This window comes from Flavobacterium sp. MFBS3-15 (genome assembly GCF_026107645.2).
Classification (GTDB): Bacteria; Bacteroidota; Bacteroidia; order Flavobacteriales; family Flavobacteriaceae; genus Flavobacterium.
On the sequence record NZ_JAPCHV010000001.1, the window covers coordinates 1 to 57671 of the forward strand.

Below are 57671 nucleotides of genomic sequence, written 5' to 3' on the forward strand. Positions count from 1 at the left end.
TTGCAGGTCAAGACCGTCAATCACATCGGAGACGGTTCTTACAGGATGGTTCTCTTCTATCAGCTCCTCTAAACTTGGAGGAAGTAGAAAATTTTGCTTGGGATTGTAATCTTTAAAGATTACTTTTGATTTATTATACACACCGCAAGTTAACAAACTTGCAGAATATAGGGAGCCCTCGGGCTCCCTTATTTGTTTAAAAAATTAGAGCTGCCTCACTTTTGAGACAGCCCCTTTTTTTTATGCCTTAAAAATTCTCCGGGTCGGGTTCTGTAGGTGCCGATGCCCTCGGTTTATGGAAGTCGATCTTTTTGCGGCGCAGCTCAAAGTTCTGCCCCAGGTATACCTTTCGCACCATCTCATCCTGCACCAGTTCATCGGGTACGCCGGCCTTCAGGATACCACCTTCAAACATCAGGTAGGTCTTGTCGGTAATGGCAAGGGTTTCCTGTACGTTGTGGTCGGTAATGAGGATGCCGATATTCTTGTCCTTCAGTTGCGCTACAATGCGCTGAATGTCTTCTACCGCCACGGGATCAACCCCGGCAAACGGCTCATCCAGCAGGATGAACTTAGGGTCGGTTGCCAGCGCGCGTGCTATCTCGGTACGCCTCCTTTCACCACCCGACAGCAGGTCGCCGCGGTTGGTGCGTATGTGGTTCAGCGCAAATTCTTCTATCAGCGATTCCATCTTGGCCTCCTGCTCATCCTTCGTCAGCTTGGTCAGCTGCAGTACGCTCATGATGTTGTCCTCAATGCTCAGTTTGCGGAATACCGATGCCTCCTGCGCCAGGTAGCCGATGCCGTGCTGGGCGCGCTTGTACATCGGGAAATCGGTAATTTCCTGCTTGTCGAGGTATATCTTGCCGGCATTGGGCTTTACAAGCCCCACGATCATGTAGAATGACGTGGTCTTGCCCGCGCCGTTCGGGCCCAGCAGCCCAACGATCTCGCCCTGGTTCACTTCTACCGAAATGCCCTTAACCACGCTGCGGCCTTTATAGGTTTTTATTAAATTTTCTGCTCTTAGCTTCATGTTGTTCCCGTTTACAGTTAAACAGCCGTTTCCGGATTTTGTTGTTCCAAAGCCTCCCAAAATTCGTAGGCGCGTCGCAGGTGCGGTATCACAATGGTGCCGCCCACAAGCGTCGCTATGCCCAGCGCTTCCATTACCTGCTCTTTGGTAAGCCCTTCTTTGTACGACGTCTCCAGGTGGTATTTGATGCAGTCGTCGCAGCGCAGTACCGCCGAGGCTACAAGGCCCAGCAGTTCTTTCGTCTTCACGTCGAGCGCGCCCTCCATGTAGGCATTCGTGTCGAGGTTAAAGATACGCTTTATGATCTTGTTGTTATCCGCCAGCAGCTTGTCGTTCATCTTTTGGCGGTAGTCGTTAAATTCCTGTACCGGGTTAGCCATTTGCAAGTTCTTTTTCTTTGTTCTTATTAATGCGTGCCGCTATGAATATGCTCAGCTCAAACAGTATGGCCAAAGGAATGGTGACAATCATCTGGCTCACTACATCGGGCGGTGTTACCACGGCAGCAAGTATGAGTATGATAACGTAGGCATATCTCCTGTATTTCCTCAGGAACTGGGCAGTAACCAGTCCTAATTTCGCAAGGAAATAGATGATTATGGGCAATTCGAACACAATCCCGCACGAGAGTACCGTAGTCTTGATGAGGCTCAGGTAGGAGGCGAGGTCAATGTCGTTTTTCACCACGTCGCTTATGGTATAGTTGGCAAGGAAATTGATCGATAGCGGCATGATAAGGTAGTAGCCGAAAAGCACCCCCAAAAAGAAGAGCAGTGAAGTAGAAAGAATGAACGACACCGCATATTTCTTTTCCTTATCATAGAGCGCGGGGCTGATGAACTTCCATATAAGGTAAAGTATGTAGGGGAATACCAGTATAAGCCCGGCAGTTACCGATATCCAGATGTCGGTGGTAAACTGCCCGTCCATGGTGCGGCTCTGGATCTCGAAAGGTATCTCGGTTACGCAAAAGCTCTTGTCCAGGTCGTACTTATTCGCCAGGTCGCAGAAAAATTGGTAGGTAACGAAGTCCGACTTCTTTGGGGCAAAGATGATGTTGTCGAATATGAACCGGCTGAAGGCAAACGCCACCGATGCCCCTATGATGATGGCGATGCAGCTCCGGACCAACAGCCAGCGGAGCTCTTCCAAATGGTCGAGGAAGGACATTTCGCCGCCTTCATTTTTATTTTTTGCCATTTATACAATCCCTTCCTTTAAAATGTCATGCAGGTGCAATATCCCTTTGTACTCGCCTTCATCGGCCACTACAAGCTGGGTGATGGAGTAGTTTTCCATCATGTTCAGCGCGTCCACGGCCATGTCGGTCGATTTTATCGTTTTTGGCGATTTGGTCATGATGTCGGCCGCCGTAACGCCTGCGATATTGTCCCTGTCGGCAAGCATGCGCCTGATGTCGCCATCGGTAATGATGCCTGTTATTTTGTTATTGTCTATTACGGCTGTAACGCCCAGCCTTTTTTCCGATATTTCCACTATGGCCTTCTTGATGCTGCAATCCGGCGAAACCTGCGGCATGTGCGTGCCGTCGAGCATGTCGCCCACGCGCAGCAGCAGCTTTTTGCCCAGTGCGCCACCCGGGTGGTACCTGGCAAAATCTTCGCTTTTGAACCCGCGCATTTCAATGAGGCATACCGTAAGCGCGTCGCCCAGCGCGAGCTGTGCGGTTGTGCTGTTGGTAGGGGCCAGGTTGTTTGGGTCGGCCTCCGTTGCTACATACGCATTAAGTACAAGGTCGGATCCCTTTCCCAAAAAAGATTCTTTGTTGGCCGTCATCCCGATAAGGGTGTTGCCAAAGCGCTTCAGCAAGGGGACAAGCACTTTTATCTCGGGGCTGTTGCCGCTTTTGGAGATGCAAATCACCACATCGCCGGGCTGCACCATGCCAAGGTCGCCATGGATGGCTTCGGCAGCGTGCAGGAAAAGGGAGGGTGTGCCGGTAGAGTTGAGCGAGGCAACGATTTTGGCGGCGATGATGGCGCTTTTGCCGATGCCTGTCACTACTACGCGTGCTTTGGTATTATAAATGATTTCAACAGCTTTTGCAAAATCATCGTCAAGGTAATTCACCAGGTTTGCAATGCTCTCGCTTTCAGAAAGGAGGGTTTTTTTGGCAGATGCCAATATCTCGACTTTATTTATCAAACGGATGAAATGTTTAAAAAGTTGGAAATATTAAAGATTTTTGTATCTTTAGGTTGTGCAAATTTATGTAAATTACAATTAATAAATGATGAAATTGGCCGAAATTGACTTACATAAAGAGTTAAAAAAGTATTTTGGTTTTAACACTTTTAAAGGCCTTCAGGAAGATGTTGTAAAGAGCATTATCCACGGCAATAATACATTTGTGATCATGCCTACGGGAGGAGGAAAATCACTGTGTTACCAACTGCCTGCGCTGGTGCTCGACGGAACCGCAATCGTGGTGTCGCCGCTCATCGCGCTGATGAAAAACCAGGTGGATGCCATCCGTAGCCTGTCGTCAGAAACGGGCGTTGCCCACGTGCTCAACTCATCCCTGACCAAAACAGAGATCAACCAGGTAAAGAAGGATATCACTTCGGGCCTCACCAAACTTTTATACGTTGCCCCCGAGTCGCTCACCAAGGAAGAATATGTTACATTCCTTAAAGGGGTGCCGCTGTCCTTTGTGGCGATTGACGAGGCGCACTGCATCTCGGAGTGGGGCCACGACTTCCGCCCGGAATACCGCAACCTCAAGAACATCATACAGCAGCTGGCCGATGTGCCGGTCATAGGGCTTACGGCAACCGCAACGCCCAAGGTACAGGAGGACATCCTGAAAAACCTCGACATGACCGATGCCAATACATTCAAGGCATCGTTCAACAGGCCCAACCTCTATTACGAGGTGCGCCCCAAGACCAAGAATGTCGAATCGGACATCATACGCTTTATCCGCCTGCACAAAGGCAAATCGGGCGTTATCTACTGCCTGAGCCGCAAAAAGGTAGAGGAGATAGCGCAGGTACTGCAGGTGAACGGCATAAGCGCCGTGCCCTACCATGCAGGCCTCGACGCCAAGACCCGCGCCAAACACCAGGACATGTTCCTGATGGAAGATGTGGATGTGGTGGTGGCTACCATCGCCTTCGGTATGGGTATCGACAAGCCGGATGTACGCTTTGTGATCCACCATGACATCCCGAAATCACTCGAAAGCTACTACCAGGAAACCGGGCGTGCCGGCCGCGACGGCGGCGAAGGGCATTGCCTGGCGTATTATTCTTATAAAGATATCGAAAAGCTCGAAAAATTCATGTCGGGCAAGCCGGTGGCCGAGCAGGAGATAGGCTTTGCGCTGCTGCAGGAAGTGGTGGCCTATGCCGAAACCTCCATGTCGCGCCGAAAGTTCCTGCTGCATTACTTCGGTGAGGAGTTTGACGAAGAGACAGGCGAGGGCGCCGATATGGACGACAACGTACGCAACCCCAAGAAGAAAGTGGAAGCCAAAGACAATGTGGTCACGCTGCTCGAGGTGGTAAGGGATACCAAGCAATTATACAAATCCAAAGAGATCATATTCACGCTTACCGGCAAGATCAATGCCGTGATAAAAGCCCACCGTACTGATGCCCAGAGCTTTTTTGGCACAGGTAAGGACCTCGACGAAAAATACTGGATGGCGCTTATCAGGCAGGTGCTTGTTGAGGGTTATCTGTCAAAGGATATCGAGACCTACGGTGTATTGAAGCTGACCCCAAAAGGCGAGGGTTTCATAAAGAACCCGGTTTCGTTCCTGATGAGCGAAGACCATGATTTTAATGAAACGGATGAGGAAGCTACGGTAACAGCCTCAAAATCGTCCGGTACGGCCGACGAAGCGCTGATGGCCATGCTGCGCGACCTGCGGAAGAAGGTAGCTAAAAAGCTGGGCGTGCCACCGTTTGTGGTGTTCCAGGACCCTTCATTGGAGGACATGGCGCTCAAATACCCCATTTCGCTCGAGGAGCTTGGCAACGTGCATGGCGTAGGGGAGGGCAAGGCCAAAAAATACGGCAGGGACTTCGTAGAGCTGATTGCGAGGTATGTAGAGGATAACGACATCGTAAGGCCGGACGACCTGGTAGTGAAATCTACCGGGGCCAATTCAGGGCTGAAATTATACATCATACAGAATATTGACCGCAAGCTGTCGCTTAACGATATTGCAAAGGCAAAAGGCCTCGACATGGATGCTTTATTGAAGGAAATGGAGCAGATCGTATATTCAGGCACCAAGCTGAACATTACCTACTGGATCGATGAGATACTCGATGAGGACCAGCAGGAGGAGATACAGGACTACTACATGGAAAGCGAGTCTGACAGCATCAAGGATGCCCTAAAAGAATTTGACGGTGATTATGACACCGAGGAGCTGCGCCTGATGCGGATAAAGTTTATCAGTGAGGTGGCGAATTAGGTTTTTAGTTGTCGGTTGATGGTTGTCGGAAGCTTCACTCATCCAGACCGATAGATATATAAAAATGAGCCTGATAGAAGGTATTCTGTCGGGCTTATTTATTGTTGTTCATTTATTAAGAGTATCCGACAACTGACAACCGACAACCAATAACCATCAACCAAATAATTCCCCCCTGTGCGGCCTGAGCGCATCCCTCACGGGTACCATGTACTCATCGGTAACCACCATCCAGGCGATGGCGTGCATTTCGCTCAGGATGTCGAACCCGGTGATATTGATTGGCAATTTTTCGATGGCGATGTATTCCTTAAGGTGCTTCTCATGGTGCTCCGCTGTTTTGGCAGATGCCTCCCCCCGGAAATCCCATATCAGTTTTATTTTTCGGGACATAGTCTAAAGTTTCAAAGTCTAAAAGTGGAAAGTTGTCAAAGTTACAAAGTAATATTTACTGAGACACCTGAAATGCGCTTGTTCCATTTCGACCGGAGGGAGAAATCTCAATTTTGCATTTAGTCTCCCGGGATTTCTCTCTCCGTGCCTCCGTTCGAAATGGAATACCGGTAACTATGGCTTATTAAAAAACATTCCTTATTTTTGAATCAAACCATTTTTCAAAATGAAAATTTTTTCTGTAATACTCCTCCTCACAACCACCCTCGCATTTTCCCAGCAGCTCACCCAAAAGCAAGCCAACGACCTGGCAGCCCTCCCCATGAAATGCCTCCAGCAGGAGTACCCCAACAAGCTCAGCCAGCTGTTGGCCGACTCCACCGAGATTGCCGGCCCCAAAAAGCTGCACCCTGCGTTTTACGGATGCTTCGACTGGCATTCTTCGGTGCACGGTCACTGGAGCCTGGTGTATTTGCTGAAGAAATTCCCAAACCTCAATAACCGTCAGGAGATCATTAATAAGTTGAAGGTGAACCTGTCGAAACAGAATGTACTGACAGAAGTAGCCTACCTCAATAAAAAACACGAGAAATCCTATGAGCGTACCTACGGCTGGGCATGGTTATTAAAACTCCAGCAGGAACTGGATACGTACAACGAACCTTTCGCCAAAGAACTCGCTGCCAACCTGCAGCCTTTAACCACGCTGCTGGCTGAACGCTACATCGAATTCCTCCCCAAGCTCAATTATGCCCTTCGCAACGGCACACATACCAATACCGCTTTTGGATTGAATCTTGCCTTGGATTATGCCGTGCACGCAAAGAACATAGCGTTACAGAACAGTATCCGCGAAAATGCCTTGCGCCTCTTTAAGAACGATATGGGCTGTCCGTTCAGTTGGGAGCCCAGCGGCACCGACTTCCTGTCGCCCTGCATGGAGGAAATAGGCACCATGCAGCGCATCATGCCTGAAGAGGATTTTTTAAAGTGGCTCAGGGATTTCTCGCCACAGCTTTTCGACAAAAATTTTGCATGGGAGCCGGGCAAAGTGTCCGACCGTACTGATGGCCACCTCATACACCTGGACGGCCTTAACTTCAGCCGGGCGTGGAATTTTTATGCTCTCGCAAAGCAATACCCTAAGCAATTAGGCCACCTGAAGGTATTGGCTGATAAGCACCTTGTGTATTCCCTACCGTCGATAACCGATGGCAATTATGAGGGGGAACACTGGCTGGCGTCGTTTGCGTTGTATGCGTTTGAACAAAAGTTATAATTATGAAAAATAAATTACTTCTTGTTTTATCGCTTCTTATGGTGGTGTCTTGTAAGTCTTTATCAGATGAAGAGGATATGGCCAACAAAGTTTTTCTGTATCATTTGAGTGTTATTGAAAGTTTCGTCAATATCGGCTACATTGATGAAGCTTCAGCATTGGCAAGATCGTATGAGTTTTTAGAAGGAATGACAGGAATAAAAGGAGATGTTGAAGAGCAAAAGGAACTGTTCTATATCCCCTCAAAGGAGAACCTGAGAGACTGGAAAAAATGGCTTAGAAACAATAGGCAAAAAATTTACTGGGATGCCGGTGAGCAGAAAGTAAAAATAAAAGCATAAAGCCTTTGTGCATCTTCGTGTCTCCTTTGCGAACCTTCGCGGTACAACTTCTCCGCCCAATAGAAAATAAACAATAAAAAATAAATAATTACTTTTGCGGCATGCCAAAAGAACTCCAGATACAGGTCGCACCCGAAGTAGCCGCACAGCAACACCTGCTTACCGCGCACATTGCAAATCTTATGCACGTTAATGCCGGTGAGATACGCCATGTCGCCATCATCAAACGCTCCATCGACGCGCGCCAGAAGGCCGTAAAGGTCAACCTGAAGGTGGCGGTTTATCATGATGAAGAGTACACCGAAACCAAACTGCAGCTGCCGGAGTATAAGGATGTATCCAATGTACCCGAAGTCATCATCATTGGTGCCGGGCCTGCGGGATTGTTCGCCGCATTACAGCTGATCGAGCTTGGGTTAAAGCCCATTGTCCTCGAGCGTGGCAAGGACGTGCAGGAGCGCCGCCGCGACCTCAAGGCTATTAACCGCGACCACATTGTAGACGGCGATTCCAACTACTGCTATGGCGAGGGTGGGGCAGGCACCTATTCCGACGGCAAGCTGTACACCCGTTCCAAAAAGCGCGGCGATGTCGACAGGATCTTACGCCTGTTCGTGGCATTTGGCGCATCGGAGGAGATATTGGTGGAGGCCCATCCGCACATCGGTACCAACAAGCTGCCCAAGATCATCAAGGCCATGCGCGAAAAGATCATCGAGTTTGGCGGACAGGTGCTCTTCAATACCCGCGTGACCGACATTCTCGTAAAAAGCAGTTCAGTGGAAGGCGTGGTGACCCAAAACGGTGACACCATCAATGCCAAAAAGATCATACTGGCTACCGGTCATTCAGCGCGCGATATTTTTGAACTGCTCGACCGCAAAAAGATATTCATCGAGGCCAAGCCGTTTGCCCTGGGCGTTCGTGCCGAGCATCCGCAAAGCCTCATCGACAGCATACAATACAGCTGCGACTTCAATTCCGGCAGGGGAGAGTTCCTTCCGCCCGCGCCCTACGCCATCGTAAAGCAGGTAGGCGGCAGGGGGATGTATTCGTTCTGCATGTGCCCCGGCGGCGTAATAGCGCCATGTGCCACCAGCCCCGGCGAGGTGGTAACCAATGGCTGGTCGCCCTCCAAGCGTGACCAGGAAACGGCAAACTCAGGCATTGTGGTCGAACTCAGGCTGGAGGATTTCAAGCCGTATGCCAAATTCGGCGCACTGGCGGGAATGGAATTCCAAAAAGCCATTGAGCAGCAGGCATGGCGCGTGGCAGGGGAGACCCAGCGCGTTCCGGCCCAGCGGATGATCGACTTCACACAATCGAAAGTATCGGCCGACATACCGAAAACTTCCTATGTGCCGGGAACCACATCGGTCGAATTAGGCCAGGTGTTCCCCGGCTTCTTAACTCAGACTTTGAGAGAGGGTTTTAAAGAGTTTGGCAAGTCGATGCGGGGCTACCTCACCAACGAGGCCATCCTCCATGCACCCGAATCACGCACCTCATCGCCCGTACGCATTCCCCGCGACCCGGAAACGCTGGAACATGTGCAGATAAAAGGCCTATATCCGTGCGGTGAAGGGGCCGGTTATGCAGGGGGTATCATCTCCGCAGCCATTGACGGGGAGAAATGCGCGTTGAAGTGCGCGGAATAAACGTTTAGAATACAATTTTACCGTCTTCAGGATTTAACCACATAGGTACATAGCCTTTAGACATGGATTTAGGCCAATTTAGTGGCACAAAGGCTGAAGCTTCGCTTCGCTATGTGTGATTATGTAGCCTTAGCTTCAATAATAACTATGAACCCTATGTATCTATGTGGTTAATTATATTAGGTGGATTATTTAAAAAGTAAGCTAATTCTTATATTTTCAAAATTTATCCAGATGGCAAGTCTGTCAAATTCCTTACCTTTACACCCTAAAATTTTACGACCATGACCATAGAACAGCAATTGCAGGAACGCAGCGGCAATGTGTGCGAACTGAGCGGTGCGACAGGCAATCTTTCAGTATATGAAGTGCAGCCTGCCCGTAACCTCGGTGCCGACGGTTTCATTTACATCGACGCCAAATGCCTTGCCCAAATAGAAAAGAAAGAGGAGCCCGACAGCGCCTTTTGGCAAAACATACTGCCCACAAGCATGTGGAGCGAAGTGCCGGCCGTCCAGGTGGTATCATGGCGTATGCTGAACCGTTTCCGCGATGAGGGATGGGCAGCCGACGCGCTCGACATGATGTACCTTGACGATGAGTTGCTGGAATATGCCAAGGCCACCGGCGACCACACCCAGGATGCGGGCGTGCAGTTCCACAAGGACAGCAACGGCAACATACTGCAACAGGGCGATACTGTAACGTTGATCAAAGACCTTGATGTAAAAGGCTCAACGCTCAACGCGAAAGTGGGTACCGCGGTGCGCAACATCCGCTTGGTGCATGACAACCACGAGCAGATTGAAGGCAAGATAGACGGGCAGCTTATCGTGATCCTTACAAAGTACGTGAAGAAGCAATAATTTACAGTCACCTTTGTCATTTCGACGATAGGATAAATCTCAAAAGATTATGGAAATATGTTGAGATTTCTCCACTCCGCAAGCTCCGGTAGAAACCTAACGAAGTGGTTCAGCGAAGCTAAATGACAGAAACGTCTGTGTCATTTCGACGATAGGATAAATCTCAAAAGATTATGGAAATATGTTGAGATTTCTCCACTCCGCAAGCTCCGGTCGAAACCTAATGAAGTGGTTCAGCGAAGCTAAATCACAGAAACCGAAATCATTATTATAAAAGGGAAGCCCGATACATAACTGCATCGGGCTTTGTTATTTTTTGCATCTCGACTGCGCTCGATGTGACAACGGCGACCGACAAAATATGCGTGTACGATTGTCAGTTCGAGCGCAGTCGGGAACATTTTCAAATCACATAATCAACGCGTGTAAATCCGCGTTCCCAGTTTCTGAAAACTGCGACTGCGCCTGAAAACTTATTTCAATTCAAACTCACTTTCCTGGACGTTATCAGAACTTGTCCCAACAAACACCTTAAACGTTCCCGGTTCTACCAGGTAATCGCCATTGTTGTTGAAGAAGCCCAGTTCCTTTTCACTCAGCGTGAAGGTTACGGTTTTGGTTTCCCCTTTTTTGAGAGATACCAGCTCAAAGCCTTTCAGTTCCTTTACCGGGCGCGACAGGCTGGCGGCAATATCCCTGATGTACAGCTGCACTACCTCTTTACCATCGTAGTTCCCGGTGTTGGTTACCTCTACCGATACTTTTACAGCCTCGCCCTTCGCATAGGTTTTCTTGTCAAGCTTCACGGTTCCGTACTTAAATGTCGTGTAGCTTAACCCATGCCCGAAAGCGAATTGCGGTGTTTTCTCCACATCCATGTAGTGCGACCAGAACACGTTGTTATCGGCATCTACAGGCCTGCCCGTGCTGTGCTGGTTGTAGTATATCGGCACCTGGCCTACATTGCGCGGAAAGCTCATCGGCAGCTTGCCGCTCGGGTTGTAGTCGCCATACAGCACCTGTGCCACGGCGTTGCCCGTTTGCGTACCCAGCTGCCAAGCCTCAACGATGGTTGGGATATGGTCAGCAGCCCACGGCAATGCCAGCGGACGGCCATTGTTGAGCACCAGTACGATGTTAGGGTTCACTTTATATACTTCCTCTAAGAGTTCCTGCTGCAATCCGGGCAGGTCGAGGTTGGTGCGGCTGCGGCCTTCGCCACTCTGGAAGCCGTGCTCGCCCAGTACCATGATTACCACATCGGCATTCTTTGCGGCTGTTTTGGCGGCTTCAAAACCATTCCTGTCGGTAGTATTGTACTCCACTTCGGTCAGGAATGTCGGCTTGCCATTATAAACTACCGGCCCTTTTTCGTAGGTCAGTGTGTTGCCTTTGTACTGCTGCATCCCTTCCAGTACCGATACTGCCGTTTCATCCTGTGAGGCGATCCTCCAGCTTCCCAGCGGACTGGTCTTGTCGTTCGCCAGCTGGCCTATCAGCGCTATCTTCTGCCCGCTCTTCTTTAATGGAAGCAGGTTCTTTTCATTCTTCAATAGTACGATGGACTTCTTCGCCATATCCAGTACAGCATCGTTATTTGCTTTGCTGCCAATGGTTGCTTTTTCGCGTTTTTCGTCGCAATAGCGGTACGGGTCGTCAAACAGGCCAAGCTCATATTTTACGCGCAATATCCTGCGCACGGCATCGTCTACCAGTTTGATGTCGACTTTACCGTCGTTTACCAAACCAACCAGTTCCTTCACATACAGGTGCGACTCCATGTCCATGTCGGCGCCTGCGGTAACTGCCTTTAGCGAAGCCTCGGCACCGTCTTTGGCAAATCCGTGGGCAATCATCTCGCGGATGGAAGCCCAGTCGGTAATTACGAAGCCGTCAAAGCCCCATTTGCCTTTCAGGATGTCGCGCTGCAAAAAGCTGTTGCCCGTTGCCGGAACGCCGTTGAGGATGTTGAAGGCATTCATGAACGTACGTACGCCTGCATCCTTAGCCGCCCTGAAGGGAGGAAGCACCGTATTGTATAATGTGGCATTGCCAATGTCTACCGTGTTATAATCGCGCCCTGATTCGGCAAAGCCGTAGCCGGCAAAGTGCTTGGCACAGGCAGCGATGGTATTGGGCTGCGAAAGGTCGTCGCCCTGGAAGCCTTTTACCCTTGCATAAGCAACCATACTGCCCAGGAACGGGTCTTCGCCCGCGCCTTCCATCACACGGCCCCAGCGTGCATCACGGCTGATGTCGACCATGGGGCCGAACGTCCAGTTGATGCCCGATGCCGATGCTTCGCCTGCCGCCGTTTCGGCCGATTTGCATATCGCTTCCATGTCCCAGCTTGCGGCTTCCGCCAAAGGTATGGGGCTGAGTGTCTTGTATCCGTGTATTACGTCGAACCCGATGATGAGCGGGATGCCGAGGCGGGTTTCCTCCACAGCGATCTTCTGCACGGCTCGTACTTCCTTTACGCCCCGCACCGTGAGCATCGAGCCTACCCAGCCTTTGCGGAGGTGTTCGTACTTGAGTGCCGCGCTGCCTTCTTTTGGCGAAGGCCCGGTCACGTCCCAAAATCCGTTGTACTGGTTCATCTGGCCCACCTTTTCCTCAAGGGTCATTTTGGCCATTAGCGCGTCGATTTTCTTTTCGATGTCCTGTTTGTTGTCCATTTTCTTCTTGTCCTGCGCCTGCGTTGTGCCCATGGCAAAAAGCGCCAGCAGCAGTAGTGTTTGTGTTTGTTTCATGGTTTGTTTATTCGGTTGTAAAGGTCGATGCCGGCAGCCCCGCGCCATTAAACAGGTTGGCAAGTGCGGTGTTGTGCCAGGCATGGCGGGCCTTTACAGGTTTTTTTACGTTTTTGGATGTGAGTACCACGGTGTTGTTTACAATTTTGGCTTCGGCCTTGTACCACGTGCCGTCTTCCCCAGCTATTTCAAACTGTGTTGCTTTTTTATCCTTAAAATGCAGCCCTTCGCCATTGGCGAATGTGACAGTCAGCTTGTTTTTGTCGGCTTTCACGACAGACGGTAGCGGCCCGTTCACCACCCCCTTTTTGATGCCGTAGGTATTGTTTAGCGCGAGGTTGGCCAGCCTTGTGCCCACGTCTTTCTTGTTGCGCGGGTGGATGTCATCAACCGTGGCAATGTCGCTCACCACGACCATCCCGGTTTTCTCCACGGCATTCACAACGCGTCGCTGCGCATCGCGTATCACGGCCCCGAGGTCGGTGTTGCCCTCATAGTTATACGGCGCTATCTGCACAAAATAAAAAGGAAAATCGGCTTTCCATTCGCTTCGCCAGCCCTTTATCAGCCCGGCGAGGGTCTTGTCATATACATGCGAACCCACATTGCTTTCGCCCTGGTACCACAGCACTCCTGCCAGCCTGTAGCCCACAAACGGGTGTATCATGGCGTTGTATATGTGTCCCGGGTCACTTGGGCTCCAGTCAGCCTTATACAGGTCGGCGGCGGCTTTTTTCAGCACCGGGTCTTCATTGATGTATTGTGCAGGGATCCATGGCTCGGCAGGCGACCCGCCCCAGCTCGAGTTGATCATCCCTATGGGCACATCCTTCAGGTCTTCCTGCAAATGGCGCGCAAAGTAATAGCCCACGGCGCTAAAATGCCTCATGGTTTCGGGCGTGCATACCTCCCAGCTTCCGGGCATGTTCATCTGGGGTTGTTCAGAAGCCAGCTTGGGTGCGGTAAAAAAGCGGATGTTGGGGTAATTGGCTTTGGCGATCTCGGCCCCGGCATTGTCGATCTTCATGTTGGCCGACCATTCCATGTTCGACTGGCCGGAGCACAGCCACACTTCGCCCAGCATCACATTCTTCAGTGTAATATCATTATAGCCTTTAAAGTTGATGGTATATGGACCACCGGCTCCGGGAGTTTTCACAATGAGTTCCCAATAAGCCTCGCGGTTGGGCTTGAGCTTGTATTCGTTTTTGTCCCAGCCGGTGGTTATCACGATGTCTTCAAACGGACTGCCCCATCCCCACAGCTTTACATCGGCATTGCGCTGCAGTACCATGTTATCCGAAAAAAAGGAGGGGAGCGTTACATTCGCCTTTGCGGCAAATGATAAAAGCGTGAACGCAGCGAACAGGAATAATTTATTTCTTTTCATTCAGTAAAGTTTTTAAGAACGGCGCCAGCTGGCCTGCCATTTTTTTATGGTCGTCAATGTCCGGGTGGTAGCCGCATCCGTGCGGGGTTACGGCAGTAAAGGTAAAAATTTGTATCGGCTTGCGGGCTGTATCGGAGGCAAAGGCTTCCCTCACGCGGTTGAGGCATTTGATGAAAGTGTCGTTTTTCGCGCCGCTAACCATCTGGCTGTTGAGGAGTACTACCTGTGTGTTCGGCGCATGCTTATAGACCGTTTTCACGAAGGCAATGTAGTTGGCTACGTATTTGTCCTCATTGAAGGGGAGTCGTTCCTTTTTACCGTCACCTTCCGAAAAATCGTTGGTGCCCAGAGCGATGCAGGTAACATCGGGATTAAACCCGAAGCCGTACTTTTTCGAATTGTCCTTGTTGAGGTACAGGTTCTCGTATACGTCGGGCATGATGGCCTCTTTGTCGTGCTCGTCGTTCCAGTTGCGGTACATCCCGATGCCGGAAACCGAACTCAGCAGGAAGTCTGCATTAAGCTCGCGAGAGGCAATCGGGCCGTAGGCATAGTAGGCGTTGTGCTGGTCGTACCATTCGGCGGTGTCGCAGGGTATGGCGGCGTAGTCGTTGCCCATCCCGCAGGTGATGGAGTCGCCAATGAACTCAATTTTCTTCTTCGGCTGCACTTTGGGCTTTGCCATGGCAACATTGGTACCGAGGAACAGCACGTTGCCGTTGGCAGCTTCGGTGGCCTTGTATATAGCGACAGTATGCTCTTTATTGGTATCCAGCTTAAATGAAAGGGGAGTGGCTGCTGTTTTGATGGTGTAGCGGCCTTCATATTTGCCGTCAATTTCTACAACTGCGTAATTATGGTGTTCAAAAGTGTCTTCAGCTTTCAAATTGATAGTGCATCGGTCGCCTTTAAACGCAAAGGAAACAAATGATGCCGGGCTTATCAATATTACTGCATCGCCTTTCTTTTCTACCCTTCCCCCGGTGAGGTATTCCCCTTTAGATATTGCCTTTTGCTCCACATTGCATGACAGTAGTGATACGATGTAAAGGAGGAGTATTTTTTGCGTAAACATGTCGTTTTTTGGTTTAAATGTAAAGATAGCCAAATTATGGTAAAACGTTTTCATTGGTGAATACGATACTGTCAAAACCTGATAAGATTTTAAACCTGTAGGGTTGATTAACACACTTTTGTAATGTATGCCAAATTACGCTTAATGGGAGGTTAATTAAAACAAAAACAAGGTGTTGCAACGGTGAAGCGCCGTAATTTTATGATAAATAAAAATGACATTACCATGAAAAAGATAATCTTATCGCTGACAGCACTAATGGCCTTCGGCCTGGCCTCAGCACAGACGGATACTACCCGTACCCGTACTACAACAACAACCAATCGCACTACGGTAACGCCGCAGCAGCGTATGCAAACTACAACTACCACTAAGCACGCCGACGGAACAGTGCAGCCAAACGCCCGCGCCGCTACGCCGGCGACCACCACGCAGGCGGGTAACGTTCCTGCAACCCGTACTACTACAACGCCTGCGACAACAACGCCAACACGCACTACAACAACAACTACCACCAATACCAATCGTGCCGCCAACCCCAACAGGGTAAACCCAACGGGCAGCAGCACGACGACGACATCGCCGCCGGTTACAAATCCGGGATCACCGATACCGACCCCGGCAGTGCCTCCGGCAACCACCACGCCGAGGCCATAACCTATAAGACCCTGCTCACCGGCAGGGTTTTCTTTTATCAGGGGGAGGCTAATGTATTGTTAAAGTAAATGGTGCAACGCCTGTAGTTTCTTATTTTTAATACAGCAAAAAACAACTCAGAAAATCACCATGGAAAAGCCGTTTGATCCCATCGTAAACCCATCACAGAAAACCTTAGGCAGCATCGAGAGCGCCATATCCATCCTTGGCGGGGCATACCTGCTGTACGATGCCTTTAAAAAGGAAAAGAAAAGCATCCTCGAAATGGCAGCTGCTGGTTTCATGATTTACCGTGGGGTAAAAGGCCTGCAAAAGAACGGCACGCTCAATAGCAAACTATTGGGTAAGCCTGCCGCAAAGCCGCATGATTCCAACATCAACATACACGCCCGCATGATCGTGGACAGGCCGGTAAATGAAGTATACAACTTCTGGAGGCACCTGGGTAACCTGCCACTGTTCATGGAGCACCTTGAAAGCGTAACCGTGCTGGGCGATACCCATTCAGAATGGAAGGCAGCGATGCCTGGCGGCATTGGCACCGTGAGCTGGAAAGCAGAAATCGTTGCTGAAGAACCTAACCGCTTCATCGGGTGGCGGTCGATGCCGGGCTCTATGGTAGCCAATGCCGGGAAAGTGAAATTTAAGGATGCCGGGGAATTAGGAACGCTGGTGCATATAGTATTTTCGTACGAAGCTCCTTTTGGGTCAGCCGGGGCTGAATTTGCCCGACTCGCAAACCCGATATTTGAAAAGATGGTTCGAAAAGATGTAATGGGCTTTAAGCGCTACATGGAAACCGGTACACCGCAAAAGCTGCAGCAGGAAACGGTGGCGATATATACTTAGTCGAAAGTTGTAAAGTTGAAAGTCATAAAGTTAAAAGTCATAAAGTTAAAAGTCATAAAGTTAAAAGTCATAAAGTTGAAAGTCGGGAATTACTATAGATCCAACTTTTGACTTTATGACTTTCGTCTTTTAACTATAGAGCCTACTTATTCCAGGAAATCTTCTTTATATACGCCTCGTCCTTAAGGCTGTCGACTGTCCGTAAAAAATGGCTGCCTGCCGAATTGAGTAGCTTCACTTCGATAACGAGGCTTTTTTTACGGCGTGTTACCGAAAAATCAGCAAAATCGACTTTCCTGTCTTCCAAAAGCTTGTTGATGATCTTACGGGGATTGGCATCGGCTTTTGCTGTAATGGTAAGCGACTTATTGTGAAACTTGTCGGAGAATTTGCGCTGTAATACCTGCATTCCCCACAATATCAGGAAGGCCAATACTGTGGCGATCGAGGCTGCAAAATACATACCGCCGCCGGTAGCCATGCCTATACCGGCTACTGTCCATATGCCCGATGCCGTGGTAAGCCCCATTACGGTGCCGGGTTTCCGTAAAAGTATCGCCCCTGCCCCTATGAATCCAATGCCGCTGACAATCTGCGCAGCCACACGGGAAGGATCCAGCTCGGCGTAGCTTGCGCCTACAATGTCCTGAAACCCGAATGACGATACCAGCATGATCAGTGCCGACCCCATGCTAACCAGCATGTGCGTGCGAAGCCCTGCCGCCCAGTCGCGCCGTTCGCGCTCCAGCCCTATGACAGCCCCAAAGATGGCAGCCAGGAAAAGGCGAAGTAGAAGTTCAGGCCAGGATATCATTATTTTTTAATTTAAAATTACTCAAATGCAACAAAACAGGCAAGCGCCGGCCTAATTGCGTAGCCGGGCAGCATATTCAGGCAATTTATACCCAAACATGGCGGATGTGGAAAAGATGAGGTGTGCAACAAAAAGCTGTCTGTAATATTTATAGCGGTCGTTATGCGGCGGATTCCTGTTCGCTTCAAACATGATTCTCCAGGCTATAATAGCTACGATACCGCTTGCTGCCCCCGCCACAAGCCCTTTTAGGATGCCGGGTGATTTAAGCGACCTGTGCCATAGTACCCTGTAGCAGATAACGAATACCATACCTATGCCATAATGCGCCAGCCATCCCGCGGGATGCATTTTATCATTATTGATTTCCGGTAGATTGCCTGCAGTGCGTATGAGTTTGTTGAGCAGGACAGGTTCGGTAAACTGCTGTTTCTCCTTTTTGGATATGAGATAACTGTACAATGTCATGAAAGTCGTGCCCACCACCCCCGCCAGGACTATTTTTGCTGCCGTATTCATGTTGCATAGTTTTTTGAGTTTATTTTGCGCAGGCGTCAGTCCGTAGAAAAAACCTCTGCGTTATAGTCCGGATCTTCGCCGGGACTGAATTTATCATTGTCCTTTTTTTCCGAAGTCCGGCCTGCAGGTATGGCAGTTTCCTTTTGCTCCTCCTTTTTTTTCGGATTATCGGTCATCATCAGTTTAGTTTTTCTGGTCCTCCGGACGTGTTACTTTCGAATTATTGCCTGTGCTGCCGGTACCGGTACCCATTCCTGTACCCGATGTGCCGCCGCTGTTAATTGGCCTGCCCTGCGCATCCCTCGCGGTACTGCTGCTGTTTTCGATGCGGTTGGTTATTTCTTCTTCAGTAAGGGCTTCACCTTTTGATGTGCCATTGTTTGTGCCCTTGCCGCCGGTAGCGGTGCCATTGGTCCCGGCTGCATTCCCGCTCCTGTATGTTGAGGTTGAAGTTGCTGTGGTACTGTCAGTAACGGTTACAGAGGTAGTGTCAGCAGTTTCACTGCCTTCATTATATGTAGACGCGTCATCGCTTTTGTCTTTACGGCTGCAGCTGTCGCATGATGTTGTAATGTTTAGGCCGGCTATAAGGATTGCCGGTACAATGGCTTTTTTTAACAGGGCTGGTGTTTTCATGGCTTTTGGATATTTGTGGTTTGTAACTAAAATTACCCAATAAAACGAAGCGGTTTTCCTAATAAAACACTAATTGGCAATACTATAACAATCAGTTTTCGGATGGTTCCTCTTTTTCGCCCACCACATATTTATACCAAAGCTTTATGCACAGTATCGTTCCGCACAGTACTGCAGCAATCACATTGCCAAGTATCACTGGGAGGTCGCTGCGAATGATGCCATAGGCTGTCCACATTGAAAGCCCGAGGAACAGCATAGCATAAGCAGGGGCAGAGAGGCTTTTGGTAGAGCGGGTGCGTATTACCTTTATGGCTTGGGGCACATTGGCCACTGTGGTAAAAAAAGCTGCAGCCAAACCAAGAATTTCAATATAATCCATAGTTATAATTTCTTTTCGAATTTTTCCTTTACGGTTTGGCTGATGTAGGTGCTTAGTCCCCTGCCTGCCACGGCCAGTTTTTTCATTTTTTCGATAATTCGTTTGCCGGCGCTTGCATAGGTGTATAGATATTTATCATCGGGGCCAAATGCTACAGCTATGCTGTCGCTCCCGATCTCGTAGGCAGTGACCCCTGAATTACCGTCAAGGTTTTTGTATCGCGGCATCTCATCATAGTTTCTATAAAGATAGTGAACATTGTAATCGGCAGTGCTTTCATTAACTTGCAGTTAACCTCAGCGGGACGTTAAAAACCTTAACTGAAAATGCTCTTAAAAAACGGGCTTTTTTACGAAAAGTTTAAGCGTTAACGTTAACCAAATCTTGTGATATAACTGTTTTGCATAAAGTAATTTTACAGTATAGAAACACAAAAATCCGGAAATCATGAAAAAGATTATTTTATCCCTAGCAGCATTATTTGGAACATTGGCCGTATCAGCACAATCATATCCAAAACAACCGGACCCAACTATTTATGAGGTTGTTAAATACCAGAAACCTGTAACGGAAGAACCCGTAACTGAAGAACCTGCCAAGGCAGAAAATGCAGAGAGCAAAGCCGACAGTGTTCAGGAGAATACGAATACAGGAAGCAAATCCGAAACTGACACCAACACGGCAGCAGTTAAAACCACTGCAACCGCTGTTGCTGTAAATGAGAAAAAGTCACCGGCCAGGAAAGAAAAGTAACAAATACCCTTCTATAACAGAAAAGCTGCATACGTGCAGCTTTTTTTTTTTTGTGCCTGTGGCTTTACATTATGTTTTACATAAATCCATGCCTGTCGGGATTATTATCGGTACGGGTGATGTTCCTCCCGTCGCGAACCGGAGTTCTTTTAGTGATCTCGTGCAGCTCATGGTCGTGGTAATTGTGGTATCCGCCCGACTTAGCCGTTTTCGGGAAGGTGGCAAGCTCATCAGGATTGACGAGCGCAGGGTCTTCATAAGGCATCATTGAATAATCATTAGGGTGCCTCTCGTTCATGTGTCCGCCCAAATCACCCTGATCCCGGCGGCCGTTGTTTGATTGATGTCCCATAATCGTTTGATTTGTAGTTGTATAAAGATACAATTTTTTAATCAATCTTTAACATGGGGAGCGTTAATTTATAAATCCTGCATAAAAAAAGGGCCGAAGCCCTTAGTATTACATAAACCCGTCGTTGTTGGGATCATTGTCTGTACGGATAATGTTCCGGCCTTCACGCACCGGCGATCTCCGGTTTACCAGATGGGTTTCATTTTCTGCTTCAAGCTCTGCAGCATCCATGATCTCCGATTTCTTCGGGAATGATGCCAGCTCTTCCGGGTTTATCACTGCCGGGTCATCATACGGCAAAGTGGGGTCCGGTTTCAGGTTTTTTATCTCTTCGAGCCTGCTCTCATGGCCCTGTATCTCATTTGTCCTGCGGCCCTGATAGTTGTCATTTCGGCCATTTGCATTATTTTCCATGGTATTAAATTTTAGTATTAATAAATTATCCTCCTGTCATTTCGCCACCGTTTATGTGTATTACCTGCCCTGTAATATAGGAAGCATCCTCACTGGCAAGAAATACATAGGCAGGCCCTACCTCACTTGGCTGCCCCGCGCGCTTCATCGGTGTATCCTGCCCAAATTTAGCCACCTCATCAGGCTCAAAGCTTGCAGGGATTAAAGGTGTCCATACAGGTCCTGGCGCTATGCCGTTTACGCGTATGCCCTTTTCAGCGAGCATGGCTGATGTGGAGCGTGTAAATGTTACTATTGCCCCCTTGGTGCTGCTATAGTCTATCAGGTGTTCGCTGCCCCTGTAGGCAGTCACCGAGGTAGTGTTGATGATGCTGTCGCCCTTTGCCAGGTGTTTGAGCGCTTCACGCGTCATGTAGAAAAACGGGTAAATGTTTGTTTCAAATGTCTCCCGTACCTGTTCGCCGGTTATATCTTTAAATTCCTTTTCAGGAAATTGTACCGCAGCATTGTTTACCAGTATATTGAGCGCGCCCAGTTCGGCGACAGTTTTTTGTACTGCTTTTTTGCAAAACTCCTCGTCTTTAAGGTCGCCGCTTATCAGCAGGCATTTACGGCCCTGTTCCTCCACAAGCTTTTTGGTGTCTTCAGCATCCTTGTGCTCGTTGTAATAAACGATGGCTACATCAGCGCCCTCATGGGCAAAATGCACTACAGCGCTGCGGCCTATGCCGCTGTCCCCGCCGGTTACGAGTGCCACTTTTCCCTGCAGCCTGCCACTGCCTTTATAATCCTTCCGGATAAATTCCGGCTCAGGCATCATTTTATGCTCGTCGCCCGGCTGGCTTTGCTCCTGCTGTGGGAATGAAGTTGGTTTTTCCATAGCATTTATCGTATTTAAATTTCTTTATCGGCTGCTTCAATATTGATATGCGATTCAGCGATGGATGTCAGCAGCAGGTCGGCGCCTTTTTCTTCATTCAGGGTCTCTTCCAGCAGCAGTACGACATCCTCTTCCCGCAACGCTATGGCATAAGCCCTCATCGTGCCGTAACAGGCAATTTCGTAATGCTTTATTTTTTGGAGCACACCTATAAGGCCCGCGTCGCGCACTACACCCGGCTTTGTAGCCTCTATGAATTCAAGGGCTTCTTTCAGCAGGCACTGGACGGTCTCATACTGCTCTTCCTCCGCTTCCAGGCCGATTGCCCTGAAGATGTCCTCAATACGCCCGATGTGCCCATTGGTTACAAAACGGTGGCGCTCCAGCAATCCTGTCAAATCTTTCGAAGTGGCACTCTTTATGATACTGCCCAGGATATTTACCATGGCGCTTTCCGCCCAGTATAGTTGCCGGAGCTGTTTCTCAAAAAGTCCCCTAAGTTCACGGGCTTCATTATGGCTTTTTGCAATGGCTGCTATCATGCTTTTTGCTTTTGTTTTTATAAAGTTACCAATCTCAAAACGCAATGGCAGGACAATTAACTCGGGATTAACAGCCTTAATTTAAATTGTTTGTGTAACTCATCGTTAAAAATTAGCACTTGAACGTTTTTTTGCTAATTAATTTTCGAATAAAGTTTTGCGTCAATAAGTTTGCCCTGAAAAACATCTGTAATTATTACCACCTTACTACCACGAATACATGAAAAAGCTTTTGCTATTGCCCGTTTTATTGTTTTTTGCTTCTTGTTCAACCGATGATATGACACAGGATGATGCATCGGCCGAAACAGCGTTCAGGACTTTGACATCAGTAACAAACCCAACCTGCCTGGATGCGGTGAATGGCACTGTTACCGTAGATCTTTCCCAGGGAATCAATAAGCCCATACTTGTTTTTACGGCATCGCTTACCGGCATGTCTCCCAATGTAAATTACAGGGCAAGGATAGAGATGGAAAACCTTTCTGATTGCGAAGATCAAACAAGCGGTACAGGCGCGACAGTTTCTTACGCCAGCGGTACAGTTACTTCTTTGCCAGCCGGCCAGGCTACTATAACGGTTGGCTACCAGTCATTACCTGCTTTTGCCTGCTACAGGTGGAGGGTAGTGGTTGACGGTGGAACGATAATGAAGGGGCGCGGACCTTGTACTACCGTTTCTCAATGGTACGAAGCCCCGCTTTTTTAACCTGGACTTTGATTTTTTTTAATAGTGGAAGAAACCACCGGTGCTGCCGGTGGTTTTTTTACTTAAAAAATCAAAAAAAAATAGGCATTCGCGGACGGTGTTCGTAATTTTACGAAAATGAGAATTATGAAAAACCTTACCGTTGTTATCACCGTACTGCTTCCGTTGCTTTTTTCATGCAACGATCCCGGCCTTCTCGAAGAAAAAGGAAAGCTGGACCTGAAAGAGGTTTCCGGCCTTGAGTACATCCCAAACTCGGGACTTTGGGCGCTCGAAGACAGTGGTAACGATAACAAGCTGTATACAATTGACGAAAAAGGGAATATACTTAAAACCTATACCGTCGCCAATGCTAAAAACAACGACTGGGAAGACCTTGCGTCGGATGCCAAGGGCAATCTCTATATTGGAGATTTTGGTAATAATGACAACAAGCGCCGCGACCTGGCCATTTATAAACTGAATGCAGGCAAATATGACAGCATTGCAGCAAAGGTTGAATTTTATTATCCGGGTCAAAAGGCCTTCCCTCCAAAGAAATCGGAAATGCTATATGATGCCGAAGCTTTTTTTGAGCATAATGGCACTTTTTACATTTTTACAAAAAACAGGAGCAAGGGATTTGACGGCAGTTTTGCAATGTATAGCGTGCCTAACGCAGAGGGCAGGCACGAAGCAAAGCTGATGGCTTCATTAAAATCCTGCGGAAATTATAACAAGTGTGCGATAACCGCAGCCGACATCAGCCCCGACGGGAAGACCGCCGTATTGCTTTCGGGCGATAAAATATGGCTGATGCCGGGATTTGGCGACGGTAATTATGAACTGCAGCCTGTAGAGCTGGGTTTCATTACGCAAAAGGAGGGACTCGCTTTTAAGGATGCCGATGTACTTTTTGTTGCGGATGAGAAAGACAAGCACGCAGGGGGCAGGCTGTATGAAACGAAACTGTCTATTTTAAAGGCCAAAATTTAAGCCAAAAGCTATACGGCCGCCATCGGTGCCCTGAAAATAGAAAACGCGTGCCGTGACCAGGTCAAGCCCGTTGAGCCACGCGCCGCCGCCCACGCTTTGGTGCCATTTCCTGGAGGGATCGTCCGAAATCCAGACACGCCCAAAGTCATATCCGCCAAAGATACCGTACTTCATAGGGACGAAACTTGTCTTTACACTACCTATAGTCAGGCGAAGGTCAGTGCTTTGAAATACCGAACGCTTGCCTGTAAATCGCTCCCTGCGGTAGCCCCTCAGGTCGTTATCGCCTCCCAGTGTGGCTGCCTGGTAAAACTCAAAGTCGTTGCCGAATAAGGCTTTGCCTTTAGCCATGGTGGCAAAGACCAGGCTTTCATCTGCCGTAATGTTATGCACCAATCCTACGGCCGCCTCGCCATGAGGAAAGTTGCGGTTGGTGTCGTCAAGGCTTGTTTTCCACCCACCGGAGATGTAAAAAAACATCCCGAGGGCGGGAAGTGCGGCATTGTCATAATTTTCGAAGCTGTATTTGCCATTCACCCCGGCATACTGACGGTGTTCAAAGAGCGACAAATCCAGTATCCCCGGTTCGTTTACATATCGGCTTGTAGACTCGTCGACTTCGATCGTTTCAAATACCGCACCGAACGAGGTTAGGCTGCCATTGCGTGTTTCTTTAAATATAAAGGGTGCAAAACTAAAAGTTTGCAGGCGGACGCGGTTGTAGTCCATGCCCCTTTGGTCGTCGATGTTCTCTGTTTCATTACCTAATCCAAAGTAATTGATGCTAAAGTTGGGGCTGGTATACACAATGTCTACCCCGATGTTCCAGCGCAATGCCGCATTCATGAACTTTCCTGCATATTTCAGCTCAAAGCCATCGGTGGCAAAGTAGTAATTGCCTCGCAGGTTGTGCTTTTGCGAAAATGGCCTGCGGTTAAAATTATTTATGGTATAATCGGCAATGGCGCCTATTTTCACGCCGTCGTCGGGGTTGTAGCCAATGCTTGGATAGCCGGCAACTACATTATATTTTGGTTTTTCAGCGTCATAGCTGTTGGTCTCATAGTCGTCGCTTATAACCCTTCCGGTACGGCTGTCGGTTTCATAGGTGTTTTTTTTGCTCTTAAAGTCGTATAGCTTTATTTTCCTGCCGTTTTCAATGCGGTAGGTATCGTGGTTCTGGCCGCCAAGCAACCGCAGCATTATTGGCTTTTCCGGTTTCCCGCTCACTTCAAAAACATCGTCGTCATCGAGGCCGTAAATCCATATTTCCTTTGTTTGGTCCCGATTGTACGTGCGGCTTTGCACCAGTGTTTCCACATTGTCTTTCATGCTGTACATTTCTACAGTGGTTACACCGCCGGCGCCGCGTATTATGCGAAATTTGTCTTTCTTATCAGTTCCTGTTATCAGTACGGTTTTTAGCAAAACTTTCCGGTATTCGAGGGCAAACTCCTCTAGATGGCCCCTCCTTATCTTCAGCTTTTCCTTTATTTCATCAATGGTTGCGTCCTGTACTTCTTTTGGCAGGCCGGCAAAGGCTTCATCTATCACCGCATCGGTAAGGTTTTCCTTAATGTAGGCGGCCTGCTCCAGCCAGTCGGCCTCTGTCGAGGCAGTAATTACAGCCAGGTCAAGCGGATAAGGCTCGCGGTTGAACCATTTTACATTGCCTATGTCCTCCTTAAAGCTTTGCATATGCCGAAGTGCCGGAATATTCATGATGATGGAAAAAAGCGTTCCGTCATATTTTGTAAAGGCCTGGTCGCGGTCTTTCGGGATGGGTCTGTAAAATACCTTGCCATCCGATTTATATTCGGCCCATTTCCACTGGTCTGTATGCCTGTCCCAATCGCCTATGAGCATGTCAAACAGGCGGGCACGTATGTAAGCCTTTTCATCCATGCTGTATTTGTGGTCTTTCCTTAGGTTTTCCAGCATTTCACCGGTATCAACAATGTCATCCGGCTTCCCGAAGCCAGGCGTATCCCGCTGTTCTTTGTGTACATGCTCCTCGATCATGTACAGTTCGTCTCCAAATGAAGTGTTGTATTCGCCCAGCACATCCTGCTTTGGCACATAATACAATTTTGGGTTGGTATGGCCTACATCCACTTTATCAGCCAGGTTCCCCACAATGAAAGGTGTATAAGGGTGCGATGTAGTGTAAAAATCCAGCAGGAATTTTTCGGCGAAGGTGTCGTCAAAGGTATTGCCCATGTAGCGGTCCTTAAATGCCACCGCCTGCAGGAAACGGGTGGCGCTCTTTTTGAGGGCACGCATGGAATATTCCCTGCCGTCCGGGCCCTCCAGCCGTAAGGAATGGGTTTGGTGGCCTCCTCCTGCTTTTTTGGGCTTCAGTCCGCCATAGAGGGTGTCCAAACGCACCACCTGGGCTTCAACCGGCGTGCTGTAGTATTGCCTGTAGTGCTCTCCGAAGAAAAACCGGTAGGTACCGCCTTTATCGGTCATCTCCGGGGTATAGATGGAAGCCGATGCTGTCTTTGGAAAGGTATCGGGATAGTCTTTTATGGCAACTTTTTTCTTTTCCAGCAGGTTCCTTTCAAAAACCTGTTCTTCCTTCCCGTCCTTAATGCTGTAAAAATATACCCTTGCCGTACCGTCTTCATTAATGTCGAGTATTGAATAGCCTGTACCGCCATAGGAGAAATCTTCGGGGTATAGGGTTCGCGCTGCTTCTACTTTTGAGCCCGCACCGCTTATGATCTGGTGGATGTTGTCATGGCGGATGTATTGCAGGTTATGGTCATGGCCTGATATTACGATTACATTGTCCTTATCCTGTATGAGTGTTTTTATCCTTTTGGAAAGTGTTGCATATATACGGCTCTGGAGGTCCTGCGTGCTGTAGCCCGATGCTTTTCGTGCCAGGTTGATGAGGGATCCTATACCCGGAAGCGGGACGTTGTACGGAAGCGGGAAAAGCTGTTTTTTCCATGAAAACTGGCCCCCATGAGAGCCATTGCTCATCAGCGGGTGGTGAATCGCTACCACAATCACTTTGTTCTGGTTCTTATTCAGTAGGTCTTCAAACTCTGTAAACAGGTCCTCCCGGGTTTTTATGTCGCAGTCGTCATTTATGCTTGGGTAGTCATCCCAATCCTCAATATACCACTGGCTGTCTATGGCAATCACCGTAATGTCGTCGTTTATCTCAACATCCTTTATGGCACATCCTTTGCCCGGCAGGAATGTTTTTTTGCCGGTATATTTGTTTATGAATTTTTCCTGCTCACGCAGTCCGTCGTAGCCATTGTACCAGTCGTGGTTGCCGGGAATGAACAATATTTGGCCGGGAAATAATTTAGACAGCTTCAATTGCGATGCAAGGCTGGCTTCACCATCTTTGCGTGCCTGCGACCCGTTGTCAGGAACCATTCCTTCCGGGTAAATGTTATCGCCAAGGTAAAACAGCGTTGTGTTCTTTCCTTCCCTGTCCAGTTTGCCGCTCACAATGCCCAGCATGGCCTGTGTATGGGGCTCATTGGCATAGCCCGCATCGCCTATCAGGTAAAAGCGGTGGGCCGGCTTTTTGGCAACTGCGGTGTCTGAAACAGGTGCCGGCCCGGTGTTCATGCCATATTCAGGCTTGTAAGTAGCACAGGAAAACAGGGACATCGCGGCAAGCATACAGGTTATAATCTTAATATTTACCTTGGCAGCTACCGTATCCGGAAAGAATTTCATAATTTGGTTGTGTTAATTACCTACCTATGGATATTGTTCAAAAAGCGGAAAGCCATGTTTTCCATCTATTCAAAGATAAGTTATCTCCCGATTACATTTATCATAATTTCAACCATACTTTACGCGTGGTGAACAATGCCGCCGCCATAGCAAAAGAGGAAGGGGTTACGGATGATATGGAGGTTATCCTGCTGGCTGCCTGGTTCCATGATATAGGATATATTGAAGGGCCGGACAACCATGAAGACCGCAGTGCCATTGAAGCTGAGGCATTTCTTATACAAAACGGCTACCCCGGAGATAAAGCCGCACAGGTTGCCACGCTGATAAAAGTGACAAAGCCGGGCAGGGAGCCCCAAACGCTTTGTGAAAAAATCATCAAGGACGCCGATTGTTCCCACTTTGCCGATAAAAATTATCCCATGCTGTCCGAACTGCTGCGAGAGGAATGGAAGGTAACACAGGCACGCACGTTTAGTGACAAGGAATGGGCTATGGGCAACCGGAAGATGCTCATGCAGGATCACCGGTTTTTTACGGATTATGGTAAACAGGTACTGCAACCGCTAAAGGAGGCCAACATTGCCATTCTGCAAAAAGAGATTGCCGATGCTGATGGCACCAGGAAAAAATCCAAGGACAAAATAAACAAAAAGAAACTTGAAAAACTGGAGCGCCCCGACAGGGGAATTGACACCGTATTCCGGGTAACGCTAAATAACCATACCCGCCTTAGCGAAATTGCCGACAGCAAGGCCAACATACTGCTCTCGGTAAATGCAATCATCATTTCTATCGTGCTTACTACAATTATTCCCAAGCTCGACAGCCCGTCGAATGCCCACCTCGTTATGCCCACGCTCATACTGATGGTTTTTACAGTGGCAACCATCATTTTTGCGATATTGTCTACAAGGCCAAAAGTTACAAGCGGGACATTTACCAGGGAAGATATCGATGGACGCAAGGTAAACCTGCTGTTCTTCGGCAATTTCTATAAAATGCCCTTGGAGGAATACGAATGGGCCATGAACGAGATGATGAAAAGCCGCGACTACCTGTACGGCTCAATGATAAAGGACCTGTATTATCTCGGACTGGTTCTGCATCGCAAATACAAGCTGCTGCGCATTACCTATACCATTTTCATGATAGGCATACTGGCTTCGGTTTCTGCCTTTGTATATGCGTTTAAGGCGCTTTAATGTTAAAACACCATAAGTAGGAAAACACCATAAGTAGAAGTGAGCGTATTTATGACACTTACGATTGATTATCCGGGCGTTTTGTATTATGCATTCAGCTCCTTAAGCAGGTCTTCATAGCTATATGTGGTTTCCTGCTTTTTGTTGCTGTCATACGCTACCGACACGCGCAGTGCCTTTAGGCCGGTTACCCCCTGGAGGTCTTCCACTTCAAAAGTTTCTACCACATTGCCCAGCATCTTCTTGTGCTGCAGGAACTGTATGTACCTGCGGTATTCGGCTTCTTCCTGCTTTTGCGAATATACAATGGTGATTTTGCCTTTCTCGGTAATGCGCTCTTTAGTACCCTTTATGTTCGATTTGTCAATGCGTTTCTTTACCACTTCATATCGTGCATTGTAGGTGCCGTCAACGTCAAATCGCTTCTCGTCCATCCGGAAACGTATCGATATCGGTGAGCTGAACACCAGTATCAGCGACGTTACATCCAGGTCATACGGCAGCCCGGGGCGCAGCTTGTAGTATTCGTTTTCCATTTCGCACATGGCCTGCAGCTGCCACAACCTTAGGTTGTTGAGGTATAACGGGCTATAGGTGTGCTTTGGCGAAATGGATGCGCCAATGTACAGGTTATGCTCTACGCCGTCGGTTTTGAAACGCTCATAATAATGCGGAAAAAACGCCTGAGCTTCGGCCTGTTTTTTGTCAAGCACCTCGGCCATCTGTTTGTTGATGATGGACAGCGCATCGTCGAAATGCTTACGGCTGTCGTACACCATTTTCATCTTGCTGTCCAGTGTTTCAAAATAATCCGTTATTCTTTTATGCACTTCGGCATTCGAAGAGTCAAAATGTTTCAGCACCGGGTGCACTTCGCTAATGATGTAAGCCTGTACGCCCGATTCGGTATCGGCCTTTAGCGGTCCTTTAAGTTCTTCTTCCAGTTTTTCCAGTTCAAAGATATGTTGCTCTATCAGTGGCAGCTTTTCATTTTTGAAGATATAACGGAAGACGGATAACAGCTTTTCTATCTGTAATATAAGGTCTTTTTCGATGGACTCATTGCGCGCTGTAGATGATCCCTTGATATCTATCTGGCCATATAGCGGATATACCTCCCGAAACACGATTTCTTTATAGGCCTGGTCCTTTTTGTCTTTGGAAGTTATGTGCAGCAGCGCCTCTTCGCGGAATTTCCAGTAGACGCTGTGGTGTATGGCCGTATATTCGTTCTGTATGATGGCATCCACCTCATTTTGCAGTTCCGAATAGTACCGGTCTATGGTATCTGTAAGGAAAGGCAAGATGTAAGTAAGCTTATTGGCATTGATGCTGTTGAGTTCTTTAGGACGGGACGATACCAGCTCAATAAAGCCCAGCAGCCTTCCGTTTTTTATGATGGGTGCAAAAATACAGCTTCGTATGTCCTGTGCCAGCAGGTGCCCGGCAAATCCTATGTCGGCGCCTTCCTCGGATTTATATGCCTCTACGTCCGAAAGTATGAAGTACTCCTTATCCTCGAGCATGCTATCCAGTGTTTCATCGCAAAGCATGCTGTTGCAGCTCATTTCCGCCGAACCGTTTAGTATATGGCTTTTTATTTCCTGGAAGGGTGCGAGCGTAAACAGGTTGTCTTCGGTGTTTACTTCAGTGAAGCCTATCCGCAGATCAGGAATCTGGTATATCGATCGAAAAATGCCTTCGAAATTAGCTTTGGCTATTTCCTTCAACTCATCGCTTACCAGCAGGTTCGATTTCAGGTTGGAAATGGCACTTTCGGTTGTGGCATCAAATAAGGAAACAATCCCGAACCCCTTGCATATCCAGCTTCCGGGAGGAAATTTCTCCTTCCACAATTCCAGGTTGTCAAAGTTGTCCATCAGCAGTGCAACATCGTCATCGGCAATGTCAACAGCCTTTTCGGTAGGGAGCAGCTCCAGGAAGTCGGCGTTATACAGTATGCGGTAATGCCTCATTATGCCCTCGCTGTCGGGAATGTCATAAAACAATGGCTTGCTGAAATCAAAATGGTGGCCATAATAGCTGTTGAGTATCAGGCAGCAGCAAAACACATAAAACTGGTGGTCGTCAAAATTACGGATGCTCATGCCAAAGTCCTCACCCGCATTCATGAGTATCTTTTTGAAACGTTCGGTATGATTAAAGGTAATGTTGAAGAAAGGAATGGCAGCCGCCTTGATCTCATTTTTGGTCAGTGCAGTCGGGAACAGGTCGGCCAGCAGGTTTTTTATCAGCTTTTCGTGCTTCTCAAGCAGGGAAAGGTCGGTAATCCCATCACGCAGTTCCGGGAAAGGTGCCGTGTGGCGCAGGAGCGCCTTAGCATAATCGGAGCGGTAATCTACATCCGATTCGGCAATTTCCTCAAGCGTTTCAAGTACTTTATGGAACGATATTTTCGCAATTAGCGGGCTTTCTATATGGTGCTCAACTTCCATCTTTCGGTCATTACAAATAGTCAGTAAAATTACGAAATTTTCGTTCGCGGGGATTCAATATTGTAAAGGTTTTTGGCCTGTGATGGAATAGCGTTACTTTTGTGGCAGATGAACCAGGCTGTAAACATAACTTTTCCCCACAACATCCGGCTTACCGTAAAGCGCGAAGACCTTCTGCATCCTCATATTTCGGGCAATAAATTCCGCAAGCTTAAGTACAATATCCTTCGGGCCAAGGAGGAGGGGAGAACCACTTTGCTCACTTTTGGCGGGGCTTTTTCCAACCACATCGCCGCGACTGCCGCAGCGGGTAAGGAGTATGGCTTTGAGGCGGTTGGCATCATCCGGGGCGAGGAACTGGTTGATAAAATTGTAGATAACCCAACGCTGGCTTTTGCCGAATCCTGCGGAATGAAGTTTAAATTTGTATCGAGGGAGCAGTATCGGGATAAAACAGACGTGGCATTCATTGCGGCATTGCGTGAAGAATTTGGCGATTTTTACCTGGTACCCGAAGGTGGCACAAACGCTTTGGCTGTGAAAGGCTGTGAGGAAATATTGTCGGCTGGTGATGAGCAGTTTACGCATGTGTGCTGTGCTGTGGGTACGGGAGGAACGATATCTGGGCTGATTAATTCTGCCGGTGCGGGCCAACGGGTTTTAGGCTTTCCGGCGCTCAAAGGTGCGGCATTACAGGAGGAGATCGCTATCTTTGCAAAAAACGCTAACTGGGAGCTTGTTGAGGAATATCATTTTGGCGGTTACGGAAAAGTAACCGGTGAACTGATAGCCTTTATGAACGATTTTTTCGTGGAAACAGGTATATTGCTGGATCCGGTGTATACGGGAAAGCTGTTTTTTGGCGTTATAGACATGATAAATAAAGGGATATTTCCTGAAAATTCCGATATACTGCTCATCCATACCGGTGGATTGCAGGGCATAGCCGGGATGAACAGGGAGTTAATGAGAAAGAAATTACCCATAATTAAAACGTGAGATATGTTCAGAAAAATTTTAGCTTTAGCAGTGTTAGGTTTGCTTGTGAGTTGCGGCACATCAAAATCGCGCATCCAGACAACCAAGAGCGGCGTAGCCAAAACAAAGACATCATCGAAAAAGAAACCGAAACCTGCCAACACCAAAACGTCTACCGCCTCAAATTCCAACAGCGGCAGGACTACTGAAACGCTGGAATCTACCTCAAAAACTGTAGTTTACTCGGATATGGTAAAGGCCTATGTACTCGAGTATAAGGAAATAGCAAAAGACAACATGCGCCGCCACGGCATTCCGGCCAGCATTACGCTGGCGCAGGGCATATTGGAGTCCGGAGCCGGGAGAGGCACGCTTTGCGTCAATGCCAACAACCACTTCGGCATCAAGTGCCATACAGGCTGGGATGGCGAAAAAGTATACCACGACGATGATGCCGAGCAGGAATGCTTCAGGAAATACGCAAAAGGAGCCGAATCGTATAACGACCACTCATTGTTCCTAACGACAAGGGGAAGGTATGCGTCGCTTTTCCAGTTGCGTAAGGATGATTATGAAGCCTGGGCACGCGGACTGAGGGCGGCCGGATATGCCACCGACCCGAAATACCCTGAAAAGCTTATCGGCCTTATTGAACGCTATGACCTTGCTGCATATGATGCCGAGGTACTCAACAAAACCTATGTTAAGCCTGCACCCAAGGCGGCTCCAGCAGCAACAGAAGAAGTGCTTGCCGCCGGTTCCTACCGTGTGGTGCAGGGCGATACGCTATACTCTATTTCTAAGAAACACAACCTGTCGGTAGATGAGCTGATGCGCCTCAACGGGCTGTCAAACAATGCCATTTCTATCGGGCAGGTACTAAAAGTAAAATAAAACAGATGCTATACGAACGCAGCAGCCGCCTTTTTGCCGAAGCAGAAAAGGTAATACCGGGCGGCGTGAACTCTCCTGTGCGTGCCTTCAGGGCCGTGGGAGGGACGCCCATTTTTGTAAAAGAAGCCAAAGGGGCTTATTTGTATGATGAGGACGGCAACCGCCTGATTGATTATATCAACTCATGGGGCCCAATGATTTTGGGTCATGCTTATGAACCAGTGGTCAATGCCGTAATTGACAGGGCGAAGAAAGGTACTTCTTTTGGTATGCCTACCGCCCTGGAAACTGAGATAGCCGGACTGGCCGTTTCTATGGTGCCCAATATCGATAAGATACGCTTTGTAAACTCGGGAACCGAGGCCTGTATGAGTGCCATACGTTTGGCCCGCGGGTTTACAGGACGCGACAAGATCATCAAATTTGCCGGCTGTTACCATGGCCATTCCGATTCGTTCCTGATACAGGCGGGCAGCGGGGCGGTGACTTTTGGTTCGCCTAACAGCCCCGGTGTAACCCAGGGCACGGCAAAAGATACACTCCTTGCAGCTTATAACGACCTCAATAACGTAGCAGAATTATTCGCTGCCAATGCCGGAGAAATTGCGGCCATCATCATAGAGCCGGTTGCGGGCAATATGGGCTGTGTGCCTCCTGCAGAAGGTTTCCTGGAAGGATTGCGGAAATTGTGTGACGACAATGGCACATTATTGATATTCGATGAGGTAATGACAGGGTTCCGCCTCGCAAAAGGCGGGGCGCAGGAGCTTTTCAATATCAAGGCGGATATCGTGGCTTTCGGGAAAGTAATAGGCGGCGGGCTTCCGGTGGGGGCTTTTGCTGCACGTAATGAGATAATGAATTATTTGGCTCCGCTTGGGCCTGTATACCAGGCAGGGACGCTTTCGGGCAACCCGCTGGCCATGGCTGCCGGGTTGGAAATGCTTAAGGCTCTTAACGCTGACGCAGGCATTTTCCAAAGGCTGGAAGAAAAGACAGCCTATCTTGAAAAGGGTATCCGTGAAAAGCTGGAGGAAGCAGGCCTTGCTTATACGATTAACCGAACAGGATCCATGATATCGGTGCACTTTGATGCCGCGCCTGTAACTGATTTTAAATCAGCAGGAAAAGGGGATAATGCAACCTTCAAAAAGTTCTTCCATGGGCTGTTGGCCGAAGGTAGTTACATCGCGCCGTCTGCTTATGAAACGTGGTTCATTACCGATGCGCTTACTTACGAAGACCTTGATGAGACCATTGCTGCAATAGGGCGGGTTTCGAAAACGCTATAAACTAAAAAACCTCCGTTGATACGGAGGTTTTTTTATAATTTGAAAAGTTGCTTAGTTGATAAGCGCCTTCAGAAGCTCAGGATTTGAATCCAGTTTTGCAAGCTGGTCTGAATCCAGTAACGACTTTATTTTTGTTTCCATGTTCTGTGCAATAACGGCCTTACGCTCGTTAGACAGGTTTGGGTTCGTTATAAGTGTGCGGTGCTTGGTTTCGAACAGGCCTTTATAATCTTTTTTCTGGTCTTCAGTCAAATCAAGTGATGAAGACATAAGTTCAAGATCCCTTGAGGCAGCTTTCCTTACTGCTTCAACATCATACGATTGTTGTTTAGCCGTTGCGGGCGCAGCTTTAGCAGGCGCAGGTGCTGCTTTAGCTTTGGTTTGCTGTGCATTGGCGTTTACTCCGAAAGCCAGCATGATAACGAAAAGAGCAATTATTTTTTTCATGATAAACGGTTATTTGTTTAGTGTTTATATGCCAAATCTAACTAATTTGCTAAACATCGCAAAACTTTAACACTTAAAATTTATCTGCGCCACCTCTTTTTCAAATTTTCATGTTTTTTTGTGATTTTTTCTTTTCGCTCGCTTTTCATTGCCTGAAACTTAGCCAGTTGTTTAGCGTCCAGTGTTTTGCTGAAGAAAGCCTTTGCTGCAATTTTTTCATCCATTAGTTTGCTTTGCATGGCAAAACGCTCATCCGAAGTGAGCTTTTCACCCGCCTGGTGCTTTGCTTTCATAGACGATCTCATTGTTTCATGCTCTTTGTTCTTCTTTGTAAAATACGCTTTTATGTCGGCTTGCTGCTTATCGGTAAGGTCAAGTTCAAGGGTTAGCTTCTTTGTTTGCAATTCTGCCCTTTGCTCAGGAGTGAAATGCTCTATTTGCCCCCTGTCGTGTTTTTTACCTTCATGCTTTCTTTCCCCATGCTGGGCATTCATGGTTACACCTGCCATCATTGCCAATGCTAAGATCCACATTTTCATAATTTTAATTTTTGAGTTTATATCCATAAGACCGCTATTAATGAAAAAGGTTTAAAAATTGGCTGAAATATTTTTTGTAATCCTTTTTCGCCAATTACCTTTGCACCGTGAAAAAAGCGGTCATGGCCATAGCATTGATGATACTCCTTAAACCGGTTCTTCCTGTTTTGGACTACATTATCAATTATGAGTATATAGCCAAAGAGCTTTGTGAAAACAAGGCAAAGCCCGAGCTCCACTGTAATGGTAAATGCCATCTTGCGAAAGAGCTTGCCAAAGCTGCTGAGGATGAAAAGCCTGTTTCCGAAAAGAAGTCAGGCCATGCGGAAGTTGAGGTTTTATTCTTCGAAACACTGCCGCAATTCGCTTTTTCATCAAAAACCGGTTTAAACTCTTTTGTTGCCATGCCGGAATACTGCAACAGCTATTCCCATCTGGATGCATCTTCGTTTTTCCACCCGCCTGTATTTATTTCGTAAAGAAGTTTTTTTACCACAAGGGTCACAAGGACTTTTCACAAAGTTCACAAATTGGTCTTGTCTTGTAAAAGGGCGCAAATTTTACGCTTCGCTTTGTGAGCTTCGGCGTACAGCTTTGTGAAGCCAGTGAAGTCCTTTGTGCTCTTTGTGGTGAAAAATATCCACTTGTGGTAGCGGCCTCGCCGTATGAGGCTATTTGCTTAACGAATAAATACAAATCAAAATGAAAATTCAATTAAAATACATAGCGGCCCTAGTAGCGGCAGCAACCCTCTTTGTGTCATGCAGCAGCGATGACAGCACAACTGTAAACCCAAATGCCTTTGGTGATGCCGAGGTATATTTTGACAATGGCGTGGCCGGCGATGCGCTGATCCTAGGCACAACTTATACCAACTCCAATGGCGAACGGCTAACCATCAACAGGCTCAACTATATTGTGAGCAATTTTATACTTATCAAAGAAGACGGTACCGAATACGTTTATCCGAAGGAGGAAAGCTATTTTGTTATCAGCCAGGAGAATGACATGCTTACCGTCCATCTTGAAAACATCCCCGAAGGCGATTATAAGAAAGTGCGTTTTGGCATTGGTGTCGACCAGCAGCGGTATCTGCAGGGCGAAACGGCACAGCAGAGTTTTTGGGATTTAGCAGCGGCCAATGAGATGACCTGGACATGGAGCACCGGTTACCGATTCATCAATTTTGAAGGGACGTTCAATACCGCAGCATCACCTGAGGATAAGATTTTCCAGGTGCACCAGGGCAGCAACACCGCAACCGATAATTACCGGGAGATAACCCTTAACCTGCCCACAACAGCCCGTGTACGCGAGGGTGAAGTGCCGTCCATCCACGTGAAGACTAATGCCAACGTAATACTGGACGGGCAGCAAAAGATAAAACTATCAGATAATTTAAATCCTGCCGGTACGGGAGCAGCCATCATGGGCGGGGAAAACCTGATTACCATTGCGGGCAACACGCTGAATATGTTCTCTGTCGACCATGTGCATAACGGCGGAAGCGGCCACCACGAATAGTTATGCTGCGGTTCATTTACACGGCAATGGCAATGGTTTTGCTGTTGCCGTTAACCTCATGCAGTGAGGATAAAGATTACGTTCCGGTTAATGAAGCAATGGAGTTGGATGTGCCGTCAAATTTCCCGGCATTGGCACAAAATGTTTCAGTCACTAAAAAAGGGTTTGAGCTTGGCAGGAAGCTGTTTTATGATGGCCGCCTTTCGGCAGATGGTACTATATCATGTTCATTTTGCCATGAGCAGGGCTACGCTTTTACGCATCATGGGCACCAGTTTAGCCACGGCATCAACAACCAGGAGGGAACCCGCAACGCCCCGGCCGTGCAGAACATGGCTTTCCAGAGCGAATACTTTTATGATGGTGCCTCCAACAGCCTGGAGATGCTGTCTATTGTCCCGATACACAACCCGATTGAAATGGCGGAAACGTTGGAAACCATTGCCGATAAGCTCAAAACCGACCGGGAATATATAAAGCTTTTCAGCGAGGCGTTTGAGGATAAACAGGTCTCCTCAGGAAATATCCTGAAAGCACTGTCACAGTTCATGGCTATGATGGTGTCGGCTAATTCAAGGTATGATAAGTATGTGCGCAAAGAACCGGGCGGAAGCCTGACCCAAGAGGAATTACAGGGGCTTCAGCTGTTTCAAAGCAAATGCGCCACGTGCCATGCTACCGACCTGTTTACTGATAACAGTTTCCGTAACAACGGCCTGCCGCCGAACCCGTTCATTAATGACAAGGGACGGGAAATTGTGACAGGCTTTGCTTCGGATGCTTATAAGTTTAAAGTGCCCAGCCTCCGTAATGTGGAGAAAACCACGCCCTACATGCACGACGGGCGTTTCGGGTCGCTGGAGTCGGTGCTTAGCTTTTATGCCATGGGAGTACAGCAGTCGGAAACACTCGACCCGCAATTGAATCATGCCGGCGTGTTGGGCATTCCGATGAACACCGACGAAAAGATAGCCATTATCGCTTTCCTGAAGACCCTTACTGATGAGGAATTCCTCGCTAATCCATTATTTTACTACAGAACCTGATGAAAAAAATAGCCTTTTTTATTTTAATGACACAAATGGCATTCGCCAATACCCCGCCACGCAATTTTACAAAGTATCTTGAAGCTTTCGACTGCGATGCCTGTGGGTGTTCGGCCAGTGGCGGGGGCATGGGCTTCAGCTCGATGATCAATGGTAATTTTGTGGGCGTGCGCTACTTTCACCAAAGCTATTCCAGCCTTGACGGTATTTTCAACAATTCTCCGTGGGTCGATGAGAACTTCAATACTGTACAGGCGTGGGCGCGCATACCGGTGGCCAAAAATCTGCAGGTGTCTGCCCTGGTGCCGTACCATTTCCATAACCGCAGACTTGCTACGGGAGAACAGTCCATAGATGGCCTTGGTGATATAACCGTATTGGGATTATATACCCTGTACCAAACAAAGAATGATAGTGTGCCCTTCCGCCACGTCCTGCAAATGGGCGGCGGAATTAAAGCGCCTACAGGCAAATACGACAGTGCCAATAACGGCAGCGTGAACCCCAGCTTCCAGGTAGGTACCGGAAGCTGGGACTACCTGTTGGCTGCTGAATATATTATAACCCGCAATAATTTGGGGCTGAATGCTATGGTGAACTACACTTTTAAAACGGAGAATAGTGAGAAGTACCATTTTGGCGACCAGTTCAATTATGCCGCAACGCTGTTCTATATGGCTGGTGGAGACAAACTAACTGTTGTGCCACAGGCGGGAATAGCGGGAGAACTGTATGCCGCCAACAAGCAATATGGCGAAGATTTGCCCGATACCAAAGGCGACATCCTTTTTGGCAAGCTGGGCGTTGAAGCCGGCTTGGGTAAATTCTCAGTGGGTGTGGCTGGTATGCTGCCCATCAGCCAAAACCTTACCGGCGGCAGGGTAGAGGCAAACTACCGGTGGTCGGTGAATTTGAATTATAGTTTGTGATATACATAAAACCCTGTAAAATCTTAATTGCTCTTGCAGGGTTTGCCTTTTTTTAATTTGCCTTAATGATTTTAAACCATTGTTTTGCGCCTGCGGTTTCAAGACTGGCAAAATATATTCCGTCAGCACCATCAATTTCTGCTAAAATTTCGTCGGAGTTGCCATAGGTGCGTTCCATAACCAATTTACCGGAAATATCGGTAACTTTCAGTTTTACTTCTGGGTAAATGCCGTTCAGGGTGATAGTGAAAAGTCCATTTGTAGGATTTGGCGAAAGTGAGGCAGATGCCGGTTTTATCTCTTCAGTATTTAGTATGATCTGCTCGCTAGTTTTCGGCTTAAACTTTGTAATTACGGCATCGGGTCCTAAAGTTGGGCCAATACTTTGCCCATAAAAATCAATTGGTCCTCCCTGGTTATAATACCAAAGATTACGCTGGAGGTACCCATAGCCTTCGCTGTCCATAAAATAGCCGGACGTATAATTTTGCATAAGGTTTCCTGGCTCATTATCCCCACTTTTGCTCAGGTGCAAAAGATTTCCTTCTAGGTCATAGGAGGCGATGAACAGATCGGAAATATTTAATGATAGATTGGCATATCCGTTATTTCCGTTTATTATAGCAGTTGCCGTTGGTGTGTCATATTCCCAAAAAGACCCGATTATGCTAAGGGAATTGCCATGCTTTATCATTTCGTGGATATATCCGTGCTGTACAACCGTTGACCCGGTAATCCATTGCCAGTAACCAGTCGGGCTTAATTTGGCTAGGTAAAACCCTGCGTGTTCATTTTGGGTAATTTCTGAATCGTCGGCATTTGTCAGGACATGCACGCCATTGCCAAAATTTTTGCTTCCACAAACATAATTGTTTCCATCGGGCATGGTTACGATCGACCCAACACTTGCATTTTCACTGGTAACGAGCCACTGCGCGTCACCTTCAGGTGTAAATTTGGCGATATACATGCTTCCCCCGTAGGTACCGTTCCATCCTTTTTCAAGGTAGTCATCTTCATCGGCATCATATATTTTCAGGTTTATCTCATTGCCCCCATGAACATAAATATTATTATCCGCATCAAAGGTGAAGTTTTCAACAGATTCCCTATTCACGGCATATATATTAATCCCGGCATCCCACAATTGTTGACCGGTTGGTGAAAATTTGGCAATATAATAGTTTGCATCATCACCTGATATATCAGAAAATGTATTTATATATGTATCGTTGATGTAGGTGCTACCGCTATTTGTATATGGAAACATGCCGCCAACGATAATATTATCATTGCCATCGATGGCCACACGCTTAGGACACATACCAGTTGTTACCATCTTCCAGATGATTTCACCATCAGGGGTAAGTTTGATGACGAATGGTGCCGGGTATTCAAGTTGCGGAGAAATAGCCTGAGGTATTCCTGTAGTATCATAAATGTTACCGTCAGAATGCCCGACAATAAAGATATTTCCTTGGGAATCAGTATCAATCGACATAATTACATTTCGTTCTTCATTTTCAGCTTTTTCAGTACGTACTACCCACTGAATATTTCCGTTAAGATCATATTTTGCCAGGTAAGCACCGTATTTATCAGTAAGGTCATAAGAGTTACCGTCCCGTGAATCAAGGGTAAGGTCATTATAATAACCGCACGTAAGAAAACCTTCCTCCACCTGGTGCATATCCAAAGATTCTATATCCCATCGATAGGGCCAGTTATAGTATTCTATCTGCCCATTGTATATGTCTTCGCCTTGCTGGATCAATGTCCAGACTTCCTCCTGCTCTTGGCAGAAAGAGTATTGTGAAAACAGACATAAGATAGCGATAAGGATATTTTTCATAATGGTTGACTTGGTTCTCAGGCGAAAATAATACTAATTTCTCAACTGCTGAATAGTAAAATGTTATCTTTTCCCACTTAGTAAATTAGTCTTTTGGTTTTAGGGCATATCATTAAAAGCAAAGCCCCTGAATTTTATATTCAGAGGCTTTTAGTATTGTAATATGATATTTACCCTTTAAACTCAACCGTTTTGCTATCGCCTTCCACGGTCACTTTTACAAGGCCATGCTTGGATAGCCCTTTCATGGCGGCATCCCATTTCTTGCCGCTCAGGCCTGCCTGTTGTTTTAGTGCGTCAAGTGCCAGCTGGCCGCTTACTTTTAGCAGTTCGGCTACGGCTTTTTCGTCTTCGGTAAGTTCGAGGGCTTTTTTCTCCGGCCTCATTTGCGGGAAGAACAGCACTTCCTGTATCGACGGGTTGTTGGTCAGGAACATGATGAGCCTGTCCATGCCTATGCCAAGCCCTGATGTAGGCGGCATCCCGTATTCCAATGCGCGCAGGAAGTCGTTATCAATGAATTGCGCTGCCTCTACGTCGCCACGCTCTGAGAGCTTCAATTGTGCCTCGAAACGTTCGCGCTGGTCGATAGGATCGTTTAGTTCGGAATATGCATTTGCGATCTCCTTGCCGCATACCATCAGCTCAAAACGCTCGGTAAGCTCAGGGTTGTCGCGGTGTTCCTTGCACAGCGGGCTCATCTCTTTCGGGTAATCGGTAATGAAGGTTGGCTGTATGAAGTTGCCTTCACATTTTTCCCCGAATATTTCGTCGATAAGCTTGCCTTTGCCCATGGTGTCATCTACAGCGATGCCCATGCCTTTGGCTGCTTCATATATTTCTTCTTCGGTCTTGCCGGATATGTCAAAGCCTGTAAACTGCTTGATGGCATCGGTCATGGTTACCCTTGCATACGGCGCCTTAAAGCTTACTTTATGCTCGCCAAAAGTAGCGTCGGCAGTACCGTTCACGGCTATGGCGCAATGCTCCAGCAGGCTCTCGGTAAACTCCATCATCCAGTTGTAGTCTTTATAGGCAACATAGATCTCCATGGCAGTAAACTCTGGGTTGTGCGTCCTGTCCATACCCTCGTTACGGAAGTTTTTCGAGAATTCGTATACGCCGTCGAATCCGCCCACGATGAGCCTTTTCAGGTACAGTTCGTTAGCAATACGCATGTACAGCGGAATGTCCAGGCTATTATGGTGTGTAACGAACGGCCTTGCAGCAGCGCCACCCGGAATAGATTGAAGGATAGGGGTTTCCACCTCAAAATATCCTTTATCGTTAAAGAACGAACGCATCGCATTGAAAAGCTTTGTCCTTTTTATGAAAACCTCCTTTACCTGCGGATTTACCACAAGGTCTACATAGCGTTGGCGGTAACGAAGCTCAGGATCGGTAAAGCTGTCGAATACTTTTCCGTCGGCATCTGTTTTTGGCATCGGCAACGGACGCAAAGTCTTACTGAGCAGGCTAAAATCGGTCACTTTGATCGTCATTTCTCCTACCTGAGTGGTGAAAAGTTCACCTTCTACGCCTATAAAATCGCCAAGATCGATCAGTTTTTTGAAAAGCTCGTTGTATTTTACCTTGTCTTCACCGGGACAAATTTCGTCGCGGTTAAAGTAAAGTTGGATTCTGCCTTCGCTGTCCTGAAGCTCGGCAAAAGAAGCCTTGCCCTGTATGCGTACGGACATCAGCCTTCCCGCCACAACTACCTGTTTACCTTCAGAAAAGCTTTCCTTCACCTGTTTCGAGGTATGGTCTACCGGAAAAAGGTTGGCGGGATAAGGATTGATGCCGAGATTCCTCAGCGCATCCAGTTTTTCTCTGCGGATGATTTCTTGTTCTGAAAGCTGCATGATAGTTATGATTTTAAGGCAGCAAAGATAGTGATATTGTGTAAAAAAGCAATTTGGTTTTGCGGTTGGCAATTAAACAAATCATGCCAATTTTCAGCAGATTATGAATAATGTCGTAAACTGATTAATCTAACTCGTGTAATTCGTTGCAAACTACTATATTTGAAGCACTAAATCAATTCAAAAAATGAAACAAGGATTACTATGGGCCCTGGGCCTGATGATGGCGTTTTTTACAACATCATGTACATTTAGCGAAACCATTGTTATTAATGAAAACGGTTCGGGAAAGGTATCATTCGATATTGACGGTTCAGGGCTTATGGCCATGGCAGGGGACAAAATGGCTGAGGAGGGTGAAAAGCGCATCGACTCGTCATTTACATTTAAAGAAATGTTGGCCGAAAAAGCCGACAGTATAGCAAAATTGCCTAAAGAGGAACAGACAAGGCTGAAGAGCCTGGAGCGTTTTACGGTTAAGATGCTGATGGATCCTGCTTCAAAAGAAATGGTGATTAATATGTTTGCTGATTTTGACAAGGCCGATAAGCTTCAGGACATGATGAACCTGTTCGGCAACCTGAACAGCATGAACAAAAAGGCAGGCCAGCCGGATATGGGCGGCTTGTTCCAGAATGGTTCGGAAGTGAGCTATGCTTATGACGGCAAGAAATTCAGCAGGAAGGTAAAGATTGTTGAGAAGCCTAAGAAAAAAGATGATGAGGGCGATGAAGAAATGTATAAGGCTATGTTTGGCGAATCAAACTATCAGCTAAACTATACGTTCCCTAAGAAAGTAAAAAAAGTATCAAATAAAAATGCGGTAATAAGCGCCGACAAGAAAACGGTAACGCTTACATATCCTCTTAATGAATTCTTCGATAATCCGAAAGCCATGGCGATTGAAGTAGAGTTTGAAAAGTAATCCTGATATAATGAGGACTACGAAATCCGGATGGGCAGCCTGTCCGGATTTTTTATTATGTAATGGCTGTTGTTTTGTTTTGTAACTTTGTAGTGCATTAGCATTTATGACAATGAATAAGACAATACAATTCCTTGAGCTGGGCCAGATGGACTACAAGGAGGCCTGGGATTACCAGGAGCAGCTTTTTAAAGAGATACTCGACATAAAAATCGCCAACAGGAGGGAAGAATCGGCTACCGAAACGCCAAATTACCTGTTATTGATAGAGCACCCACACGTATATACTTTGGGTAAAAGCGGCGACATGGCCAATATGCTGCTCAACGAAAAGCAGCTTGAGGCGAAGGGTGCGTCATTTTATAAAATAAACAGGGGAGGGGACATTACCTATCACGGTCCCGGCCAAATTGTGGGCTACCCGATATTGGACCTTGAAAATTTTTTTACAGACATCCATAAATACCTGCGCCTTTTAGAAGAGATGGTAATACTCACCCTCGCAGAATATGGCATTGCCGGTACGCGCAGCGAAGGCGAAACAGGCGTATGGCTCGATGTAGGCACTCCATTTGCCCGTAAAATATGCGCCATGGGTGTACGCGCGTCTCGTTGGGTAACCATGCATGGCTTTGCATTTAACGTGAATGCTGACTTGGGTTATTTTGACAACATCATTCCATGTGGCATTCGCGGAAAGGCTGTAACGTCATTAAATGTAGAACTGGGAGTGGAAAAGGTAAATGAAGATAAAGTTAAGGAAAAACTGCTGAACCATTTTGCCAACCTTTTCGAAGCAGAATTACGGATTGTAGATCGTAACGTGCACATCTTCTAAAATATCGAACTGCAGTTCCAGTTGGTCGGGCAATAGCCGAAACGACTTACGATGGTATTTTGTAATCCCGTATTTCCTGATAGCCTCCCTGTGTTCTGCTGTGGGGTAACCTTTATTTTTCTTCCAGTTATACATAGGGAACTCTTCATGAATACGGTCCATGTACTCATCTCTGTAGGTTTTTGCCAGTATGGATGCAGCGGCAATGCTCAGGTACTTGCCGTCTCCCTGCACGATACAGCTATAAGGTATGTTGTTTACGGGTTTAAAGCGGTTGCCGTCTACAATAATATAGTGTGGTACCGGATTAAGTTGGGTAATGCATTCCTGCATAGCTTTAATAGAAGCATTGAGGATGTTGATTTCGTCTATCACTTCCGGCTCTATATGCTTCACGTGGTAGCATAGTGCGTGATCCTGTATAATTGGGCGGAGATGCTCGCGTATCTTTTCAGTAAGTTGTTTAGAGTCATTCAGGAGGTCGTTCTGAAAATCTTCAGGCAATATTACCGCAGCGGCGGTCACTGGCCCTGCAAGGCAGCCGCGCCCGGCTTCATCAGTACCGGTTTCATATAAATGTTCTGAAAATTTCAAAGCCAGCATAAACCCTGTCTCTTATTTTTACGTATATCCCTGAAGCAAAGATACTCCCGATAAAGTTAAATTTAAAATTAATACATCCTAATTTGTGATAATTATTATTTTTGCTAATCCATGTTGCCTAAAAATGTATTTTTGCTGGCTTTCAATGGAAAATTGCTATTAAATTATTAACTATTTACAATCAAAAAATGAAAAAAAATACAATGAGGGCTGTTTTACTTGCAGGGTTTTTCCTTGCAGGATTTTCGGCTCTTGCTCAGACAGCTGAGCAGCGCAAGCTAATCGTTAAGGATAATAATCTTGAAGAGTTAGCGAGGCTTGAGCAGGAACAAATAGAGTTTCGTACGAGTAATTATGCCGAGGCTTTAAGGCTTGCGGGAATAAACGGCTGGCCTTTGGAGAAAAAGGGCAGCTGGGGTGAGCGCCAAAGATTGATGGGTGTAACTGAAGACGGAGTTCCGCTATATTTTACAAATTATAATCTTGGTGCTGCCATAACAACACGTGCAAATAAGTTACATCCCGGTGGCGGTATGGGGTTAAGTCTTACCGGGCAGGGTATGCTTGTTGGTGTTTGGGATGGAGAGCAGGTACGTATATCACACCAAAATTTTGGGGATAGGGTGGAGATTGGCGATTCTTTTATTGGATATGGCGATCATGCAACCCATATCGCAGGTACAATAGCAGGTGGAGGTACTGGTAATGCTGCGGCAAGGGGTATTGCTTATGAAGCAAATATCAGGAGTTTTGAAGCTTTCGGTTCCGATACTCCTGAAATGATTCAGCAGGCTGCACAGGGAATGCTGGTTTCGAACCACTCGTATGGGTTTACGCCATTCAGTGCCGGTACCGCTTTTTGGGGGGCTTACTGGAGTTATGCAAAAATCTTAGATGATATTACCTTTAATGCTCCCCGCTACCAACCAGTAGTTTCTGCGGGTAACGATAATAATCAAAATCCTGCTAACAATCCTTCGAAGTTTGGTTATGACCTTGTAAATTGTTACGCAACGTCGAAAAATGCAATTGTTGTTGCTGCGGTACATGGGGTAAATAATTATACGAGCCCGAACAGTGTTCAGATAGCTAACTTTAGCAGCTGGGGACCTACAGATGATAACAGGATTAAGCCGGATATCAGTGCGAAAGGTGTTGCCGTGTTTTCAAGCTATGCCACTAACGACACTGCTTACGGTACGATGCAGGGAACTTCAATGGCTGCTCCGGGAATTGCCGGTAGCTGTATATTGCTGCAACAGCATTATAACAATGTAAATGGTGTATTCATGTGGTCTTCAACGCTGCGTGGGCTTGTTGCGCATACGGCAGACGAGTGTGGCGACTGGGACGGTCCGGATCCCGCTTTTGGCTGGGGATTGATGAATTCCCAAAAAGCTGCGCAGGCTATTTCAGATAATGGCTCGGTTTCTATTGTTGAGGAAAAACAGCTTACCCAAGGCCAGCCTTATACAAGGACTGTAACTTCTGACGGGGTTAATAAGCTTGTTGCAACGATTTCGTGGACTGACAGGTCGGGAAATGCAAATACCGGAACAGTAGACCTTAGTACACCAGTGTTAAGAAACAATCTTGATATCAGGGTTACAAAAGTTGGTGGTGAAGAGTATATGCCGTGGAAGTTTGCTGATTTTATGGCTGATGCAGCGATACAGGGCGATAATAATGTTGATAATATTGAAAAAGTTGAGATTGAGGGTGCTTCCGGTGAATATGTAATTACTGTGTCTAATAAGGGTACGCTTGTAAGCGGTGCGCAGAATTATTCCCTTATTGTTACCGGTATTGAGGAGACTGCAGGTATAGAAGATACGGCGTCGCGTATGTTTAATGTGTGGCCAAATCCTGCTGATGATCAACTTACAGTTTCCCTTCCGTCAGGTATTGAAGGTGAGGCTAATGTCCAGCTTTTTGATATTCAGGGAAGGGTTGTAGCGCGTGAGAGCATGTCCTCTCCTGAGAGCACTATTAATATTGACGGTCTGTCTGCAGGAATGTATATTGTGAGTGTGACCAATGGTTCAAAAACTCAAACAAAAAAGGTGGTAATTAAATAAGATTCTAAAAAAATTAAATAATTTTCAAAATATAACGCAACCTTTTTCAACTTGAGGTATCTAATAATAAAACGTCAGCTTTGGTTGACGTTTTGTTTTAATTCAAAAAATGATACCTTATGTGGGCAATTATTATCAATCTTTTGTGGTTTTTTCATTTACACTAAATATTGTTAAAACTTTAGGAAGTATTGCAATGTTAAAAGTTTGTTATATTAAAATAAATTAATAGATTTGCAACTTAACTAACTCAAATTAATTTAATATGAAATCAAAGTTTACTTGGATTTTTACGCTGTTGCTGGCGTTTTTTATTCAGTTTTCCTTTGCGCAGGAGAGAACAGTTACAGGGGTTGTCGTTGACAACACGGGAATGCCAATTCCCAGTGCTACTGTAAAGGTTCAGGGTTCTTCTGCTCCGGGTGTTCAGACTGATTTTGATGGAAACTATTCCATTCAGGCAAAACCTGGTGATAAAGTGGAAATCTCTTATGTTGGAATGCAGACTCAGGTGGTTACTGTGAGTGCTTCAGGGACAGTTCCTAATGTAACGTTAACCGATGATCCTACTGTTTTGGATAATGTCGTTGTTGAGGGTTATAGGAATTCGACCAAGCCGCTTTCCAATATTGCCGTAACTACTGTAACTGCAAAAACCATCGAAGGCAGGCCGAATGCGTCGTTTATTCAAACGCTTCAGGGCCAGATTCCTGGTTTGAATATCTCGACAGGTTCAGGTCAGCCGGGTGCTAACAGTACAGTTATCCTAAGGGGTTATGGATCTATTAATGGTAAAGTTGAGCCTTTATTTGTAATCGACGGTGTACCGTTGGATGCAGATAACTTCAGGAGTCTTAACCCGAATGATATCGAATCGGTTTCAGTTCTTAAAGATGCCGGTGCAACATCAATATACGGTAACAGGGGTGCTAACGGTGTTATCATTGTTAAGACTAAAAAAGGTACATTCGATTCGCCGCTTCAAGTTAAGTATACAGGTATTACGAGCTTTACTGAGATGCAGAGCAACAAATACAACGTGATGAATTCAAGGCAGCTTTTAGGTCTTGAGAAGACAGCTCAAAGAGGATATGGTGCGAGCCTTACTGATGAGGAAATCGCTGCTTATGATATTAATACTAACTGGAAGGATGTTCTTTTCAGGACGGGTACTTCGCAAAACCATGTATTGAGTCTTACGGGTGGTGGTAAAAACCTTTCGGCTTATACTTCAGTAGGTTTCTTTGATCAGGAAGGTATCCTTATCGATACAAGGCTAAAAAGGTTTAACTTTAGGAATAACCTAACAGGCCGTAGTAATGATGGTAGGTTTAATTACTCTACTGCTCTTACAGTTAACTATTCAAGAAGGGACGAAGCTTCGAACATCGGAACAGGTAACGTTAACATCAACCCTGTGTTGGGTGCTAACCAAGGCGTGCCTTACATTAGCCCGGACTGGTATACAACAAGCCAGGCTCTTGTGGATATGTACCGTGCTGATGCTACAGATCCTAATAACATAGGTGCTGGTTCGCTACTGCTTTCTCCGCTTATGCAGCTTGATATTATGAAAAAAGGTACCCTTCAAACTGAAGAATTGAAAATGATCGGTAACGTTCAGGCGAGCTACAGGCTTACGGATGAGCTTACTGCAGGTACTACTTTTGGTGCTGACTATACTCAGGCTACCGGCCTTCAGGTTCAGGATCCTACTTCATTCAACTCATTGTTCTTTGCTCAGGCTGGAGAGGAATATCTTGGATGGCAGTTTGAAAGCTTTGCAAGGAACGTTTTGTTCAATACAAACGTGAACCTTAACTTTACGAAGAGCTGGGGTGATCATACACTTGATGCTTCTGCATTTACAGAATACTTTAAAGGACACTCTAAGTCGTTCAACTATGCTCAGAATGGTTTGGATCCTAAAGTTTTTGTGCCGGGTAACGGTGCTGGTTTCATACCATTCGATCCGGGTACTCCTACATTCTATCTTCCCGAAGTTGCTTCAGGAAAAGGAACTGCAGGTCTGTTCTCGTACTTTGCAAGCGCTGACTACGATTATAAAGAGAAATATGGTTTGAGCGCTACTATACGCAGGGATGCTTCTTACCGTTTTGCTGAAACAAACCGTTGGGGTACTTATTGGTCAGTATCTGGTCGTTGGAATATTGACAGGGAATCTTTCATGGAGGGTTCTGTGTTCCAAATGCTTAAGTTAAGGGCTTCTTACGGTACTACAGGTAACCAGAACATCTTCGGTGAAAGTATATTTAACGCTCCTAACGGTGCAAGGACTTTATTTGCACAAGGTACAGGTTATGCCAATCAGCCTGCTTATATACTTGGTCAATTGGGTAACCCGGACCTTCAGTGGGAAACTGTTGCGCAGGCAAACATAGGTGTTGACTTTGAAGTGTTCAACAGGAGATTAAGAGGTACTTTTGATGTATATCGCAGGACTACTGATGACCTGTACCAGGAAGCACAGTTATCGGCTATTACAGGTACATATGAAATACTTGCAAATGGAGGTTCTTTGCAGAACCAGGGTGTTGAGGCGTTATTGGCATATGATGTTATTAAGTCGAACGACTTCATGCTAACACTAAACTTTAATGGCTCTTATAACCAGAATAAGTTGCTTGATATAACTACCGTTAACAACTTCCGTGATCTTGGTCTAACCGCTCGTGACGAAGGTGGTTCTCTGGGGCAGTTTTATCTTATAAAGTATGCAGGTGTTAACCCTGCAAATGGTAACTTGCTATTCTATACTAAAGATGGACAGCTTACAGAAAATCCTGATCAATTGGACGATAGAAGGCTAACAGGAAAAACTTCCATCCCAACTTATCAGGGTGGTTTTGGTTTCGATGCTTCATATAAAGGTTTCTTCCTAACAACTCAGTTCTCATTCGTAGCTGATATCTACAGGTTTGATTATGACCTTGAAGGTCTTCAGGATCCAACTGATATCGGTACATGGAATAAAACTACTGATCTTCTTAATGCATGGACACCTGATAACAGAGTAACTGATATCCCGTCTTTGACATTGACAAACAAAGGTATGGATGCTAACTCTGACAGGTATTTGAAAGATGCATCTTACGTAAGGTTAAGATATATGAGCCTTGGCTACAGCTTTAGTAATAAATTGTTGGAAAAAACTCCATTCACAGGTCTTAGGGCTTATTTCCAGGCAGAAAACCTGGTTACATGGACCAAGTGGAGGGGATGGGATGCTGAAAGTAACCGTGGTGCTGACCAATATCAGTATCCAACTCCGAGAATTCTTTCTTTAGGCCTTGAAGTACAATTTTAAAAAAAAAGGAAAATGAATATGAGAAATTTTAAAGCGATTTTGTTTGTTATTACTGCTTCAATGTTTGTAGCTTGTGATGACGCTATAGATATCACGCAGCCGAGCGAGTTGCCGCCGGACAGGGTTTATGAAACCGTTTCAGATATGCAGCTTGGCCTCAACGGTGTTTATGCCAGTATTCCTGGTGAAACGCAGATTTATTTCACCTCTCTGTTTACTGATGAGACTGCTATAGGCAGGGGTAATGGTGGACAGGGTACTGACGGTGAACTTGCATTTATGCTTAACGCAAATTCAGGTGATGCGGCTTCAATCTGGTTGTCGAATTATTCACTTATCAATGCTGCCAACAGGCTTATTCATGGTGTTGAGAATGTAGTTATCCAGGAGGATGATCCTACTACTGCAGATGTAAACGAAGATGAGACTGCTTGGTATAACCATATCCTTGCCCAGGCTCATGCTCTTAGGGCCTTCGGCCACATGCAGCTGCTTACTTACTTCTCTGAGGATATGACCGACGATTCATCTTTGGGTGTTATCCTTGTTGATTTTGTTCCTGAGGATATTTATGCACAACTTCCAAGGAATACTACAGGAGAGGTGTTTGCACTTATAAACAGTGATCTTGATTTTGCGTCAACTAATCTTTCCGTTACAAATCCACAACCGGGCGACAACGCAGGTGCTGAGTATGATAATACCTATATAAAGCCTGGATTTATAACTGCTTTCAGGGCGCGTATGGCTGCCTATAGAGGTGACCTTGCCAGCGCAAAAGCTTTTGTTGATGAACTTGATACAGCTGTTTATAATACCGATGCGGTTACAGGATACAACCTTACTCCAAGGGCAAACTACAAAACTATTTGGAGTGATGGCCCATTGAACCCTTCATTTGATGAAGTTATTTTTAAGGTAAACAGGGCTAACCCGGGTGGTAATACCACAGGTAATTTTGCTCAGGTATGGTCGTCGATCAACAGTACTGTAGACGGATCTCCATTTTTTGAAGTGAACAGGGCTCTTTTCAATTTGGTGTATAACACATCAGATATCAGGGAAGAAGTTATTGTAGACCCTACTGCTGAAGTTCTTCCAAACTATAATGATCCTTCGGTTAGCGATTACCAGTATTTTACTGAGGACATCCTTCCTGTAGGTAAGTATCCTGGTAGCGAGAACCTTGCGTTGCTTAATGATATCAAAGTTTTCAGGTTTTCTGAAATGGTACTTATCAGGGCTGAATATTTTGCAAGCATTGGTGACTTTACTAATGTAAGGGCTCAAATCAATTCAATCAGGAGCGTACGTTATTCTCCGGGATCTGGTCAAGTAGGTCCAATTAGTAATGCGACAGATGCGTGGAAGGCCATTCTTAATGAGAGAAGGATTGAACTTGCTTTCGAAGGGCATAGGTATGTTGACCTACGTCGCTTAGGTCTTCTTGCCGACGAGCAGGTTGATCGTGACCCAAGGGATTGTGAATTCAACGGGTTCTGTACCATTCCTTCGGATGACTATAGGTTTATAATGCCTATTCCAAGAGCTGAAACAGCTGCTAATACAGTGATTCAGCAAAATCCAAATTATTAAACAATTAAATTCTAAGAAAAATGAAAAAGAACATATTTAAGTTCGCTGCACTGTTCATTTTTTCTTCAGTAATGCTTACGAGCTGTGAAGAAGAAACGGTGACTTTTGATGGCCGCAACGGCCAGTCGATAGCTGCGTTCAGGCAAGATGCTCAAGAGCTTGCTGTGAATTCAGAGGGAGAATCTTCAGTGACTGTTTTAGTTGATGTTACTACTGTATCAAATCAGGACAGGGCTGTTGTTGTTTCGATTGATCCTGATCGTTCAACAGCCGAAGCTGCAGATTATGTTATTGATCCTGCATCACTTATTGTTCCTGCAGGAGCATACAATGCAGAAATTAAAATATTGGGTAACTTTGATGAATTGCCTGATTCAGGTTCAGTTGATCTTGTGCTTCTGCTTGATAGTGTCGAAGGCGCAACTCTTGACACCAGGCAGGAAACTTCAGTTTCTATTTTCAAAGTTTGTCCTATTACCGAAAGCCTTGCAGGCACTCACACCTATGTTCAATACGATATTAGTGTTGGTAACGGTAGCGGAGGAATACAGCAAACACTGTCTGGCAGCTTTGATGGAACTATAACGTGGACTGAGAATGGAACTCCAGATAGTGGAAAATATTTTATAGGAGACTTGTCTTTCGGTATGTATCCTACAGTGTATAATGACGGTCCAGCTACCGGTACAGGCGTAAATAAGGCCGGTGTTGAGTGGGTTTGTAATAAAATTAAAGCTACTGGTAAGGATCAATATGGTGATTCATTTACATATACTATGGTTAGTGTTTCTGGACCTATAATGACTTTTAAGTATATTAATGGTTACGGTGACAGGGGGACAGTTGATCTTATCCGTCAGGATGGCGAAAACTGGCCTGATATCATGCAGACTAACTAATATTAAAATTTAATATTTTAAAGGGCTTTCATACGAAAGCCCTTTTTTTTGACGTTACCTGAATATTCCTGTTTGTAAAATTTAATTACATTTGCCTAAATTTATTTTCAATGCAAAGAATTTTAATTTCTGTTTTTCTTTTGTTGTTGCCGGCATTGCTTTTTTCCCAGGAAAAGAAAAAAGGAAGATTAAATTCTCAGTCAAAACAGGCTCCTATAAGATCTGTAGAGCGGACGGATAATGATAGGGATCAAGAACCTTCACAAGCCTCTGATACCATTGCTACAGTTGATATGTACAAAATTATTACGATTGAGAGAGATACGACTATTGTAGATACTTCGCTTACCATACAGTGGGAATACCGTAATAATTACCTCCGCAAGGATAATTTTGGGCTCCTGGCATTTCCGAATGATGGACAGACCTACAATACGCTTGATTATGGTCTTACCAAATTCAATCCTTTTCCTGAGTTTGGCTTCAGGGCGAAGCACTTTTCCTACCAGGAAGTCGAAGACATCAATTACTATAACGTTGCGACGCCTTACACGGATTTATTTTATCGTTCTACACAACAACAGGGCCAGATACTTGATGCATTAATCACAGTAAATACTTCTGAGAATCTCAATCTGTTTGTAGGCTACAAGGGTATAAGGTCTATTGGAAAATACATCAATTCCATTTCCAGTAATGGTAATTTCCGCATTGGGGGGAGTTATAATACTGCAAATAAGAGGTATGTACTGAAGACCCATTTTACCGGCCAGGATCTTTCTAACCAGGAAAATGGAGGTATATTGAGGCCTGATTATTTTGAGTCCGGCGAAGAGCCGTACACTAATCGGGAGCGGCTTGAGGTATATTTTACCGATGCTACTTCAATTATGAAAGGCAATCGTTTTTTTGTAGACCACACTTTCAGACTCAATAAGGATAATCCCAACAGTCTTGTTTTCCATCACAGGTTTAACTACGAAACCAAATTTTACGAATACACCCAGCCAACCCGCAGCAACAGGTTTGGGGCTTCTTATACAACCTCCATTAATAATAAGACCAGGTACAATATGATGTATAATATGGTTGGAGCTGCATATAGTAATGAGAATATTGGTATGCTGGAGTTTTATGTTGAGGATTATAATTACAACTATTTTTACCGCACCATAATCCTTAATCCCGATGGATCACTGGGAATCCCGAATGCTATTAACGACCGGATTAATACTTACGGTGCCCGCTATACCTATCAAAAAGATAAGTTAAAGGGGTCCGCCCTGATATCAAACTCTATAACCGACCAGTCACTTGCCAATATAGATGTTTCGGCCCGCTATGATTTTGATGAAAAGAATAGCGTTACAGCCCGTTACCAAAATATGAACAAGCTGCCAAATCTTAACTTCAGGCTATATCAAAGCGATTATAAAGCATACAATTGGTACCGGGATGACCTGAAAAACGAAAAAATAAACAGTTTCGAGATTGAGGCTAAAACCAAATGGGTAGATGCTTCAGTTCAGTATACCATACTGAATGATCATTTGTATTTCAGGAATGAGTTTGTAAATACGATTACCGCTCCCGATAATATTGATACCCTATATGTAAAGCCCCGGCAGTATGGCAACACCATCAATTACTTTTCAGCGAAGGTGGGCCGTGAATTTAGGGTGTGGCGTTTTGCACTTGATAATACGGTACTGTATCAAAAGGTAGACCAACAGGATAAAATTTTAAATGTTCCTGAATTTGTTACAAGGAACACACTCTATTATTCCCAATATCTTTTCAAGAGGGCATTGTTCCTGCAAACCGGTTTTACCTTCCAGTACTTTACAAAGTATTATGGCAATGACTATAACCCGCTCATTGGCGAATTTTTTGTGCAGGAAGAAAAAGAGTTTGGAGGTTTCCCGCTTATTGACTTTTTTATTAATGCTAAGATTAAAGAATTCAGGATGTTTCTTCGTGCAGAACATTTCAACTCTTCCATGACAGGATATGATTTTTATTCAGCACCGAATGTACCTTACAGGGATTTCACAGTACGTTTCGGAGTTATTTGGGATTTCTTCTCTTAGTGAGTTCAATTTCTCACTTAATAATTACAATTACTTTAAAATTATATGCAATATATTTGCAGGACTGTAATTAAACGACAGAAAACTATAATGAAATACGCAGATAACATACTTGGAACCATCGGCAACACACCTATGGTAAAGCTTAATAAGATAACTGAAGGAATTGATGCTTTGGTTTTAGCCAAAGTCGAAACCTTCAATCCCGGAAATTCTGTAAAAGACAGGATGGCTGTAAAAATGATTGAAGATGCAGAGGCTGATGGAAGGCTGAAACCCGGCGGAACCATAATCGAGGGTACATCTGGAAATACAGGCATGGGCCTCGCGCTCTGTGCCATTGTAAAAGGTTATAAGCTCATTTGCGTAATCAGTGATAAGCAGTCTAAAGAAAAGATGGATATCCTTCGTGCAGTTGGCGCAAAGGTTGTTGTTTGTCCGACTGATGTTGAACCAACAGACCCGCGTTCATACTATTCCGTATCAAAGCGCCTGGCAGAAGAAACACCAAATTCGTGGTACGTAAACCAGTATGACAACCTGAGCAATGCAAAAGCGCACTATGAGCAAACGGGTCCTGAGATATGGGAACAGACAGATGGTAAAATAACCCACTTCATTGTGGGTGTTGGTACGGGCGGAACAATTTCAGGTGTTGCTAAATATTTGAAAGAGAAGAATCCCAATATAAAATGTTGGGGAATTGATACCTATGGTTCGGTTTTCAAAAAATATCACGAGACGGGTATTTTTGATGAGAACGAAATCTACTCTTATATAACCGAAGGCATTGGCGAAGATATCCTTCCTAAGAATGTTGATTTCTCACTTATTGACGGCTTTACAAAAGTTACGGATAAGGATGCCGCTGTTTATACACGCAAACTGGCACTTGAAGAAGGCATTTTCGTAGGTAACTCTGCCGGTGCTGCTATCAAAGGACTTTTGCAACTCAAGGATGAATTTAAGCCGGACGACGTAGTGGTCGTACTTTTCCACGACAGTGGCAGCCGCTATGTGGGCAAAATGTTTAATGACGACTGGATGCGTGAGCGCGGTTTTCTTGATGAGGATATCACAAAGGCAGAAGATCTCATAAAAGGCCATTCTGACAAGCCGCTTGTGATTGTGCGTACCGAAGAACTGGTAAGCCATGCCATTGAGCGCCTTCGCAAGTACAAAATATCACAAATACCGGTAATTGATACCAATGGCTTTGTCGGTTCTGTTGATGAAACCGACCTTTTCCGCAGCTATGTGGAGGATAAGGATATTGCTGAGAAGCCGATACGTGAAATTATGGGCAAACCTTACCCTATAGTGCAGAAAAATACTTCCATCGAGGAAATATCAAAACTGATTAATAAGGACAACCAGGCTGTATTGGTAGATTTGGGAGGCGGCAAGCACCACATCATCACCAAGCACGACATCATTAGTTCGATAAAGTAATACAAAGCCCCGCATTTCGGGGCTTGTTTTTTTCAGGAATTCTTCTTGGTAATTATGCCTTTCATGGTGGCATACAGTCCCAACAGGCTAAAAAATCCGAAGAAAATTATATTTGCCAGACCCACTATTTTAATCATGGAGTAATCGTTGTCTTTATTAAAAAGATATATTCCTAAAAATACAAACGCAAAACACTTGCTGTAGCTCCTAATATTTTTATTGATTTAAGTGGCATAAACCTGATGTTTAAAGTTTTATATAAAGTTAGCCCTGCCAATTGATAAGAAATTGTATGATTGGGACATCTTTAAAAATTACTCTTCCCCAAGTAGTACACCTGATACATTCCACGCGCTAAAGCTATTACCTTCAGGTGCACCTTGTGGAATGGTAACGGTTAGCGTATGGGTACCTGCCTTCAGATTGCCCAAGTCGATAAATTCAGGGTTAGTAATTGTCCCGGGACACCAGTTCGAACGGCTGTAATCAGAGGAGGAGAGCCCGTTATCAAAGTTCCCCGACGCAGGATTGAACAATCGGTACGAACCACAGTCCTGTCGCCACGGCACAAAGGCAAAGGCCACATTGCCGTCGAGGGTTATGGTGTTCTTTTTCGGCAGGTACTCATCGCCATTTTCCCAGCCCCCATGACCTGTAGTGATGTAGCGCAGACGGACATTTTTTACATCTTTTTCCAAAGTGAAGGTAACCTCAAGTCCCTTTGACGAGTTGAACATGGTAGCATATTCCTGGCCGGCCATTTCCATTACATTTACGGTGTTGAACAGCGGCAGCACAAAATTATCTTCATTGTATTGCACTTCGTCTTTGTGTATGGTAATGTCCAGACTCACTTTGTGGCCGCCTTTATCGTAATTGCCGATGAAAACACCCACCCACATTTCCTTATTGCTGAACAACGGGGTAAGTTCTGACACATCTTGTCTGTAAGGCACAATTTCATGCCAATCCTTGCCTTTAAGCTGGATATGGCCATATTGTTTGATGCCAAAAGGCGTAAAGAAGCGCATTAACTCCAGTAGTGGGCTATAGCTATTCGTTCGCAATATTCCGTGGTATTTTTTCCCGTTTCCGTTATCGTATTCCGGCAGGGTAGTGGCGCCATCGCGAAGGCCATCCATAAACGATTGCTGTTGGTCTTCGGGAATTAGGAAAACTGATCCGGTGCGGTCGTATGCGTCGCCGTTGGATTGCTCTTTAAGTTCGACAAAAACCTGGCTGCCGGTGTTAATCTCGGGAAACTTTATTTTCCGCAACGCTATGGTCCCATTAGCAAACCGGAGAATACTGTCATTCGATTTCGAGGCATCCGAAAAATTGATGATTTCATCTTTAAATACCGGGAGTGTTATAAACCTGGATCTCCAAAGCACATCGCGGTAA

The 57671-nt window shown here is 46.1% G+C and carries 52 protein-coding genes and 1 pseudogene (1 of these 53 running past the window's edge); 27 read left to right on the top strand and 26 right to left on the bottom strand.

The features are described 5' to 3' along the window. Positions 1–247 precede the first annotated feature (247 nt). From lptB to OGH69_RS00020, 4 genes are read right to left on the bottom strand one after another with little or no spacing between them, the layout of a single operon-like run. Positions 248–1036 carry an LPS export ABC transporter ATP-binding protein gene (gene lptB / locus OGH69_RS00005; RefSeq protein ID WP_265172378.1) on the bottom strand — a complete coding sequence of 263 codons (789 nt, stop codon included), beginning with the start codon at positions 1034–1036 and terminating at the stop codon, positions 248–250. A gap of 17 nt (positions 1037–1053) precedes the next feature. Continuing rightward, complete coding sequence (locus tag OGH69_RS00010) at positions 1054–1416, bottom strand: carboxymuconolactone decarboxylase family protein (protein WP_265172379.1); 363 nt, start codon at positions 1414–1416, stop codon at positions 1054–1056. Then, positions 1409–2236: a twin-arginine translocase subunit TatC gene (tatC, locus tag OGH69_RS00015; RefSeq protein ID WP_265172380.1), complete on the bottom strand. Its 828-nt coding sequence runs from the start codon at positions 2234–2236 to the stop codon at positions 1409–1411. The genes OGH69_RS00010 and tatC overlap by 8 nt, the downstream gene beginning before the upstream one ends. Further along, on the bottom strand, positions 2237–3202 hold the full coding sequence (locus OGH69_RS00020; protein ID WP_265172381.1) for a KpsF/GutQ family sugar-phosphate isomerase: 966 nt from the start codon (positions 3200–3202) through the stop codon (positions 2237–2239). A gap of 88 nt (positions 3203–3290) precedes the next feature. Here OGH69_RS00020 and recQ point away from each other — a divergent pair, with 88 nt between their 5' ends. After that, a complete protein-coding gene (recQ, locus tag OGH69_RS00025) occupies positions 3291–5486 on the top strand; it encodes a DNA helicase RecQ (protein ID WP_265172735.1) in 2196 nt (731 codons plus the stop codon). A 156-nt stretch (positions 5487–5642) separates the two neighbouring features. On the opposite strand, the gene OGH69_RS00030 is transcribed toward recQ, so the two are convergent. Continuing rightward, positions 5643–5879 carry a hypothetical protein gene (locus OGH69_RS00030; RefSeq protein ID WP_265172382.1) on the bottom strand — a complete coding sequence of 79 codons (237 nt, stop codon included), beginning with the start codon at positions 5877–5879 and terminating at the stop codon, positions 5643–5645. 226 nt (positions 5880–6105) lie between these two features. On the opposite strand from OGH69_RS00030, the gene OGH69_RS00035 reads away from it, so the two are divergent. From OGH69_RS00035 to OGH69_RS00050, 4 genes are all read left to right on the top strand, one after another. Next, on the top strand, positions 6106–7158 hold the full coding sequence (locus tag OGH69_RS00035) for a DUF2891 domain-containing protein (protein ID WP_265172383.1): 1053 nt from the start codon (positions 6106–6108) through the stop codon (positions 7156–7158). A gap of 2 nt (positions 7159–7160) precedes the next feature. After that, complete coding sequence (locus OGH69_RS00040) at positions 7161–7499, top strand: hypothetical protein (protein WP_265172384.1); 339 nt, start codon at positions 7161–7163, stop codon at positions 7497–7499. A 101-nt stretch (positions 7500–7600) separates the two neighbouring features. Next, the gene (locus tag OGH69_RS00045) at positions 7601–9157 is read left to right on the top strand and encodes an NAD(P)/FAD-dependent oxidoreductase (protein ID WP_265172385.1); all 1557 of its coding nucleotides are present in this window, start codon (positions 7601–7603) and stop codon (positions 9155–9157) included. 284 nt (positions 9158–9441) lie between these two features. Next, positions 9442–10023, top strand: a complete 582-nt coding sequence (locus OGH69_RS00050; protein WP_265172386.1) for a PhnA domain-containing protein — start codon at positions 9442–9444, stop codon at positions 10021–10023. Between the two features lie 473 nt (positions 10024–10496). Here OGH69_RS00050 and bglX read toward each other — a convergent pair whose 3' ends face one another. The 3 genes from bglX to OGH69_RS00065 are packed head-to-tail and all read right to left on the bottom strand — an operon-like array spanning position 10497 to position 15241. After that, on the bottom strand, positions 10497–12776 hold the full coding sequence (gene bglX, locus OGH69_RS00055) for a beta-glucosidase BglX (protein WP_265172387.1): 2280 nt from the start codon (positions 12774–12776) through the stop codon (positions 10497–10499). A gap of 7 nt (positions 12777–12783) precedes the next feature. Then, complete coding sequence (locus OGH69_RS00060) at positions 12784–14166, bottom strand: sialate O-acetylesterase (protein WP_265172388.1); 1383 nt, start codon at positions 14164–14166, stop codon at positions 12784–12786. After that, positions 14153–15241 carry an SGNH/GDSL hydrolase family protein gene (locus OGH69_RS00065; RefSeq protein ID WP_265172389.1) on the bottom strand — a complete coding sequence of 363 codons (1089 nt, stop codon included), beginning with the start codon at positions 15239–15241 and terminating at the stop codon, positions 14153–14155. The genes OGH69_RS00060 and OGH69_RS00065 overlap by 14 nt, the downstream gene beginning before the upstream one ends. Before the next feature lie 225 nt (positions 15242–15466). Here OGH69_RS00065 and OGH69_RS00070 point away from each other — a divergent pair, with 225 nt between their 5' ends. Beyond that, positions 15467–15898 (top strand): hypothetical protein, encoded by a 432-nt coding sequence (locus OGH69_RS00070; RefSeq protein ID WP_265172390.1) that lies wholly within the window; start codon positions 15467–15469, stop codon positions 15896–15898. 129 nt (positions 15899–16027) lie between these two features. After that, positions 16028–16747 carry an SRPBCC family protein gene (locus OGH69_RS00075; protein WP_265172391.1) on the top strand — a complete coding sequence of 240 codons (720 nt, stop codon included), beginning with the start codon at positions 16028–16030 and terminating at the stop codon, positions 16745–16747. A 142-nt stretch (positions 16748–16889) separates the two neighbouring features. On the opposite strand, the gene OGH69_RS00080 is transcribed toward OGH69_RS00075, so the two are convergent. From OGH69_RS00080 to OGH69_RS00105, 6 genes are all read right to left on the bottom strand, one after another. Then, positions 16890–17561, bottom strand: a complete 672-nt coding sequence (locus tag OGH69_RS00080; protein WP_265172392.1) for an MgtC/SapB family protein — start codon at positions 17559–17561, stop codon at positions 16890–16892. A 51-nt stretch (positions 17562–17612) separates the two neighbouring features. After that, positions 17613–18080 (bottom strand): hypothetical protein, encoded by a 468-nt coding sequence (locus OGH69_RS00085; RefSeq protein WP_265172393.1) that lies wholly within the window; start codon positions 18078–18080, stop codon positions 17613–17615. A gap of 35 nt (positions 18081–18115) precedes the next feature. Next, the gene (locus tag OGH69_RS00090; protein WP_265172394.1) at positions 18116–18259 is read right to left on the bottom strand and encodes a hypothetical protein; all 144 of its coding nucleotides are present in this window, start codon (positions 18257–18259) and stop codon (positions 18116–18118) included. A gap of 4 nt (positions 18260–18263) precedes the next feature. Beyond that, positions 18264–18716 carry a hypothetical protein gene (locus OGH69_RS00095; RefSeq protein ID WP_265172395.1) on the bottom strand — a complete coding sequence of 151 codons (453 nt, stop codon included), beginning with the start codon at positions 18714–18716 and terminating at the stop codon, positions 18264–18266. A 91-nt stretch (positions 18717–18807) separates the two neighbouring features. Then, positions 18808–19098 (bottom strand): SemiSWEET family sugar transporter, encoded by a 291-nt coding sequence (locus OGH69_RS00100; protein ID WP_265172396.1) that lies wholly within the window; start codon positions 19096–19098, stop codon positions 18808–18810. Between the two features lie 2 nt (positions 19099–19100). Then, a complete protein-coding gene (locus OGH69_RS00105) occupies positions 19101–19325 on the bottom strand; it encodes a hypothetical protein (RefSeq protein ID WP_265172397.1) in 225 nt (74 codons plus the stop codon). A gap of 220 nt (positions 19326–19545) precedes the next feature. On the opposite strand from OGH69_RS00105, the gene OGH69_RS00110 reads away from it, so the two are divergent. Next, positions 19546–19851 carry a hypothetical protein gene (locus tag OGH69_RS00110; RefSeq protein ID WP_265172398.1) on the top strand — a complete coding sequence of 102 codons (306 nt, stop codon included), beginning with the start codon at positions 19546–19548 and terminating at the stop codon, positions 19849–19851. A 76-nt stretch (positions 19852–19927) separates the two neighbouring features. Here the strand turns inward: OGH69_RS00110 and OGH69_RS00115 are convergent, their stop codons facing one another. From OGH69_RS00115 to OGH69_RS00130, 4 genes are all read right to left on the bottom strand, one after another. Continuing rightward, positions 19928–20203 carry a hypothetical protein gene (locus tag OGH69_RS00115; RefSeq protein ID WP_265172399.1) on the bottom strand — a complete coding sequence of 92 codons (276 nt, stop codon included), beginning with the start codon at positions 20201–20203 and terminating at the stop codon, positions 19928–19930. A gap of 108 nt (positions 20204–20311) precedes the next feature. Beyond that, positions 20312–20617, bottom strand: a complete 306-nt coding sequence (locus OGH69_RS00120) for a hypothetical protein (RefSeq protein ID WP_265172400.1) — start codon at positions 20615–20617, stop codon at positions 20312–20314. Positions 20618–20642: 25 nt separating this feature from the next. Continuing rightward, positions 20643–21497, bottom strand: coding sequence for an SDR family oxidoreductase (locus tag OGH69_RS00125; RefSeq protein WP_265172401.1), 855 nt, complete (start codon positions 21495–21497; stop codon positions 20643–20645). A 14-nt stretch (positions 21498–21511) separates the two neighbouring features. After that, positions 21512–22039: a YciE/YciF ferroxidase family protein gene (locus OGH69_RS00130; RefSeq protein WP_265172402.1), complete on the bottom strand. Its 528-nt coding sequence runs from the start codon at positions 22037–22039 to the stop codon at positions 21512–21514. 220 nt (positions 22040–22259) lie between these two features. Here OGH69_RS00130 and OGH69_RS00135 point away from each other — a divergent pair, with 220 nt between their 5' ends. The 3 genes from OGH69_RS00135 to OGH69_RS18225 all read left to right on the top strand — a co-directional run bounded on the left by OGH69_RS00135 (position 22260) and on the right by OGH69_RS18225 (position 26042). After that, positions 22260–22748, top strand: coding sequence for a hypothetical protein (locus OGH69_RS00135; protein WP_265172403.1), 489 nt, complete (start codon positions 22260–22262; stop codon positions 22746–22748). 126 nt (positions 22749–22874) lie between these two features. Further along, positions 22875–23723 carry a hypothetical protein gene (locus OGH69_RS00140; protein ID WP_265172404.1) on the top strand — a complete coding sequence of 283 codons (849 nt, stop codon included), beginning with the start codon at positions 22875–22877 and terminating at the stop codon, positions 23721–23723. A 2100-nt stretch (positions 23724–25823) separates the two neighbouring features. Beyond that, a complete protein-coding gene (locus OGH69_RS18225; protein WP_372339323.1) occupies positions 25824–26042 on the top strand; it encodes a hydrogenase iron-sulfur subunit in 219 nt (72 codons plus the stop codon). Positions 26043–26498: 456 nt separating this feature from the next. Here the strand turns inward: OGH69_RS18225 and OGH69_RS18230 are convergent. Then, a pseudogene (locus OGH69_RS18230) lies at positions 26499–27431 on the bottom strand (metallophosphoesterase); the annotation flags it as partial. A 26-nt stretch (positions 27432–27457) separates the two neighbouring features. On the opposite strand from OGH69_RS18230, the gene OGH69_RS00150 reads away from it, so the two are divergent. After that, complete coding sequence (locus OGH69_RS00150; protein ID WP_265172406.1) at positions 27458–28636, top strand: Pycsar system effector family protein; 1179 nt, start codon at positions 27458–27460, stop codon at positions 28634–28636. A gap of 86 nt (positions 28637–28722) precedes the next feature. On the opposite strand, the gene OGH69_RS00155 is transcribed toward OGH69_RS00150, so the two are convergent. Next, positions 28723–31092, bottom strand: coding sequence for a GAF domain-containing protein (locus OGH69_RS00155; protein ID WP_265172407.1), 2370 nt, complete (start codon positions 31090–31092; stop codon positions 28723–28725). Between the two features lie 108 nt (positions 31093–31200). Here OGH69_RS00155 and OGH69_RS00160 point away from each other — a divergent pair, with 108 nt between their 5' ends. From OGH69_RS00160 to hemL, 3 genes are read left to right on the top strand one after another with little or no spacing between them, the layout of a single operon-like run. After that, the gene (locus OGH69_RS00160; protein ID WP_265172408.1) at positions 31201–32091 is read left to right on the top strand and encodes a 1-aminocyclopropane-1-carboxylate deaminase/D-cysteine desulfhydrase; all 891 of its coding nucleotides are present in this window, start codon (positions 31201–31203) and stop codon (positions 32089–32091) included. Between the two features lie 3 nt (positions 32092–32094). Beyond that, positions 32095–32964: a glucosaminidase domain-containing protein gene (locus tag OGH69_RS00165; protein ID WP_265172409.1), complete on the top strand. Its 870-nt coding sequence runs from the start codon at positions 32095–32097 to the stop codon at positions 32962–32964. 5 nt (positions 32965–32969) lie between these two features. Further along, entirely contained in the window at positions 32970–34256 is a 1287-nt protein-coding gene (gene hemL / locus OGH69_RS00170; protein WP_265172410.1) for a glutamate-1-semialdehyde 2,1-aminomutase, read from the top strand. Between the two features lie 51 nt (positions 34257–34307). On the opposite strand, the gene OGH69_RS00175 is transcribed toward hemL, so the two are convergent. Together OGH69_RS00175 and OGH69_RS00180 are read right to left on the bottom strand one after the other, a co-directional pair. After that, positions 34308–34703 carry a hypothetical protein gene (locus OGH69_RS00175; protein WP_265172411.1) on the bottom strand — a complete coding sequence of 132 codons (396 nt, stop codon included), beginning with the start codon at positions 34701–34703 and terminating at the stop codon, positions 34308–34310. An 80-nt stretch (positions 34704–34783) separates the two neighbouring features. Continuing rightward, a complete protein-coding gene (locus tag OGH69_RS00180) occupies positions 34784–35269 on the bottom strand; it encodes a hypothetical protein (RefSeq protein ID WP_265172412.1) in 486 nt (161 codons plus the stop codon). A 95-nt stretch (positions 35270–35364) separates the two neighbouring features. On the opposite strand from OGH69_RS00180, the gene OGH69_RS00185 reads away from it, so the two are divergent. From OGH69_RS00185 to OGH69_RS00200, 4 genes are all read left to right on the top strand, one after another. Then, positions 35365–35721: a hypothetical protein gene (locus OGH69_RS00185; protein ID WP_265172413.1), complete on the top strand. Its 357-nt coding sequence runs from the start codon at positions 35365–35367 to the stop codon at positions 35719–35721. A gap of 223 nt (positions 35722–35944) precedes the next feature. After that, on the top strand, positions 35945–36766 hold the full coding sequence (locus OGH69_RS00190; protein WP_265172414.1) for an MbnP family protein: 822 nt from the start codon (positions 35945–35947) through the stop codon (positions 36764–36766). 2 nt (positions 36767–36768) lie between these two features. Then, complete coding sequence (locus OGH69_RS00195) at positions 36769–37812, top strand: cytochrome-c peroxidase (RefSeq protein WP_265172415.1); 1044 nt, start codon at positions 36769–36771, stop codon at positions 37810–37812. Further along, complete coding sequence (locus OGH69_RS00200; protein ID WP_265172416.1) at positions 37812–38741, top strand: transporter; 930 nt, start codon at positions 37812–37814, stop codon at positions 38739–38741. Before OGH69_RS00195 ends, OGH69_RS00200 begins: the two co-directional genes overlap by 1 nt. A 52-nt stretch (positions 38742–38793) precedes the next feature. Here the strand turns inward: OGH69_RS00200 and OGH69_RS00205 are convergent, their stop codons facing one another. Together OGH69_RS00205 and lysS are read right to left on the bottom strand one after the other, a co-directional pair. Continuing rightward, positions 38794–40593, bottom strand: coding sequence for a T9SS type A sorting domain-containing protein (locus tag OGH69_RS00205; protein ID WP_265172417.1), 1800 nt, complete (start codon positions 40591–40593; stop codon positions 38794–38796). A gap of 170 nt (positions 40594–40763) precedes the next feature. Beyond that, the gene (gene lysS, locus OGH69_RS00210) at positions 40764–42458 is read right to left on the bottom strand and encodes a lysine--tRNA ligase (protein WP_265172418.1); all 1695 of its coding nucleotides are present in this window, start codon (positions 42456–42458) and stop codon (positions 40764–40766) included. A gap of 187 nt (positions 42459–42645) precedes the next feature. Between lysS and OGH69_RS00215 the strand changes: the two genes are divergently transcribed. Together OGH69_RS00215 and lipB are read left to right on the top strand one after the other, a co-directional pair. Then, positions 42646–43383 carry a hypothetical protein gene (locus tag OGH69_RS00215; protein ID WP_265172419.1) on the top strand — a complete coding sequence of 246 codons (738 nt, stop codon included), beginning with the start codon at positions 42646–42648 and terminating at the stop codon, positions 43381–43383. A 112-nt stretch (positions 43384–43495) separates the two neighbouring features. Beyond that, positions 43496–44221: a lipoyl(octanoyl) transferase LipB gene (gene lipB / locus OGH69_RS00220; protein ID WP_265172420.1), complete on the top strand. Its 726-nt coding sequence runs from the start codon at positions 43496–43498 to the stop codon at positions 44219–44221. On the opposite strand, the gene OGH69_RS00225 is transcribed toward lipB, so the two are convergent. Further along, positions 44186–44824 carry a ribonuclease HII gene (locus OGH69_RS00225; protein ID WP_265172421.1) on the bottom strand — a complete coding sequence of 213 codons (639 nt, stop codon included), beginning with the start codon at positions 44822–44824 and terminating at the stop codon, positions 44186–44188. The genes lipB and OGH69_RS00225 overlap by 36 nt on opposite strands. A gap of 188 nt (positions 44825–45012) precedes the next feature. On the opposite strand from OGH69_RS00225, the gene OGH69_RS00230 reads away from it, so the two are divergent. The 6 genes from OGH69_RS00230 (at position 45013) to OGH69_RS00255 (ending at position 56267) form a co-directional block, all read left to right on the top strand. Continuing rightward, a complete protein-coding gene (locus OGH69_RS00230; protein ID WP_265172422.1) occupies positions 45013–46902 on the top strand; it encodes a S8 family serine peptidase in 1890 nt (629 codons plus the stop codon). 265 nt (positions 46903–47167) lie between these two features. Then, positions 47168–50230, top strand: coding sequence for a SusC/RagA family TonB-linked outer membrane protein (locus tag OGH69_RS00235; RefSeq protein ID WP_265172423.1), 3063 nt, complete (start codon positions 47168–47170; stop codon positions 50228–50230). Positions 50231–50290: 60 nt separating this feature from the next. Next, positions 50291–51826 (top strand): RagB/SusD family nutrient uptake outer membrane protein, encoded by a 1536-nt coding sequence (locus OGH69_RS00240; protein WP_265172424.1) that lies wholly within the window; start codon positions 50291–50293, stop codon positions 51824–51826. 20 nt (positions 51827–51846) lie between these two features. After that, positions 51847–52725 carry a hypothetical protein gene (locus tag OGH69_RS00245; protein WP_265172425.1) on the top strand — a complete coding sequence of 293 codons (879 nt, stop codon included), beginning with the start codon at positions 51847–51849 and terminating at the stop codon, positions 52723–52725. A 293-nt stretch (positions 52726–53018) separates the two neighbouring features. Beyond that, positions 53019–54815, top strand: coding sequence for a putative porin (locus OGH69_RS00250; RefSeq protein WP_265172426.1), 1797 nt, complete (start codon positions 53019–53021; stop codon positions 54813–54815). 90 nt (positions 54816–54905) lie between these two features. Beyond that, entirely contained in the window at positions 54906–56267 is a 1362-nt protein-coding gene (locus OGH69_RS00255; protein ID WP_265172427.1) for a pyridoxal-phosphate dependent enzyme, read from the top strand. A 314-nt stretch (positions 56268–56581) separates the two neighbouring features. On the opposite strand, the gene OGH69_RS00260 is transcribed toward OGH69_RS00255, so the two are convergent. Continuing rightward, a protein-coding gene (locus tag OGH69_RS00260; protein ID WP_265172428.1) for a PNGase F N-terminal domain-containing protein crosses the window boundary here: on the bottom strand, positions 56582–57671 show its 3' portion. Its footprint extends 584 nt past the window's final position; the window shows 1090 of its 1674 coding nt (coding positions 585–1674); its start codon lies beyond the right edge, outside the window — the gene reads right to left on this strand; the stop codon is at positions 56582–56584.

Bases quoted from the DNA above. Each gene is read 5' to 3' on its own strand.
- lptB (WP_265172378.1), bottom strand. From the start codon at position 1,036: ATGAAGCTAAGAGCAGAAAATTTAATAAAAACCTATAAAGGCCGCAGC.
- OGH69_RS00010 (WP_265172379.1), bottom strand. From the start codon at position 1,416: ATGGCTAACCCGGTACAGGAATTTAACGACTACCGCCAAAAGATGAAC.
- tatC (WP_265172380.1), bottom strand. From the start codon at position 2,236: ATGGCAAAAAATAAAAATGAAGGCGGCGAAATGTCCTTCCTCGACCAT.
- recQ (WP_265172735.1), top strand. From the start codon at position 3,291: ATGAAATTGGCCGAAATTGACTTACATAAAGAGTTAAAAAAGTATTTT.
- OGH69_RS00030 (WP_265172382.1), bottom strand. From the start codon at position 5,879: ATGTCCCGAAAAATAAAACTGATATGGGATTTCCGGGGGGAGGCATCT.
- OGH69_RS00035 (WP_265172383.1), top strand. From the start codon at position 6,106: ATGAAAATTTTTTCTGTAATACTCCTCCTCACAACCACCCTCGCATTT.
- OGH69_RS00040 (WP_265172384.1), top strand. From the start codon at position 7,161: ATGAAAAATAAATTACTTCTTGTTTTATCGCTTCTTATGGTGGTGTCT.
- OGH69_RS00045 (WP_265172385.1), top strand. From the start codon at position 7,601: ATGCCAAAAGAACTCCAGATACAGGTCGCACCCGAAGTAGCCGCACAG.
- OGH69_RS00050 (WP_265172386.1), top strand. From the start codon at position 9,442: ATGACCATAGAACAGCAATTGCAGGAACGCAGCGGCAATGTGTGCGAA.
- bglX (WP_265172387.1), bottom strand. From the start codon at position 12,776: ATGAAACAAACACAAACACTACTGCTGCTGGCGCTTTTTGCCATGGGC.
- OGH69_RS00060 (WP_265172388.1), bottom strand. From the start codon at position 14,166: ATGAAAAGAAATAAATTATTCCTGTTCGCTGCGTTCACGCTTTTATCA.
- OGH69_RS00065 (WP_265172389.1), bottom strand. From the start codon at position 15,241: ATGTTTACGCAAAAAATACTCCTCCTTTACATCGTATCACTACTGTCA.
- OGH69_RS00070 (WP_265172390.1), top strand. From the start codon at position 15,467: ATGAAAAAGATAATCTTATCGCTGACAGCACTAATGGCCTTCGGCCTG.
- OGH69_RS00075 (WP_265172391.1), top strand. From the start codon at position 16,028: ATGGAAAAGCCGTTTGATCCCATCGTAAACCCATCACAGAAAACCTTA.
- OGH69_RS00080 (WP_265172392.1), bottom strand. From the start codon at position 17,561: ATGATATCCTGGCCTGAACTTCTACTTCGCCTTTTCCTGGCTGCCATC.
- OGH69_RS00085 (WP_265172393.1), bottom strand. From the start codon at position 18,080: ATGAATACGGCAGCAAAAATAGTCCTGGCGGGGGTGGTGGGCACGACT.
- OGH69_RS00090 (WP_265172394.1), bottom strand. From the start codon at position 18,259: ATGATGACCGATAATCCGAAAAAAAAGGAGGAGCAAAAGGAAACTGCC.
- OGH69_RS00095 (WP_265172395.1), bottom strand. From the start codon at position 18,716: ATGAAAACACCAGCCCTGTTAAAAAAAGCCATTGTACCGGCAATCCTT.
- OGH69_RS00100 (WP_265172396.1), bottom strand. From the start codon at position 19,098: ATGGATTATATTGAAATTCTTGGTTTGGCTGCAGCTTTTTTTACCACA.
- OGH69_RS00105 (WP_265172397.1), bottom strand. From the start codon at position 19,325: ATGCCGCGATACAAAAACCTTGACGGTAATTCAGGGGTCACTGCCTAC.
- OGH69_RS00110 (WP_265172398.1), top strand. From the start codon at position 19,546: ATGAAAAAGATTATTTTATCCCTAGCAGCATTATTTGGAACATTGGCC.
- OGH69_RS00115 (WP_265172399.1), bottom strand. From the start codon at position 20,203: ATGGGACATCAATCAAACAACGGCCGCCGGGATCAGGGTGATTTGGGC.
- OGH69_RS00120 (WP_265172400.1), bottom strand. From the start codon at position 20,617: ATGGAAAATAATGCAAATGGCCGAAATGACAACTATCAGGGCCGCAGG.
- OGH69_RS00125 (WP_265172401.1), bottom strand. From the start codon at position 21,497: ATGGAAAAACCAACTTCATTCCCACAGCAGGAGCAAAGCCAGCCGGGC.
- OGH69_RS00130 (WP_265172402.1), bottom strand. From the start codon at position 22,039: ATGATAGCAGCCATTGCAAAAAGCCATAATGAAGCCCGTGAACTTAGG.
- OGH69_RS00135 (WP_265172403.1), top strand. From the start codon at position 22,260: ATGAAAAAGCTTTTGCTATTGCCCGTTTTATTGTTTTTTGCTTCTTGT.
- OGH69_RS00140 (WP_265172404.1), top strand. From the start codon at position 22,875: ATGAAAAACCTTACCGTTGTTATCACCGTACTGCTTCCGTTGCTTTTT.
- OGH69_RS18225 (WP_372339323.1), top strand. From the start codon at position 25,824: ATGGCCTACATCCACTTTATCAGCCAGGTTCCCCACAATGAAAGGTGT.
- OGH69_RS00150 (WP_265172406.1), top strand. From the start codon at position 27,458: ATGGATATTGTTCAAAAAGCGGAAAGCCATGTTTTCCATCTATTCAAA.
- OGH69_RS00155 (WP_265172407.1), bottom strand. From the start codon at position 31,092: ATGGAAGTTGAGCACCATATAGAAAGCCCGCTAATTGCGAAAATATCG.
- OGH69_RS00160 (WP_265172408.1), top strand. From the start codon at position 31,201: ATGAACCAGGCTGTAAACATAACTTTTCCCCACAACATCCGGCTTACC.
- OGH69_RS00165 (WP_265172409.1), top strand. From the start codon at position 32,095: ATGTTCAGAAAAATTTTAGCTTTAGCAGTGTTAGGTTTGCTTGTGAGT.
- hemL (WP_265172410.1), top strand. From the start codon at position 32,970: ATGCTATACGAACGCAGCAGCCGCCTTTTTGCCGAAGCAGAAAAGGTA.
- OGH69_RS00175 (WP_265172411.1), bottom strand. From the start codon at position 34,703: ATGAAAAAAATAATTGCTCTTTTCGTTATCATGCTGGCTTTCGGAGTA.
- OGH69_RS00180 (WP_265172412.1), bottom strand. From the start codon at position 35,269: ATGGATATAAACTCAAAAATTAAAATTATGAAAATGTGGATCTTAGCA.
- OGH69_RS00185 (WP_265172413.1), top strand. From the start codon at position 35,365: ATGGCCATAGCATTGATGATACTCCTTAAACCGGTTCTTCCTGTTTTG.
- OGH69_RS00190 (WP_265172414.1), top strand. From the start codon at position 35,945: ATGAAAATTCAATTAAAATACATAGCGGCCCTAGTAGCGGCAGCAACC.
- OGH69_RS00195 (WP_265172415.1), top strand. From the start codon at position 36,769: ATGCTGCGGTTCATTTACACGGCAATGGCAATGGTTTTGCTGTTGCCG.
- OGH69_RS00200 (WP_265172416.1), top strand. From the start codon at position 37,812: ATGAAAAAAATAGCCTTTTTTATTTTAATGACACAAATGGCATTCGCC.
- OGH69_RS00205 (WP_265172417.1), bottom strand. From the start codon at position 40,593: ATGAAAAATATCCTTATCGCTATCTTATGTCTGTTTTCACAATACTCT.
- lysS (WP_265172418.1), bottom strand. From the start codon at position 42,458: ATGCAGCTTTCAGAACAAGAAATCATCCGCAGAGAAAAACTGGATGCG.
- OGH69_RS00215 (WP_265172419.1), top strand. From the start codon at position 42,646: ATGAAACAAGGATTACTATGGGCCCTGGGCCTGATGATGGCGTTTTTT.
- lipB (WP_265172420.1), top strand. From the start codon at position 43,496: ATGAATAAGACAATACAATTCCTTGAGCTGGGCCAGATGGACTACAAG.
- OGH69_RS00225 (WP_265172421.1), bottom strand. From the start codon at position 44,824: ATGCTGGCTTTGAAATTTTCAGAACATTTATATGAAACCGGTACTGAT.
- OGH69_RS00230 (WP_265172422.1), top strand. From the start codon at position 45,013: ATGAAAAAAAATACAATGAGGGCTGTTTTACTTGCAGGGTTTTTCCTT.
- OGH69_RS00235 (WP_265172423.1), top strand. From the start codon at position 47,168: ATGAAATCAAAGTTTACTTGGATTTTTACGCTGTTGCTGGCGTTTTTT.
- OGH69_RS00240 (WP_265172424.1), top strand. From the start codon at position 50,291: ATGTTTGTAGCTTGTGATGACGCTATAGATATCACGCAGCCGAGCGAG.
- OGH69_RS00245 (WP_265172425.1), top strand. From the start codon at position 51,847: ATGAAAAAGAACATATTTAAGTTCGCTGCACTGTTCATTTTTTCTTCA.
- OGH69_RS00250 (WP_265172426.1), top strand. From the start codon at position 53,019: ATGTACAAAATTATTACGATTGAGAGAGATACGACTATTGTAGATACT.
- OGH69_RS00255 (WP_265172427.1), top strand. From the start codon at position 54,906: ATGAAATACGCAGATAACATACTTGGAACCATCGGCAACACACCTATG.